Genomic DNA, 56447 nt, shown 5'->3' on the forward strand with positions numbered 1-56447 from the left:
TAGTTCTTCACGATGAGGAGCGCGCCGTTCGGGCCCCGTCGCGCGAATCGCGGCGAGCACGGCGTCGGTGGACGGCGACGTGAAGACTTCGCCGCACACCGCCGCGCTCAGCATCCCCGCGCCGACGTAGCCGCCGTGCGCCGGTTCGTGGCCGCTGCCGCCGCCGGAAATGACCGCGACCGGGCGCTGCGCCGGCTCCGGCAAGGGCCGCCGGATCAGCACGTGTTCGTCGCCGAGAATGGCGACGTGCGGCGACTGCCGCGCGATGCCCTCCAGCATTTCGCGCACGACATCGGACGGGTGGTTGACGAGCTTTTTCATGGCGGCGATTTCCTGACTGTGAGTGAGGGCGGCGGCTCGTCACGACAGCGGGCGCGTGCGATTCGGCGTGCGATGCGGCGTGCGATGCGGCGTGCGATTCGGTGCATGCGGAGCATCCGCTTCGTGCGCGAGCCTCCTCTTCGTTGCCGACCGGCCGGCCGGCACGCTGCCGTGCATTGTGCCATCGGGACCGGTTCACGGTGCGTTCGCGGCGGTCCCGCTTTCGCTCGCAAACGGCGCGCGCTCGTGCATCGCGTCGCAGCCTGCCCGCGGGCGGACATCGGCCGCAACGGCGCGGGCAAGAGCACGCTGTTCCAACTGATGCTCGGCCTTCTCGCCGCCGACGCGGGCGACGTGCGGATCGACGGCGTGTCGGCCCGCGACCCGCGGTTCCGCGCCGTGCGGCGCACGCTCGGCTATCTGCCGGAAAACGTCGTGCTGTACGACAACCTGACCGGGCTCGAGACGCTGCGCTTCCTCGCGCGCCTGAAAGGCGCCGACGCGGCCGCGTGCGCGCCGCTCGTGGCCGTTCGTGCTGTTCTGGACCGCCGTCGTCGGCGCGTCGATCTTCGCCGAGCGGCCGTTCTGCAAGTACCTGTGCCCGCTCGGCGCGAGCCTCGCGCTGCCCGGGCGCTTGCGGCTGCTCAAGCTGCGGCGCAAGCCCGAATGCACGAGCTGCCATGCGTGCGCGGTCGGCTGCGGCTCGCAGGCGATCGACACGGCCGGCCGGATCGACCCGATGGAGTGCCTGCTCTGCCTCGACTGCATGGTCATGTACTACGACGAGCACAGTTGCCCGCCGCTGTCGAAGGAACGCAAGCGCCGCGAAAAGGCCAGCCTGCCGCTCACGCCCGTCGGCAAGGATGGACGGTACATTCCGATCGAGCGGGTCTGACGCGCGGCGCGCCAGCGCGCAAAGGCCCGGCGCGGCCGGCAAAAATATTTCGTTTTCCTTTCAATTGTTTCGGATTGTCGTCGGCAATCCGCAAGCCGAAAAACCGTGGCAATCTACAGCGCAATCCGGTTGTCCGTTCGCACAACCGATCCGTAAGGTTTCCCGATGATTCGTCTTGCGACATTTGCGCGCCGCGTCGCGCTGATTGGCCTATTGCATCTTTTCTGTGCGGCGCTGCCCGCGGCGGCGGCGGCCGACCTCGCATCGGGCGCCGCCGTGCCGCCCGCGCCGACGATCTCGCGCGACGAGGCGCTCGCCGAGCTCAAGCGCGTGCAGGCCGCGCTCGACCGGATCAAGCAGCAGGCGTCGGCCGCGACGACCTACAAGCAACTGGACGCGCTCGACGAATCGACGCAGGCGCTGGCGGCCGACGTCGACAAGCTGACGGCCGCGCTCGTGCCCACGCGCGCGCAGCTTCAGGCGCAGCTCGACGTGCTCGGCCGCCGCCCGCGCCGGGCGCGGCGCCCGAGACGGCCGCCGTCGCGCGTCAGCGCGCGGATCTGAATGCGCGCAAGACGCAGTTCGACGCCGCGCTGAAACAGGCCGCCGACGAAAAGGAAAGCCTCGCGAACCTGATGCAGCAATACTCGAAGCTGCGCCGCAGCCTGCTGCGCGACCAGCTCGTGCTGCGCTCGGGCAGCATTCTCGGCGCGCAATTCTGGGCGCCGCTCGTTCATCCGTCGGACGACGACCGGCAGGAGCTCGACGCGTTCAGCGCGCAGATCGGGCAAGTGCTGAGCGCGGCATGGGAGCCGGCCGCCGGCTCGGCACCGCGCTGCTGCTCGCCGCCGCGCTCGCCGTGTGGACGCTCGGCGGGCGGCTCGCCGAGCGCGCGCTCGCGTGGTTCAGCCTGACGAAGCTGCCGGAGACCCGCGTGCGGCGCAGCGCGCTCGCGACGTCGATCGCGGTGTCGAGCATCGTGACGACGGGCATCGCGGTGCAGTTCGTCTACCTCGCGCTCACGCGCGACGTCGTGCTGACGAGCGCGCTGCAGGATTTCGCCGACGAACTCGCGAAGCTCGCGCTGACCTGCGCGCTGATCGCGGGCCTCGGCCGCGCGCTGCTGTGCACGCGCCACCCGAGCTGGCGGCTGCCCGCGCTCGCCGACGAAGTCGCGCTCGCGATGCGGCCGTTCCCGGCGATCCTCGCGGCGCTGCTGCTCGTCGCGGGTGCGCTCGAGGAGCTGAACCGAACCGCCGACACGAGCCTGCAGGTCACGCTGTTCGGGCGCGGGATCGTGTCGCTCGTCGTCGTCGTGACGATCGGCGCATCGCTGCTGCGCGCGAACCGCGCGCGCACCGCGCTCGCGGCCGCTGGCGAGCCGCCCGAGGCCCGCTCGACGCTCGCGGGGCTGATCCACGCGGGCGTCACGCTGACCGTCGTCGCGGCGCTCGTCGCGCTCCTCGTCGGCTACATCTCGGTCGCCCGCTTCCTCACCTACGAGCTCGTCTGGTTCGAGATCGTGCTCGGCAGCGCGTATCTGCTGACCCGCCTCACCCGCGACGCGTACGCGAGCGCGTTCTCCGCGAACCTGTCGAGCGGCAGGCTGATCAAGAATCTGTTCGGGCTGAACGACGGCCACCTCGATCAGGCGAGAACCGTGCTGACCGGAATCAGCACGAGCGTGCTGCTGCTCGTCGCCGTCGTCGCGCTGCTGACGGGCGGCTTCGGAACGACGCCGAACGACCTGCTCGTGAGCGTGATCTCGATGTTCGGCGGTGAGCGCCTGCAGCGTCTGAACATCGTGCCCGACCGCATCCTGAACGCGGCGCTCGCGCTCGCGATCGGCATCTACCTGCTGCGCTCGGTGCGACGCTGGCTCGACAACGAGCTGCTGCCCGCGGTCGGCATGGATCAAGGCATGCGCGCGTCGCTCATCACGCTGTTCAGCAATCTCGGCTACGTCGCGATCGTGCTGCTCGCGCTGTCGCTGCTCGGCGTCAAATGGGACAACCTCGCGTGGATCGTGAGCGCGCTGTCGGTGGGCATCGGCTTCGGTCTGCAGGAGATCGTGAAGAACTTCGTGTCCGGGCTGATCCTGCTCACCGAGCGGCCGGTGAAGGTCGGCGACATGATCAGCATCTCGGGCGTCGAGGGCGACATCCGCCGGATCAACGTGCGCGCGACCGAGATCCAGTTGTCCGACCGCTCGATGGTGATCGTGCCGAACTCGCAGTTGATCTCGCAGAACCTGCGCAACGTGACGATGGGCAACAGCACGCAGGGCGTCGCGACGCTGACGCTCACGTTTGCGCTCAACACCGATCCCGAGCAGGTGCGCGACCTGCTGCTCGACGCGTACCGCGAGCATGCGTCGATCCTCGAGAAGCCCGCGCCGTCCGTCACGTTCAGCCAGTTGACGCCGGACGGGATCACGCTCAGCGTGACGGGCTACGTCGGCAGTCCGCGAATCACGGCGGCGACGAAGAGTGACCTGCTGTTCGAGATCCTCAAGCGGCTGCGCGCGGCGGGCATTCCGCTGTCGAATCCGCAGACGCTGATGGTGCAGAACCTGCCGCCGCCGAGCGAATGACGCGAGCCGGCGCGGATCGGCGTGGACCGATGCGGATGCGGCCGTGCACGAATGTCCGTTCACTCCGCGGGCCCACGTCATATCGCGTTGCAATCCATTACACGCGGGAATTCGCCGGCTTTCTATGATGGGAACCACGAACCCGCTTCAATGGATGGCGCGACCATGAAAAAACTGATGATTCTGCCGCTCGTCGCGAGCGCGCTGCTCTCGGGCTGTGCGGTGTATCCGACGGAGCCCGCCGTCGGCGTGGACGTCGGCATCGGCTGGCATGGCGAGCGCTATTGGGACGGCCACCGCTACTGGGAGCGCGACGAATGGGAGCGCGCGCATCCGCCGCAATACTATCGTCGCGACGACGACCGGCGCGACGATCGCGGCGGCTACCGTGACGGCGACCGGCGCGACGGCGGCCGCTGGCGCGACGACCGGCGCGGCGACGACAATCGCCCATACTGACTGACGCCGTCGCCGCGCGTCGATCCCCGGCGACGGCCGCATGCGTCGAAAGGCGTCCGGCACGCATGCCGGGGCGCGCGCCACGCCGTCTCGTCGGCGCTCATTTGGACAGAGGAGCCCATACGTGAAGCTTTCGATCTTCATCGCGGCCGCGTGCGTCGCATTCGCGTTGACGACGGCTGCTCGCGCGCAAACGTCGCAAACCTATCGATTCGGCGAAGGCCAGTCGGGCTTGTCGGGCCAGTCGAGCGACATGCCTGCCGCGCCGGCGCGCCGCGCCGCGAAGACGACGCACCTTCGCAAGCACCGCGCGCATCATGCGCGGCATACGCGCGCCGTGCGTGCGCCACGGACGTACGCGCATCACTGACGACGTGTCGGGCCGCGCGCAGGCCCGGCTCACTGCGCCTGCGACGCACCGCTTGCCGCAACCGCGCCGCTGATCCGGTCGATCAGCGACTTCGCCGCGCCCGCGGCGAGCGCCGCATCGACGTGCGACGTCTGCCATGCGCCGTCGCTGTCCTCGGTGAATGTGAGCGTCGCGCGCAGCGACGCGTCGCCGTCGCTCGGCTGCCCGTCGTGCCACGCGATCGCGACGTTGCACGAATACGCGCGCTCGGCGACCTTCGTGCAATCGCCGACGGGCTTCACCGACGCGACGTCGGCCGCCACGGGCAGCGGCTGGCCGAGCATCGTATTGAGCGGCCCGCGATTCTCGGCGTCGAGCGCGCGGCGCACGGCCGCGTCGATGTCGCGCGCGCCGGGGCCGGCATGGAACCAGCCGCAGGCGGCAAGCATCGCTAACGACATTCCCAGCAGCAACAGTGTTCGGAGCTTCATCGGTTCGTGTGGTTTCGCATAGTTTCGCATCATCCGGCGCGGGGCGGCGCACGCGCGCCGCGCGTTTCGCCAACGCCATCGTGCATGCGTTTCGCGCGCCAGTCTGACGCGTGCGCGGGCCGCGATCCGTATCGATTTGTAACGGCGTGTTCGCCGCGACGCGCGGCAAAAGCCGCGCCGGCGGCGCGACCCGACGCCCGAGGGCCCGCCGCACGCGCCCAAGCGGCGGGCGCGAGCGGTCGCGCCGACGATGCAGGGCCGGCGAACGCGACCGCTTGTTACACGAAGCGGCGCCCGCGGGGCCCGGCCTATACTAGCCGTTGCCCGTCAACCGGCGCCGGTTCGCCGCGGCGGACCGGCACGCCCCATCGCATGAGGAGCATTTCATGTACTACCTGCTGACCTACGAACTCGTCGACGGTTATCTCGATCGGCGCGGCGCCTACCGCGCCGATCATCTCGCGCTCGCGAAGGCCGCGACCGCCCGCGGCGAGCTGCTGCTCGCGGGCGCGCTCGCCGACCCGGCCGACGAAGCGGTGCTCGTGTTCGACGCGCCGTCGCCCGCCGTCGCCGAAGCGTTCGCGCAAGCCGATCCTTACGTCGCGAACGGCCTCGTCAAGCGCTGGCGGGTGCGGCCGTGGACGGTCGTCATCGGCAAGCTCGCCGCGCCCGCGTGAATGCGGCTCACAGCCAGCCGGCCTTCCTGAAGCGCCGCCACAGGAACAGGTCGGCGGCCGCCATCACGCCGAGGCACACGTAAAAGCCGAAGCGCCAGTGCAGCTCCGGTATGTTGTTGAAGTTCATCCCGTAGATCCCGGCGATCATCGTCGGGATCGCGAACAGCGCGGCGAACGAGCCGAGCCGCTTCGTCACTTCGCTTTCCGCGAGCGAGATCATCCCGAGGTTCACCTGGATCGCGGTGACGAGCATCTCGCGCCGCCCTTCGATCGTCCGCACGATCCGCAGCAGATGGTCGTAGACGTCGCGGAAATAATGGTCCATTCCCGCGCAGACCTGCGGAATCCGCCCGCCGACGAGCTTCGCGAGCGGCTCGACGAGGGGCGCCGTGTGCTGGTGCAGCATCACGAGCCGGCGCTTGAGCGTGTACAGATCCTCGATCAGCGCGCGGGCGGCGGCCGTGCCCGTCTTCTCGAAGATCCGGTCCTCGAGCGCCTCCAGCTCGGCGCCGAGCGCCTCGAGCGTCGGGAAATAGCGGTCGACGACCTGGTCCATCAGCGCATAGAACACGAACGCCGAGCCCTCCTTCAGCAGATGCGGCTCGCGTTCGCAGCGCGCGCGCACCGCGCGGAAGTCCTGCTCGCTGTGATTGCGGATCGACAGCACGTAGTTCGGCCCGACGAACACGTTCAGCTCGCCGAGCTGGAGCTCGCCCCGCCGGTCGATCTCGACCGTATGCAGCACGGCGAACAGCGAATCGCCGTACTCCTCGATCTTCGGGCGCTGGTGGCCCTTGCGCGCGTCCTCGAGCGCGAGCTCGTGCAGGCCGAACTCCTCGCCCATCCGTTCGATCTCGTCCGGCTCGGGGTCCTTCAGCGCGACCCAGACGAAGCACTCGGGCCTGGCGACGTAGTCGCCGATGTCGTCGATGTCGATATCGGCCACTTTGCGGCCATCCTGATATGCAGCGCAGTTGATCAGCATGCAGTAACGTGTTTCGAAGCCATTCCGGCGCACAGTTTAGCCGCTCCCGCGCGCGCCGGCGGCCGCGGTTCGCTTGCGCGGCCCGCCGATATTGGTCATGATCGACGTCGTGCACTCGTCGCCGGTCGCGCTCGCGGGCGGCGCTCCCTCGAATCGCCCGGCGGCCCGCGCGGCCGTCCTGACCGTCAAGGAGACAGCGATGTGGTACTTCTCGTGGATTCTCGGCATCGGCGTCGCGCTCGGCTTCGGCATCATCAACGCGATGTGGCTCGAAGCGAACGGCAATTTCCCGACGGGCGCCGCCGGCGACGCGCATGACGCGCACGGGCCCGCCGCGCCGCCGGAGGACCCACGTTCGTGACGTATCTGGTGTTTTTCTGCGGCCATGCGGGCACCGGCAAGACGACGCTCGCGAAGCGGCTGATCCGGCCGCTGATGAAGACGACGGGCGAAGCGTTCTGCCTGCTCGACAAGGACACGTTGTACGGCCGCTACAGCTCGGCCGCGATGGGCGCGCTCACGCACGACCCGAACGATCGCGACAGCCCGCTCTATCTGAAGCATCTGCGCGATCCCGAATACCAGGGGCTGCTCGACACCGCGCGCGAGAACCTTGAGCTCGGCATCAGCGCGATCGTCGTCGGACCGCTGTCGCGCGAGGTGCGCGACCGGCGTCTGTTCGATCGCGCGTGGCTCGGCATCGGACCCAACGTCGAGCTGCGGATCGTCTGGGTCCACACGTCGGAGGACACCGCGCATGCGCGGATCGTCGCGCGCGGCAATCCGAACGACGCATACAAGCTCGCGCACTGGGAAGAATACCGACAACGCCGCTTCATCCCGACAGGCGAGCAATGCGAGGGCCTGCTGATGTTCGACAACACCGCGCCGTCGGATGCCGATGTCGAAGCGCTCCTCGATCACATCGCGCCGCCGCCCGCGCGCGTCGCGTCGACGGTGCCGCCGCTGCCCGCCTGACGCGGCGCCGCATGCATGAAAAAACGCCGGACGCCCATCGGGCCACCCGGCGTTTTTTTACGTCGCGTCACGCGAGCGCGTGCATCCGCTCGAGCGTGCCGCCCTCGTACAGCTTGCCGAAGCGGTTCGCGAGGAATGCGTGCAGCGGCACCTGCTCCTGGCGCACGAAGCCGCTCTGCGGCAGCTTCTTCTCGCGGAACAGATCGAGCACCGCGCACATCGCGCCCGCCGTCGTGATCTGGATCGCGCTCATCGGCATCCCGCAGATTTCCTTCGCGAAGATCTTGCGCGTGAACACGTCCTGCACGAGCTGGCCGTGCTTCACGCCCGTCACCGTGACGAACACGAGCACGACGTCCTGCTTCGTCGACGGCACCGCGCGGCGCATGATCGATTTCAGCGTGTCGCGGTCGGTCGCCAGGCGCAGATCCTCGAGCAGGAACTGGATCAGCTCGCGGTGGCCCGGATAGCGGACCGACTTGTAGTCGAGCGTCTCGACCTTGCCCTCGAGCGTCTCGCACAGCGTGCCGAGGCCGCCCGACGTGTTGAACGCCTCGTATTCGGTGCCGTCGAGCGAGAAGTGCTCGAGCCCTTCGAGCGGCTGCACCCATTGGCGGCGCCCGTCGCGCACCGCTTCGCACGGCTGGCAGTATTCGTTGATGAGGCCGTCGACGCTCCACGTCAGGTTGTATTTGAGCGCGTTGGTCGGATACTCGGGCAGCGCGCCGACGCGCATCTTCACGTCGCGCACCTCGGTGAAGCCGTTCACGAGCTCGTGCGCGGCGATGCCGATGAAGCCCGGCGCGAGGCCGCATTGCGGCATGAACGCGCGATCCGAGCCTTCGGCGAGCTCGCGGATCGCGCCCGTCGCGCGCACGTCCTCGGTCAGATCGAAATAATGCACGCCCGCGGCCTTCGCGGCGGCGGCGACATTGACGGCCAGGTAATACGGCAGCGCGTTGACGAGCGCGTCGAAGCCCTTCACCGCTTCGCGGATCGCGGCCGCGTCGGCGGAATCGACGCGCCGCGTCGCGATGTCTTCGCTGGCGAGTTTCGCGAGCGCGTCCGCATCGCGATCGAACGCGACGACTTCGTAGTCGCCGGTTTCGCGCAGCAGATGAGCGATGGTGTGGCCGATGAGACCCGCGCCGACGATGGCGATTTTCATGTCGTTCTCTCCTGACAAGGTGATTGTTTGTTGTAAACGGCGTGTTGCCCTGCAGGAAAGTGTACGGATGCGCAAAAACACTTTATAGACGAAAAGTGATGCGAAACGACGTCAATTTTCGACGATTTGACGATACGCTTCGTCGAGTTGACGTAAACGCCGTATCAATGCGCAGCGCCGGTCGCGGCGAGCGCCGCCTTCGCGCACACGCGCGAGCGTCCGTCGACGAGCACCGCTCGCGGCGCGCGCGTCGCGAGCAGCGACAGCAGCGTCGCGCCACCGCCACGCAAATCGTCGCCGGCCTGCCGCTCGAACAGGCAGAGGTCGGCCTTCATGCCCGGCGCGATCGCGCCTACGTCGTCGAGACCGAGCGCCGCCGCGGCCGAGCGGGTCAACGCAAGCGCGCAGCGGTCCAGGAGCGCAGCCGACGCACGCTCCGTCTCGCGCATCAAGCGATGCAACGCCGCGCCGCCGCGAAAACGCAGTGCGGCCCTGCCCTTTTCGAGCAGCGGCGCATAGGCGCTCCACCCTCGCGCGTGCGCGCCGTCGCGGCACGCGTCGATCACCGCATGGCTTCGCGTGCGCGCCAGCGCGGCGATGTCCCGCCCGTCGAGCGGCGCTGCGCCGAACACCGTCACCCGCTTGTCGTCGGCCATCAGATAAGCGATCAATGCCGCCTCCGAGCAGCAGAAGCGCGCGCGAAACTCGTGCGCGACATCGGAGTGCGCGGAGAACTGAATGCCGATCCGCGTGCCCGCGCACTTCGCGCGGTGCGCCCACGCGACGATCTCGGCCGCCGACGCGAGATCGCCGCTCGCGATCACCGGCAGCGCCGTGACGAGCGACGGAACGTCCGGCGCGGCAGCGCCGGCGGGCGCGGCCGACGTGGCCGGCGCGGCCGGCATCCAGCCCGGCCACGCGTCGGCCTGCTCCGGGCGCCGATCGTCGACGCGCAGCAGCGCGACACGTCGCATGGCCGCCGCGGCGGCTCCCGCATCGAGAGGTGCGTCGCCCGTGCAATGGCGGGCCATCGTGGTGACGCAAGCGGGCGGCTCGGCAACCGCGGCCCACGACGGATGGATTCGGCCGTCCGGCGGCGCGATATCGACGACGCCCGGCGTACAGATGAGCGACGCGCCGTCGATGCCGTCGGCGAGCGCCGAGCTGCCGGCCGGCACGATAGCTGCGATCCTGCCGCCGGCGATCTCGATATCGCATCGCTCGAACGCGCATCCGGCGCTGTCGAAGCGCATCGTGTCGCTGATCACCCACGGTCGTGCTGCGCAAGACATTTCGATAGGCATATCCGTATCGTCCTGGTGCGAGCCGCCGCCCCGGCGCGCGCGCGGAACCCGCGCCGGGCCCGCGACGTTGTTCGCCGCTGCGGGGAGCCGCTCGCGGATGAGGTGTCGTTTCGGCCCGGCCGCCGCGCTCGCCGGCCGGGCCCCGTCAGCGAACGTGCGTCAGGTCGCCGCTCGGCCGACCTCCGAAAAGAGCTGCTGATAGGCGAAATACGAGCAAACGATCGCGAGCAGCGAACAGACGAATGCGAAGACGAAAATCGACGCATAGCCGACGTGCGACGCGATGATCCCGCCCGCCGCGCCGGCGAGGAGAATCCCGATGTCGAAGCAGGATTCATAGGTGCTCAGCGCAAGCCCGATGTTCTTTTCGGGCAGGCTCTTGATCGCGGGAAGCGCGAGCAGCGGATAGACCATCGACAGGCCGAAGCCCGCCAGAAAGGAGCCGATCGACGCGTAGAGCGGCGTGCCCGCATACGCGAGGCAAAGCAGGCCCGCCGCCTCGATCGCGAGCGAGACGACGATCGTGTTGACGCCCGACGAATCGGCGCGCCAGCCGAGCAGCAGCCGCGCCGCGACGTAGCCGATGCCGAACAGCGCGAGCGCGAGCGCCGCATAGCCGTTCCAGCCGTTGTCGAGAAACAGCAGCGCGAGAAACGACGTGACCGACGCGTATCCGACGTTGGCGAGCGCGAAGCCCGCGCCGGCCTTCCACACGCGCTTCACCGCATAACTGAGCGGCAGATGGCCTGCGTCGTCATGGACGCTGACCTCCTTGATGAACCATACGACGACGGTTCCGAGCAGCGGCAGCCCCGTCATCGCCGCCGCGCCGGCGACGAGCCCCACGTGCTGATACGACCACACGCCCGCGTAGTTTCCGATCGCGAGCCCGAGGAACATCGCGATCCCGACCCACGACATGATCTTGCCGGCGTGCTCGCGCCCGACAAGCCCGATCGGCCACGTTCCGCTGCAGGTGAAGATGAGGCTCTCGCCGACGCCCATCAGCACGCGGCTGCCGAACACCACGGCAAACGAAAGGTATGCGCTCGCGCCGTGCGTCGCGAGCGCCGCGACGCACAGCGCGCCCGCGACGAACATCAGCAGCAGCCCGCGGATCATGCCGGTCTTCGGGCCCCGCGTGTCGGAGAACCGGCCGGCGTACGCGCGCGACAGCAGCGTCGAGACGGACTCGGCCGTGACGACCGCGCCGACGAAATACGGCGACAGTCCCAACACCTTGTTCACGTAGATCGGCAATATGGCAAGCGACGTGCCCAGGCTGACGATCGCGACAAAGAGAATGAGCGCAACGACGACCGCCGATGCGAAGTTTCCGGTTTTCACGTTTTCTTTCATTGAACGACCCTCACGATTCCGTCGCGAACGGCGATCCGGTCTTCCAGGATGTTCGTGACCGCGTCCGCGATGATGACTTCTTCCACCTTGATGATTGCTTCCTTCAGCGCCTGCTCCGTCATGCCCGGCGCAATGCGCACGACGCCCTGATCGATGATGGGCCCCGCATCCACTTCGTTGTTGATGAAATGCACCGTCGCGCCCGTCACCTTCACGCCCGCCTCGAGCGCGCGGCGCTGCGCGCCGTCGCCCGGAAACGCCGGCAGGATCGACGGATGCGTGTTGATCGTCCGGCTCCCGTATTTGTCGACGAAGGCCGGCGAGAAAATGCGCCGGAACCCGCCGAGGACGATCAGATCGATGTCGTTCGCGTCGAGTTGCCGGGAAATTTCGGCCTCGAACGATTCGCGATCGGCGAAATCCGCGTGCAGGACCCGGCTGACCGGAAACCGCCCCGCGAGCGAGCCGTTCTCGGCCGGAAACGCCTTGTTGTTCGTGATCACGAGCGCGACCTCCGCGGGCACCGACGATCGCCCGACGCCCTCGACGACGGAGCCGATCAGCGATCCGCGCCCGGAAAACAGAAATGCAATCTTCTTCATGCCGTCACCTCTTCTCTGAGCGCCTCGAACCGCGACCGCCATTCGTCGAAATCAACGAACGCGAACGTCCCGTCCGAGAAGATCGCCCGTCCGTCGACGAATACCTGGTCCGGGTTTTCGTTGCGCAGCAGCCGCAAATGGGAAATCGGGCTGTTGCCGTACGCCTCCGTCAAGCGGTCGCGCCGGAAGACGATGAAATCCGCGCGGCGGCCGGCGCGAATCGCGCCGATCCCGCGCAATCCGATGCTCTCGCCGCCCGACGCGGTCAACATGCCGAGCACCTCCGCCGCGCTCAGCTTGTCGTCGAGATCGTGCTCGCCGTGGTGATAGAGGCAGAACATCGCATCGTTCGTCAGGCGGTTTTCCGGATTGACCATCGCCGCGTCCGTGCCGAGCCCCATGTGCCGCGCGCCGGCGAATCGGCGCACCGGCATCCTGCCCGCACCGACGAAGCTGTTGCTGATCGGGCAATGGACCAGGTTCGCGCGCGACCGACGGATCTCGGCGACATCGTCATCATCCACGCTGCTCGCATGAACGAGCGTGAGGTGCTCGTCCAGCACGCCCAGCCCGCCAAGATGCCGGATCGCGCTGATGCCGTGCGCGTCGCGAAACGATTTCACCTGCGTTCGCCCCTCGTGAACATGCATCGAGAACGTCTTGCCGCGCGCCTTCGCCAATCCATGCAACTGCCGGATCAAATCGTCGCTCGCGGACAGCTCCGACGCGGTGGCCGGCTGCAGATCGATCAGCGGCGTCGCGTGCGTATCGACGGACCGCTCGTATCTGCGGATGATCTCGTCGATGCCGTACGCCGACGGCTTGCTCCCGCCGCCGAGCCACTGATCGCTCTGGCAGAACTGGACCGATGCGCGCACGCCGACGGCCTTGCACGCGTCGGCATCCGTTTCGAAGCGGCTCGTGAACACGCCGACGCTCGTCACGCCGCTGCGCACGTTGCGCATGATGCTGTAGAGCGCGGCCGCATACTGCGTTTGCGCGCTTTCGAGCCGGTTGTTCTTGTGCACGCTGTCGAGCACCGTCTGAATCGGCGAGAAGTCGTGCAGATCGCCGTACAGCTCCTTGCTCGGATGCAGGTGTGCATTGACGAGCCCCGGAAACATCACGCGCCCCGTCCCGTCCGCCGTCGCGACGCCATCGGGGCGCGGCGCGCCGGCCGGCCGGATGCTGTGAAACCGGCCGTCCTTCACGCGAATGTCGGCCGTCGCCAGCCGGCAGGTGTCGGGATCGAGATACTCGATGCCCGCATACAGGATGTCGTCGTTCATATCGCGGCGCTCGCGGTGCGTTTCGAATTCAGTGCGACGCCCAACGCGCAGCGAATCGCCGTTTCGAACTCCATGGTCCGGTCGTACAGGCCGTTCGTCAGGAATCCGTTCGTGCCGAGCACGTCGATCACGCTGTCGCCTGTCGCATCGAGTGTCTCCTTGATGAACGCCGACAGCCTTTCCCCCGGCGGCAACGCGTTCAGCAGGCCGTGCGGCAGCATCACCTTGCCGCTGCATCCATAGGCGGGCGTCTCTTCGCCCGCGCGCAGCACGGCGGCCCAGCCGTACACGAAATCGCCAAAACCGGTGCGCTCGATCAGCCCTTCGAGCGCCACCCAGTAATCGACGGCGTCGCGACAGCGCGCCTGCATGGCCACGAGGCGATTGCAGCATCCCGCCAGCGCCTGCGCGTCGCTGTCGGGCGTTTCGGACACGCCTGAGTCGACCGGCACCGGAACGATCCGGTGCGACTCGAAGACCGCGCCGGCCACGCTGCGCAGCGCATTGACTTTTGCTTCGTTTGCCGAAGCGATTGCAAGGATCGTCGGGTTATTCGGCATTCTCGTAAATCCACTTGATTACATCGGTTTTTGCCGAGCCGGCGTAGATGTCGCCCAGCGTATCCTTCGCCGACGAGATTTCCGGCATCATTTCGGTGTCGCCGCGGCCGTTCATCGCGTCCTTCGCCTTCTCCATCGCGTTGTCGTAAATCTGCGTGAACGTGGTCTTCATGATGGTCGAGCCCAGTTGCAGATCGTCGTAGCCCTGCGACACGAGATCGCTATGCACGAGTTCGTGAACGAACGAGAAGAAACCCATGTCGTACGGCAGCCCCGTGATCACGTCGGTGCTGCGCGAGATCGTCTCGCAAAACAGGTGGTTTTCCCGAATGAAGAACTGCATCCCGATCGTGCACGGAAAATCCTTCGTATCGGACTTGTGGTAGTTCTGGTTGATGTTGATGATCGCGCGGCGCGAATCCTGGTTCGACTTCAGCATGCTGACGATCCAGTTGTACTGGTTGCCGTATTTTTCGACCGGCTCGTAGAACACGTAATACCCGTAGTTCGAATTGACGTTCCCGTCCTTGTCCGTGAGCGTCATCCAGAACTTCGACGCGTTCGCGAGGCCGTTCTCGGCCTTCAGGCTGCCGCTGAAATACGCGAGCAGTTCGCGGCACAGGTATCGCTTTGCGCCGTTTCGAAGCGAATGCACGCGGCTGCGCGGGTCCTTCAGGATGTAGTTGACGCCATACGCCTGCATCGCGTCTCCGGCGCGCGACTTGATCTTTCTTCCCTCCTTCACGATGTTGTGAATGCCCTGCCTGACCAGGTCGTCGACCGAATCGCCGTAGATGTTCGTGAAACCGTGATGAATCGCTGCCCTCGGAGTAACGTCCAGAAGTAAATTTTCCATAGTCTTGTGAATGGTTAAATTCGGACTTCTCAGTGAATGTTCATCCTTCGTGCGGACGAACGGCGCAACTTCGACATCAGCCCTCGCCCCACCTGGGGCGCGGCGGATTCCAACGCTCCAGCTCGTCGAGCAGCGCCGCGTTGCTGTCGACGCGGATGAGCAGCTTGCCCTCGAGCGGATTCGCAAAGCCGGAATCGACCACGTGCGCGATCAGATCCAGCAGACGGTCCCAATAGCGATTGACGTTCAACAGGAATATCGGCTTCTTGTGATTGCCGAGAATCAGATTCGACAGCACCTCGATCGTCTCCTCGATCGTGCCGATGCCGCCCGGCAATGCGACGAAGCAGTTGCCCAGGTCCTCCATCAGCTTCTTCCTGGCCGACATCGAATCGACGATATGCAGCGCCGTCAGCGACGTGTGCGAAATCTCCCCGCTCGTCAGCGCCCGCGGAATGACGCCCGTCACCTTGCCGCCCGCCGCCAGCGCGGTATTGGCGACCACGCCCATCAGGCCGACCTTGCCGCCGCCATAAACGATCTCGGCGCCGGAGGCCACCACGTCCCCGATGAATTTCTCCGTCTCGCGCGCGAATGCGGGATCCATGCCGAACGACGATCCGGCGTAGACGGTGACGCGAAAACCGCTCGGGAATCTATCCCTTCTCATAAGCCTTCCTAAATATTGTCTCGGGTCCCCGTGCTCGCAGGGACCATGAATATCGAAGCCGATCGGCTGCGCAAAATGCGGTGAGGCGAAAAACCGGGAGAAACGGGAAAACGGGCGAGTCTGACGACAGGAAAGTGCGGCGATGCGGCTCGGGCGTCATGCATGGCCGAATGGCGGATGCATCGGTCCGGCATGCCGCCAGCCATTTATCGCATGAGACGCAATCAAATTATCGCGCCCAGCACCATTCTAGATACAAAACATCGCATGTCAAGCATTTATCAGATTTTTAAATGCAATGCTTAAGCCAGAATTGCTGTAAGGAATAATTTATTCGCCCAATTATGGTATGACATGCGATCTTTGATTGACTGTGCGATAGTGTCATGCCTGCAATACTTGCGCTACGATGCCGACCGTTCGCTTCGCGCGCCCATGCCGCCCCCGGAGCGCGCATGCCCTCACTGCCCGTCGCCCGGCGAACCGGCCGGCGACGAAGAAGACGCAAATCAGACAGCCACCGCTTATCGATAATGGACAGTCACGAACAGCATTCCAGCGCCATCCAGATCGCCAATCGCATCCGGGAAATCCTGACGAAGAACGGCATCAGCAAGCGCCAGCATGCGAACACCGTGAGCCGGATTCTCAATCTGAGCTTCTCGCAAGCGCATCGCAAGCTCAAAGGCCAAAGCCCCTGGGCGATCCATCAGGTCAACCGGATCACGGCGGAATTCGGAGAAGATGTCGGCCAGTTGTTCGGCGCGCCGCTCGCCGATGCCGCGCCGGTCGAAGGCGATCCCGTCGACGCGCTGCTCGCCATCGGCGACACGCGCATCGCATGCCATGCGCATATCGGCGAAGCGTTGTCCGCCGATCAGAAATCGGATCTCGTCGCCGTGCGGATCAACCATCGATGGTCGATCCATGCTCACGACCAGGCTCCGGAAGCGCCGCATTACGCCGTGCGCGAGGTCAGGATCGCGCCGACCGTCGAGGAGATCCGCAGGCTGAGCATCGCGATTCTGGACGACTCGCCGGAAGCGGCGGACGAGTTGTCGAAGTATCTGCGCGCGCAAGGTTTCAACACCTACACCTACTACGACATCGATTCGTTCAACGAAGCCGTGCGGGACAACATGTTCGACGGCTTCGTCGTCGACTGGATCATCGGCCGCGAAACGTCCGAAAGCTGCATGACGGAGATCCGGCAATCGGAAAATCCGGACGCGCCGATTCTGGTGCTGACGGGGCAATTGAACACGAGCGAGCGTGAATCGGAAATCGCGCGCGCGATGCGCACTTTCGACATTCTCGGCCCGTATGAAAAGCCGATCCGGCTATCGGTCATCAAGGCGGCGTTCGACCGCCACTTCAACCGCTGACGGAAACCAGCCGCTTCAGCGTCCGGAACAGGATCTCCCGCCGAACCGGCTTCATCAGGTAATCGTCGAACAGCGCCATCTGCTCTTCGGTGAGAAGCTCGGGTGCGTGAGCGCTGACGCCCACCACGGGAATCCTGTAGTTCGGGCCGCGCGTCAGCCGCAACTCCTTCGCCACCGAAATGCCGTCGCGCTCCGGCATGTGGAGATCCAGCAGCAGCACGTCGTACGGACGGCGCATCAGCTTCTGCATCGCTCGCTCCGCCGAATCGCATGGCTCGCAAGTGCAGCCGATCTGCTCCAGCAGCGACGAAAACGAGCTCAACGCGGATTTGTTGTCGTCGACGACGAGCACATGATGCGGCGTCGAGAAAACGCCGCCGTCCTCCGCTTGCGCCGGATCGTCGCCGCCCGCGCCCGGCCCCGCGGCGACGCGCGATATCCGGACCGGCAAATCGACGGTGAAAACGCTCCCTTTGCCGACCTCGCTGCGCACGCCGATCCCGCCGCCGAACAAGTCGACCAGCCCCTTCACGATCGACAGCCCCATGCCTGCGCCGTCGTGAATGTTCGTCTGCCCGTGATCGATCTGCGTGAACGGATGGAAGATATGGTCGAGCTTGTCGGCGGGAATGCCCGTGCCGGTGTCCTCGACCCGCAGCCGCAGGCGGCCGCCCTGCGCGCCCGGCGCCAGCTCGCAGGAGAGCTTGACGCTTCCCGCACGGGTGTTCTTGATCGCATTGCTCAACAGATTCGTCATGATCTGGCGAATCCTCGCGGCATCCGAATGAAGACACACGTCGTCGATCCCGTGGTTCTCGCAGATGAGCCGAACGGGTTTCCTGCCGATCAGCGAGACCGCCTCGGTCGCGGTGGCGGTGACGATCGGCGCGAGCCTGAAGTCGCTGTTCCTCAGTTCCAGCTTGCCGCTGTCGAGCCGCGCGTAATCGGTCAGATCGCGCATCTGCGACTCGATCTGCATCGCCGCGAGTTCCAGCCGCTTGATCGTGTCGGTGTGCTCGAGCGCGATCCGCGCGCCCGAGATCACGTCGATCGCGGACGTGATGCTCTGCAGCGGCGTCCGGAGCTCGTGGCCGATCGCGCCGAGAAACGCATTCTTCGCGCGCACCGCCTCGCTGGCGGCCGCGGTCGCGCGCCGTTCCGCGGCGAGCGCCTGCGCCTGCTGCCGGATCGTCTTTCTGCTCTGCTGGATGTTGAATATCGTGATGAACCCGATGATCGCGACCGACGAGATGATGATCGATACGCCGATCAGGATGATCGTGCGATTCTTGAGGAAGATCCGGTATGTCCGGTCGCGCTGCTTCGCCTCCGCGTGCGCCGCCAATGCCGACAGGTTCAGCGCCTCGATGCGGATCAACCGTATCTTCTCGGCCACCTCCGTCAGCGACTTCTGCGTCATCCCGGGCAGCTCCATGATGCGCCCGACGTCCGCGAACAGCGTGCGAATCCGCTCGATGCGCTCGTCATAACCCTGCTCCGCATAAAGCAGGCGAGTGGATTCCGATCGATTCGACAGCACGAAGAACTTCGATTCGAGAATGTCGAATTCCGATTTCAGATCCTTGCACTCGCTGAGGCACCCCCAATCCTTCCTGTAAAGAAGCAATTCGAAGTCCGCGAGCCGGGTTTCAAACTGTGCGGTAGACGATGCGTAGTCTTCCTGCGTTCCGACGAGAGCCAGAAAGCTGCGCTCGGAAAACAGGTTGCTGTAGCAATAGATGGCCGAAGACATCGCCGCAACCATCAGGAGCGTCAGGACCAGATAAAGCCGGATGCTGCCGATCGGCGACGATTTCATTAATTTCACTTGACGACGATTTTATACACCTGCCAAAGAAATCGAGTGCTGTACAGCGGACCGCTCAATTCGGCGCCTCCGGTATCACGCGGATATATGACGAACAAAGGCCCGAAATTCTTCAGGGACAGCATTTTTCCGTTCATTTTATAGGCCAGAATTGTACCATATTTCTCAAAATCCGAAACGGGAATATCTTCGTAATAGTCATCCAGCGTATAGACGGTGATCGCCTTTCCCCTGGCGCCCACTTTTTTCAGCAGGTCGAGAATCGGCACGCCCTCGAACCGGCTTTCCGCGGTCCACGCGGTCGAGGTCCGGATCTCCCGCACCGGCATCCGCATCAATTCGGTTTCGCTGAAAACATAGCTCTTGCTTTTTGGATCGGTGTATTTATCGATATCTCCGGATATCACCAGATCGAAGGAAAATGCATTTCCGCAAGCGGACATCAGCGCGAAAGCGAATAGCGAAATCAGTTTTTTCATCTTGGCCCTCGGATAGCTGTATTTTTATCGCTTCAATTGCCTCGTTGAACGCGAGGTCTGATTGATTTTCATAAAACCGCCGATCGCGACAAACCTGCGAGCGGCAAAGCACGCCGGCGAAATCGATTTTCGCGAGCGAAGCGCCCTCATTCGAAATATCCGACGCGGCGCCGACAAAAAAATTACATTGCCTTTTTCGACATGAAACCGGCGATCGAGCATAACACACGGCCGGCATGCGAATTGGCTTTCCGAAACGTCGGATTTTCCGTGATCGGACACCGGAAAGCCAAAGCACGCGATCGCGGACGGACCGGGCGGACGCCGGGCCGCCGACGGCGGCTGCGATCCGGCGCGGCGCGGATCGCCTGGGCTACCCGCCCGCCGCGTCCCGTTTCGCGCCGGACGCGAGCGCGCCGCCGTCCTCCGCATGCTTGACCGATGCGCCGCAGCCGCTGCAGAACGGGAAGAACGCAAAGTTGCGCGTGCCGCATCCGGCGCACTGCTCGAACAGCCTGAGCCCGCAGTGGATGCAGAACGTCGCGCCGTCGCCGCCCAGGTTCCACGGCTTGTCGCACGACGGGCAGAGCTTTTTCTGATAGGCGGCGATCGCCTTCTCGTAGCCGATCGCCTGTGCGCGCTCGCGCTGGCTGCGCCGCATCTCCTCGCGCTTGCGCTCGACGTAGCGCTGGAACGCGCGCAGCATGTAGATGCCCGCGAACACGGTGAGCACGATGCCGACGGTCACACGCACGTAGCCGCCGAAGCTAGGCAGATACGGCACGAGCTCGACGAAGAACGCCGTCAGCGCGAACATCCCGAAGCCATAGACGAACGGCCAGTAGCGCACCTTCCGGTAACGGACGAAAAGCCAGACGGCGAGCGCGAGAATCGGCAGCGTGAACGCGAGCCGCCACGCGAACACGACGAGCTCGTAGCGGCGGCTCGCCTGCTCGTAGCGCCGCTCGGCCTGCGCCTGCGATTGCGAAAGCTGCGCGCTCACGTCGTCCTGGCGCTTGCGCAGCGCGTCGAGCTGGTCGGCGATCTGGTCCTGCTGGCGCTGCCAGCCGGCCACCGCCGTCTGCAGCGCGTCAAGCTGGCGCGTGCGCGCGAGCACGTCCGGATTGCGGCTCGCGTCGCCCGTCGCGCTGCGCGTCGCGATCCAGTTGCGAAAGCTCTCCTTCGCCTGGTTGTATTCCTGCTGCGCGCGATTGCGGGCGGTCGCGAACGCATCGGCCTTGTCGGTCAGCGCGCCCTGCTCGCGCTGCAGCTCCCGCTGCGTCGCGCGCAGCGCGGCGTCGGCCCGCGTATCGGCGTAGCGCTCGAGCGTCGGCGGCCCGCCGCGCGGCGCGAACGCCATGTCGCGGATCACGAGGCTGCCGAGCATGTTGAGGAACAGCGCGAACGCCACGGCAATGCCCCACGATGCGATCTGCAGCAACCGCTCGGGGCGCGAATAGGTTTGGCTCGTCGTCATGATCCCGTTCTCTCTCGTCAGGGTGGTCGTGTCCGTCGTCGTGCGTCGTGCGCGTCAGCCGATCGTCCCGCGATCGATCTTGCGCGCGAGGATGATCGACGTCGTCGTCCGCTCGACGCCTTCGAGCGCGCCGATCTGATCGAGCAGGTCGTTCAGGCGTTCGGGCGAATCGGCGCGCAGCCACGCGACATAGTCGTACTCGCCGCTCACCGCGCACAGCAGTTGCACCTCGGGCATGCGGTCGAGACGCTTGAGCACATCCTTGCCGTACTTCGGCGCGAGGATGATGCCGACGTACGCGTAGATGCTCGCGTCGAGCACGTCCTGTCCGAGCCGCACGCTATAGCCCGCGATCACCTGCGTGCGCTCGAGCCGCGCGATCCGCGCGAGCACCGTCGTGCGCGCGACGCCCAGTTGCCGCGCGAGATCCGCGACGCTCGCGCGCGCGTTCGCCTGCAGCAGCGCGACGAGGTTGCGGTCGAGGTCGTCGAGTTGATCGAGTCGGGGTGGGCGCATGGCGGATCGGCGAATGGAGGTGCCGCGATGATAGCGCCGAACGGCCGTGCGCCCAAGCCGGCGGCCGCGCAAGGGCCGTTCCGATCGTCCGTTCTATCCGTCGTCCTGTCCATCGTTCGGCCGTCGCCATGGCCCCGCCGCGCACCGGGCGCCACGATGCGATGCGTCACACCGGCGCGATGCCGATCGAATGCACGAGATAGCGGCACAGCGCCGGCTCGTCGAATTCGGGCAGCCGCGCACCGCTGCCCGCGAGGAACGCCGACGTGCTCGCGTGCTCCCGCAGCCAGATGTGCCGGTCAGCTCGACCAGACACATGCCGAAGCGCTTCGACCGCCGCCCTTCCCGGCCGCGCCCGTTCGGGTCCTGCTCGCCGTTCGCACCGCTCACTGCGCCTTCGCGTGCTGCGCGAGGCCGATCGCCTTGTAGTCGTACGTCGGATAGAACTCGGTGCGATACGCGCCCCACGCGGTGTCCTCGAGCACGCGATTCACCTCGCGCAGCCGCGACACCGGCAGGCGCAGCACGACGACCTGGCCGATCCCCATCGCGACCGTCCAGCTCACGACCTCGACGCCCGCCGGCGGAAACGCCTTGTAAAAGCCTTGCCGTGCGAGCTGCGCGTTCAGCTCGGCGAGCGGACGCGATTCGTCGTGCCGCAGAAAGACGGTGAGCAGGATCGCGTTGTCCGGCGTCGCGACTGCCGAACCCGGTGCCGGCACGGCGCTCTGGGCTTGCGCGGCGCCGCCCGCGAGCGCGAATGCGGTGAACAGTGCGGTAAACATCGCGACCGCGCCGAGTCGCGCGGAAATGCCGGATGATGACTTCGTCGTGCGCATGCCAGGCTCCTCATCGAGAACGATTTCGCAGGCTCGCTCGCCGCCCGGCGGGCGAAACGCGGCGCCGCGCAGGCGCGGCCGCATGGGTTTCCTCAACGCGCTGACGCATCGATATCGGCGCATCGCCGGTCCGCATATCGCCGGGACGTGCGCTGCCGCAACATTCGCGGCTGCCGTGACGTCCGGCGCTTGCGCGCTTCCGGCCTTTGCTCGACTCCCGCAATGCCTCGCACAGCGTCCGCGCCGCAGACGACACCGGACACCGTTCGTCGCGCCCCTGCATTCGATGCTCGCCCGCCCCGCAACACGCATCGACGGGCACGCCGGCCGGCGCATTCCCCGCGCCGCCGCGATTTCGATTCGTTTCGGTTGTAAGCAGATGTCGCATTGCCGCCCAACGGCCCGCCGCCGTGCTACTAATAGCGCGGGACGCGCGCCGCGCAGGCGGTCGAGCGCCGCGCCCGCCTTCCGGATTTTCGTCCGACGACCACACAGGAGCTCCCATGAAAAAGATCTCGCTGACTTTCGCTGCCGCGCTCGCGCTGGCGGCCACGCTCGCGCACGCGCAAACGAGCGCGTCGGCGCCCGCCGCGGCGGCCTCCGCCCCGGCCGCCGCGGCCGCGCGCCATGAAGCGCGCGTCGAGGAGCGCATCACGTACCTGCACAACCAGTTGAAGATTACGCCGGAGCAGGAGTCGCAATGGAAGACGTTCGCCGACACGATGCGCGACAACGGCGCAACGATGGCGCGTCTTTATCGCGAGCGGATGGAGAACAAGACCGCGTCCGCGCTCGACGACATGAACCAGTACGCGGAACTCACGCGGGCGAACGCGGACGGCGCGAAAAAGCTCGCCGACGCGTTCACGCCGCTGTACGCGAGCTTCCCGGCCGAGCAGAAGGCGCTGGCCGACTCGACGTTCCGCAAATGGCTGCACCCGGAGCCGGGCAAGGCACGCGCGCGCAAGCATCCGGGCAAGGCGGACGGCCAGCCCCCCGCGAGCGCCGGCGCCGCGCAGTAACGCGAACGCGCGAGCGCGCCGGCCGCGCGCATGCGGCAACCGGCGCGCTCGCGCTCGTTCGCGACGTCCGCCCCCAACGCTCGGCGCGTGATGCAAGCGCATCGACGCTTGGCCCCGCTCCCGCCCGGCAGGCGCGCCGCCCCGCCCGTCACTCAGGGCGCGGACGTGACCCGCTCGATCATCGCCCGCACCGCGCGCATCTGCGCGCCCGACTTCCACGCGTAGTTCTGCCCGGTGTACGCGAACCAGTCCCAGCAGCCCTGCGGATCGTTCGGCGTGCTCGTCTTCGCAACCTGCGGATACAGCACGACGATGCCGTTCGCGTCGGCCCAGTTGTCGTATGTCGTCATGTCGCGCACGACGGCGGCCGACTGCAGGCAGCCATGAAACACGACGTGCACCTTGCAGCCGGCGTTCGCGTCGCACGCGCGCGGCACGTACGCATATCCGTCGGCCGCGAGCCCGCTCGACGCGGGCGCGAACTCGCGCTGGCCGAACGTGATCGCGCGCCCCGCCGGCTTCGCGGCGGGCGGCGAAAGCGGTCCGTAAATCGTCTCGAGCAGCGCGCCCGCCTGGTCGTAGCCCGATTGCCCGACCGTGCAATGGCTGATGTACGGCGAGGCGTTGGCATCGCACGCGTTGCCCGCGGACGGCGTGACGAACGCGTGACCGGCCGGGATGTCGGCGACGTAGACGATGCTCGATACGGGCACGCCGGAGAGCCAGAAGAACGACCACGCCGCGTCGACGGCCGATTGTCGGACGATCGTGTCTTTCGTTCCGCTGAACAGATAGACCTTCGCGCGCTGCAGGTTCGCGAGCGGGTCGATCTGCCCGCGCGCGGCGAAGCCCTGCGCGGCGGCGACCAGCAATCCCGGATCCGGCACCATGTTGGGCACGAGCCCTCGGCAGAGGTCGGTGTTCGCGAGGCTGCCCGCCGCGCAATAGTACGGGCCGCCCGCGATCACGCCGACGCCGATCACCGACGCCGAATACGCGACCTGATACTGGAGCGCCATGTACGCGCCCGACGACAAGCCGGACACCGATACGCGATTCGCGTCCGCGCGCAGCGCGGGCAACGGCGGCGCCGCGGGCGCGGGCGCGGCGGCGAGCGTGATCGTGAGCGCGACGGCGGGCATCGCGCGCGCGGCGGCATGGCGCATCTGCATGGCTTTCCCCTTGGTCTGCGCCGGGCGACGGCGAGCACGGCCGGCGTCGCCCGGCCTGGTCGACACAGTCGGACGGCAAATCGAGACGCGATCACTTCATCTTTGTCTCAACGCTCGTCGCCCGCAAGGTCGGCGTTCACGCGCGCCCGGATTCGCGCTAAAGTGATGCGCCTTTATTGACGAAAATCGACATGATCGAACTAAAAAACGTCGACCTCAGCAACGATCCGGACGCGCTGCGCGTCGTCAAGGACGAGACGGTTCAGGTCGAGTTCGCCGCGCAGCCGGGCGAGCTGATGAGCCTCGAAGGCCTGAACCGCTATGCGGCGGGCGACGCGCTCGTCACCGGTTCGACGGGCGACCGCTGGGTGGTGTCGCGCGAGCGCTTCGACGCGAAGTATGCGCCCGCGACGGCGGGCGCCGCGCACGGCGCGCCGGGCGCGTACCGCAACCGCCCGGCCGTCGTGCTCGCGAAGCGGATGGACGCGGCGTTCTCGATCGCGCGCTCGGCGGGTGGCGACACGCTGCGCGGCGACGCGGGCGACTGGGTGATGCAGTACGCGCCCGGCGATTACGGCGTCGTGCAGGCGAAGCGCTTCGCGCAGGTGTACCGCAAAGCGGATTGACGCGCGGCGCATTCGCGTCGTATTCGCCCGTTGCGCTCGCCGGCGCGGCGGCCGCGTGAGCCGGCCGGCTCTCCGGAGCCGCGACGCATCCCCGACGAATCCGCCGTACGCCGCGGCGCCCAAGCGCAGGAACGCGTTCAAGCGCCGCCTGCGAAAAAAACAGCGCGCCACGACAAATACAAAGCCCGCCGTCTACCGAACGGCGGGCTTTTTATCGCGATCGGAATTGGAAGCATTGGGGCATCGGACAGGCGGCGCGGCGCATGCCGGCACGCGCCGCGCGCTTGTCACGCGAACTCGTCGCCGAGCTCGAGCGTCGTCTCGCGCGGCACCGCCTCGCCCGCCGCATGCCGCTCCTCGAGCGAGCCGAGCGTCGCCTCGACGTACGCGCGCAGCACCGCATGGCTGCGCGCGCGCTGCATCGGCTTGAGCGCGAGATAGCGCTGCAGCGCGGCGCCCGCGAAGCGCACGTCGAGCGTCGTCTTGCGCGGCGTCGCGCCGAAGCGCATCGCGAGCCAGTGCACGGCGAGAAAGCGCCCCGCTTCGTCGGCGCGCTCGGCGAAGTGCGTCTGCTCGGGAAAGAGATCGCAGATCACGCGCGCGAGCTCGCCGAATTCGGCGCTCGCGCAATCGTATTGATAATCGTCCATCGTCGGGTTTCGGTTCAGCGTGCGGCGCGCGCGGGCCGGCACAGTTTCATCAGCGCGCCGGCGAAGCCCGCCGCGAGGAGCAGATACAGCGCGACCATCCATTCGAACGGCACGCCGCCGCCGTTGTAGACGATCGACGGCAGATCGATGACGGGATGCAGCACGATCATCGCGGGCAGGATCCAGCGCCGGTTCGCGCGAATGCCGCGCCACATCAGCACGGACAGCGCGACCTGCACGACGAACGCCGCGACGCGCTCGAGCGCCGACACCGCGACCGATACGGGCGACATCGTCGCGAGCATCACCTGGATGCGCAGCGCGAGATCGGCGGGCATCGTCGACAGTTGCGCGTTCAGCTCGCCGCGATTCGCGAGCCACGCGAGATAGACCCATTGCGCGAGCACGACGACGCCGACGAACCACGCCTGCGCGCCGCCATGGCCGATGCCGTTCGCGAGGCCGCGCGCGTCGCCGCTCGACGGGCCGTAGCGCTTCGCGAGAAAGCGCAGCCCGAGATAGCGGCCGACCTCCTCGAACAGCGCGGCGACGGCGGTGCCGAACACCGCGAACGTGACGGGCTTCGACAGCCACATGATGGCCGACGGCTGGCTCAGCAGCAACGCGTAGACGCCGCGTTCGAGCAGCGTCGCGAACAGCGTGTAGACGGCGACGCCGACGATCGCGTCGCGCCGGTCGAGCGCCATCGGCCGGCGCAGGAATCGATAGAGGCCGATCGGCAGCAACGCCACGATGAGCGTGGCGATGACGAGCGCCGCCAGCGTGACGGGGGCAACGGTCATGACAATCCTTGTTCGAAACGCGCACCGGTGCGGTGCGTGCCCCGAATGATACTCAACTCAGGTCGCCGTCGACGCGCGCACGCAGAGCTCGCCCGCCAGCAGCGCCTCGTGGAAGGCGCCCGTGCCGCCGTCGATCCGCTCGTGAACGAATTCGACCGCGCGATAGCCGATGTCGTAAGTCGGCTGACGGATCGTCGTCACGCCGATCAGCTCCGCCCAGTCGGGATCGTCGATCGCGATCAGCGCGACGCGCTTTTGCCACGCGTCGCCGAGCCGCGCGTGCAGATGCCGCGCGATCACGAGCGCAACGGGCGCGTTCGCCGCGAAGATCGCGGGCCGCACGGGCTCGCCCGCGGCCGCGTCGATGCGCGCATCGAGCTCGGCGAGCGCGCGCCGCGTGGATTCCGGCTCGTTCGGCTCGAGCACGATCGTCGGATGCACGGTGCGCCCGGATGCCGCGACCTGCGCGCGAAACGCGGCCTCGCGCAGCCGCCGCGAGCTCACGTGCTCGAACGGCTGCACGACGAAATGAATCGACTGGAAGCCCTGCGCGAACAGGTGCTGCAAGCCCGTCTCGATCGCGGCCGCGTTGTCGAGGCCGATCATGTCGGTTTCGAAGCCTGCGACGCTGCGATCGACGAGCACGGTCGGAATACCGCCGCCGCGCAGCGATTTCAGCGCATTCTCATCGGCGCCGAGCGCGTTGACGATCATGCCTTCGACGCGGTAAGTGGTGAGCAACTGCAGATAGCGGCGCTCCATCTCGAGTTCGTTCGCCGCGTGGCAGATGAGCGGCATGTAGCCGAGCGCGTGGCACGCGGCCTCGACGCCGCGCAGCACTTCGACCGTGTAGGGATTCGTCAGGTCCGCGGCGAGCAGGCCGAGGAGGCGGTTGCGGCCGCGCTTCAGGCCACGCGCCATCTGGTTCGGACGGTAGTTCAGGCGCGCGATCGCGTCCTCGATGCGCTGGCGCAGATCGGCGGACAGCACGTTCGTTTCGCCGTTCAGGTAACGCGAGACGCTGGTCTTGCCGGTGCCCGCTTCGCGGGCGACGTCGCTGATCGTCGCGGGACGCGACGGCTGAGTTCGTGGATCGCTCACAGTGGCGCCTCGTGACGAGCGGCCCGCTCCGCCTCGCGAGCGGGCGGGTCATTGTTGTTGGATGGAAAGGCCAACTGACGATGTCTCCTGTCGGCCGATTCCGGCCCGGCAAAGCCTAGGACGGCGCACGAGCGCCTATCTTGCCGCAGCGGCTGCGCGGCGATCAGCGGGCGATCATAACGCAGGCAATCGGGCCGTACCAAGATGGCCTCCTCTAGCGTGGAGGGACGCGCGGCGTCAGTCGAGTCGCGGCCCGCTGCGTCGCCCATTGTCATCGCGTTTTCTCCGCGTCGAATCCCGCACTCATGCACCAGGCCGCAAGCTGTCGGACTGCTGACGATTCGGCCGCCGAATCACGGCGCGAAGCGATGAGCCTTATCCGGCGCCTGCGTTCGCCACGTGCCGCGCGATGCGGCATGCCGCATGCGTTCGGCTCGGCGTTCACGGCGTCGATGTCGCGCGCCGCAGCGCGTCGCGATTGACGATATTGCGCGTGAGCGTGCCGTCGAGCGCCGCGATCACGTTCTCGGCCGCGCAGCGCGCCATCGCGTGGCGCGTCTCGCGCGTCGCCGAGCCGATGTGCGGCAGCGCGACGACGTTGCGCATCGACAGCAACGGCGAATCCGCGGCGAGCGGCTCGCGCTCGAACACGTCGAGCCCCGCCGCCCGAATCGTTCCCGCGCGCAGCGCGTCGATGAGCGCCGCCTCGTCGACGACGGGCCCGCGCGACGCGTTCACGAGGATCGCGCTGCGCTTCATCTTCGCGAGCTCGCGCGCGCCGATCAGATGCCGCGTCTGCGGCGAAAGCGGCACTTGCAGGCACACGAAATCGGCCTCGGCGAGCAGTTCGTCGAGCTCGACGCGGCGCGCGCCGAACTGCGCCTGCGGGTTCGCGCTGCGGTTCGTGTAGAGCACCGGCATCCGGAAACCGAGCGCCGCGCGGCGCGCGACCGCCGCGCCGATGCGCCCGAGCCCGACGATGCCGAGCGTCTTGCCGTTCACGTCGGTGCCGTAGAGCGACTCGCCGATGCTCTGCCGCCACTGTCCCGCCTTCACGAATTCGGCGAGCTCGACGACGCGCCGCGCGCTCGCGAGGATCAGCGCGAACACGGTGTCGGCGGTCGCCTCGGTCAGCACGTCCGGCGTGTGCGCGAGCACGATCCCGCGGCGCGTCAGATCGGCGACGTCGAAGTTGTCGAAGCCGACCGAGATCGTCGACCACGCGCGCAGCCGCGGCGCGCGATCGAGCAGCCCGGGCGTGATCCTCAGGCTCGCGCCGAGCGCGCCGTCGGCGTCGGGCAGCGCGCGCGCGAGCGCGTCGGCGCCCTCGGCGAGCACGACGTCCGCATGCTCGCGCAGGGTTGCGAGCACGTCGTCAGGAAGCGGCTTGTAGACGACGATGCGATGCTTCATGTGTTCACTTTCCTTGCGACGGATGGACGAGCGGCGGCGTCGCGCCCGCCGGCTTCACCGACAGCGTGAGCACGACGGCCGCGACGAGCGCGGCGCTCATGAATGCGTAGGACGCGGCGGGCGAGCCCGTCGCACCGTTCAGATAGCCGACCGCGTACGAGCCGACGAACGAGCCGAGCGCGCCCATGCTGTTGATGAGCGCCATCGCGCCGCCCGCGACGTTCTTCGGCAGCAATTCCGGCACGATCGCGAAGAACGGCCCGTACGGCGCGTACATCGCCGCGCCCGCGACGACGAGCAGCGCGTACGACAGCCAGAAATGCGTCGAGCCGAGCGCGTACGACGCGGCGAACGCGGCCGCGCCGATCAGCAGGAACGGCCACACGAAGCCCTTGCGCGAGCCGAGCCGGTCGGACGCCCAGGACGCGGCGAGCATCGCGATCGTCGCGGCGAGATACGGCAGCGCGGACAGCCACCCCGTTTCGACCATGCCGAGCGCCGAGCCGCTCTTCACGATCGACGGCAGCCACAGCACGAAGCCGTACACGCCGATGCTCCAGCAAAAGTATTGCGCGCAGAGCTTGACGACGGCGGGCGAGCGGAACGCGTCGCGATAGTTGCGCACCGGCTTGAGCGCCGCCTGCTCGGCCGCGAGCGCGGCGTCGAGAGCGCGCTTTTCCTCGTCGGTGAGCCACTTCGCCTGCGCGGGCCGGTCCTGCACGAGGAACCACCAGCAGACCGCCCACGCGACGGCGGGCAGCCCTTCGGCGACGAACATGTGGCGCCAGCCGAACGCGTGGACGAGATAGCCGGACACGACCGACATCCACAGCACCGTGACCGGATTGCCGAGAATGAGGAACGTGTTCGCGCGCGAGCGCTCGCGCTTCGTGAACCAGTTGCTGATGAAGATCAGCATCGCGGGCATCACGGCCGCCTCGACGACGCCGAGCAGGAAGCGGATCGCCATCAGCGACGGGATGTTGCTGACGACGCCCGTGAGCGACGCGCACGCGCCCCACAGCACGAGGCTCCAGAACACGAGCGTCTTCACGCTGCGCCGCTCCGCATAGATCGCGCCCGGAATCTGAAAGAAGAAGTAGCCGAGGAAGAACAGCGCGCCGATCAGCGACGACAGCCCCTTGCCGATGCCGAGATCCTGATTGATCCCGGCCGCCGCGGCGAAGCCGTAGTTCGCGCGGTCGAGATACGCGAGGCTGTACGTGATGAAGACGATCGGCATGATCGTCCACCAGCGGCGAATCGCGAGCGTTGCAGGCATGGTGTGTGTCTCCTGTGTCGAGCGGCGCCGTATGAAACGCGGGATTCGCCGCGATTGTGCCCGTCCTGCGACGGGACAGGCGGTTTATCGCGCGAGCGGCGCCTCTAGGCGATCCCGCGCATTGCTCAGATTTTCGATTCGATCGAGCGCCGCGCGCGTCGGCAGTCCTTCCGAATCGCCGATCACCTGGATCGCGAGCGCGCCGATCCGGTTGCCCCGCGCCACCGCGTCGCCAATCGCGCGGCCCTCGAGCAGCGCGCTCACGACGCCGACCGCGAAGCCGTCGCCCGCGCCGACCGTGTCGACGACGTGCTCGACACGCTCGGCCGCAACCGTGCCCTCGCAGCCGTCGGCCGTGCGGAAGTACGCGCCCTGCGCGCCGAGCTTGACGATCACGCCGCGCGCGCCCTGCGCGAGGTAGAAGCGCGCGATGTCGGCGGGCGTGCCGAGGCCCGTCAACTGGCGCCCTTCGGCGAGCCCGGGCAGCACCCAGTCCGCGTGCGCGGCGAGCGCGTTCAGCGTGCTCGCCATTGCTTCCGGCGACGGCCACAGTGTCGGCCGCAGGTTCGGATCGAACGACACCGTCCTGCCAGCCGCGCGCATCGTGCGCGCGAGATGGAACGCGAGCTCGCGCGACGAATCGGACAGCGCGGGCGCGACGCCCGTCAGATGCAGGTGGCGCGCGCCGAGCACGTAGCCGGGCGCGTAGTCGTCGAGCGACAGGCGGCTCGCGGCCGAGCCCTTGCGGAAATACTCGACGGTCGGGTCCGCGCCGTCGGTCGCGCGCGACTTCAACTGGAAGCCCGTCGGATAGCGCGCGTCGACCGTCACGCACGACGCGTCGACGTGCTCGCGCGCGAGCGTGTCGAGCACATAGCGGCCAAACGAATCGGCGCCGACGCGGCTCACCCAGCCGACCCGGAAACCGAGGCGCGCCAGGCCGATCGCGACGTTCAGATCGGCGCCCGCGATGCGCTTCGTGAATTGCGTCGCGCTGTCGAGCGGGCCGGGTTCGGCGGCGACGAACATCGCCATCGCTTCGCCATAGGTGACGACGTCGAGCGGGGCTTGCATGGTGTGGGCTGACTCCTTCGATCAACGATCAACGGCCTGGCGTCGGCGTAAGCGTCGAGCTTAGCCGAGCCGGGCGCCGGTGGGTGGGTTTCATGCGGCCGCGAGCCACGCGACGCGCGCCGACGCGTCGTCGGCCACGCGCGCCGCGTCGAGCGGAAATTCGATCCCGCGCGGCGCGGCGCGCGGCAGCAGCGCGAGCGCGTCGTCGCAGAAGCGGTCGCCGGGCGGAGGCGCGATCGCGAAGCGGCGCGCGCCCTCGCCGTCGACCGCCTTGCAATGGATGTATTCGACGTGCGCGGCGAGCGCGCGCGCGGCCGCAAGCGGCGCCTCGCCCGCCCATAGCCAGTTGCCGATGTCGAACGTCATGCCGACGAGCGCCGGGCGTCGCGCGTCGCGCAGCGCGGCGAACAGCGCCGTGAATTGCGCGAGCGCGCCGCCCCGCCGCAGTTGGCCGTTCTCGACCAGCACGCGGGCGCGCGCGCCGCGCGTCGCGTCGGCGAGCTCGGCCGCGTGCGGATCGGCGGCGAAGCCGCCCAACTGGAACTTGACGAAGCGCGCGCCGAGCGTGTCGGCTTGCGCGAGCGCTGCGGCGAGCGCGTCGCGGTTCAGGCCGCCGTCGTCCGCATAGAGCGTCGCGGGCGTCGAGTACACCGGCCACAGCCCGGCCGCGACGATCGCGCGGCCGAGTTCCGCCAGCGCGGGCGCGGACGCGTCGCCGCTCGACGCGAACAGCTCGCCGCGCACCTCGAAGCCGGCGGCGCCCGCGTCGGCCGCCGCGGCGACGAATGCGCGATGGCCCGCGCGGCGCACCGCATCCGCGCCGAACGCGCTCGCGACGATCACGATGTCGACCATGCTGGTTTGCCTCCTCCTCGGCCGGGGTTTCGTCGGAACACGGCAATGGAACCGGTTCCATTCGTTAATGGACGAATGGTGCGCCGAGCACCTGAAGCGAACCATAGAGGAAATCCCTAGGCACGAGCCAGTGAACCTTCGGCATCGACCGTGGGCAAACGGCGTGCCGCCTGCGCTCTCGCCGCACTCCGCGCCGTCCGTCAGGCCGGCTCGGCCTGCGCGACGCACAGCTCGAGAAAGCGCGTCGCGACGCGCGACGGCGCCGCGCCGTGCGCAACGAGAATCGAGAAATGGCGCGTGAGCGGCTCGGGCGCGATCGACACCATCGCGAGCGCCGCGTCGTCGTGCCGCAGCGACATCGCGGACACGAAGCCGACGCCCATCCCCGCGCGCACCGCCTCCTTCACCGCCTCGACGCCCGCGATCTCGAACGCGACCGTCAGCGGCGTCGCCGCGCGCGCGAACGCGCGCTCGACGAGCTGGCGCACGCCCGAGCCCGCCTCGCGCAGCACGAGCGGATACGCGGCGAGCGCGGCAAGCGTCGCGCGCGCGCGGCCCGGCTCGCCGCGCGCGGCGAGCGGATGCGAGGCCGGCACGATCGCGACGATCTCGTCCTCGCGCCATGCGTGCACCGTCGTGCCGGCCGGCAGCGCGTCGCCGGGCGGCCCTTCGATCAGCGCGATGTCGAGCGACGCGAGTGACGCAACGACGTCCGACGTGTTGCCGCTCATCGTCTGGATCGCGACGTCCGGCGCAAGCGGCTGGAACGCGGCGAGCAGATACGGCAGCAGATAGCTCGCGGGCGTCGTGCTCGCGCCGATCCGCAGCGTGCCGCGCTCGAGCCCGCGCACCGCGTCGCGGTACGCGCGCGCCTGCGCGAACGTGTCGCGCAGTTGCGTCGCATGGCGCGCGAGCGCCTCGCCGACCGGCGTGAGGCGCACGCCGCGCCCGTCGCGCTGGTACAGCGGCTCGCCGAATTCGTCCTGCAACTGGCGCAGTTGGCCGGACACCGCGGGCTGCGACAGATGCAGTGCGAGCGCCGCGCGGCTGATGTTCCGGTGCTCGGCGACTGCGGCGAACGTTATCAGTTGATCTGGGGTCATCGGCCTGAAATATCGGATTTCCGGATACTTTACACGATAAATGACGATTTTTCATATCGATATAACCAATTTAGGATTAGGCCTGTCACCACAAAAAACGAACGAAGCCATGTCCACGCTTACCTCACCCCAGCTCAGCGCCGCCGCGCCGTCGATGCGCGGTCGGCTCAACGGCATCCTGTTCGTCGGCCTGTTCGCGCTCGCCGTCACGAGCGTCGCGCAACTGCCCGCCGTCGCGCATTTCGGCCTGAGCCCGCTCATCGTCGGGATCGTCGCTGGCGCGCTCTACGGCAACCTGCTGCGCGACGGCATGCCCGCGAGCTGGGCGGCCGGCGTCGATTTCTCCGCGCGCAAGCTGCTGCGGATCGCCGTCGCGTTCTTCGGGCTGCGCGTGAGCCTGCAGGAAATCGCGCAGGTCGGCATGCCGGGGCTCGCGGTGTCGGCGCTCGTCGTCGCGAGCACGCTCGCCGTCGGCACCTGGGCCGGCATCAAGCTGATGAAGCTCGACCGCGACACCGCGCTGCTGACCGCCGCCGGCAGCGCGATCTGCGGCGCGGCCGCGGTGCTCGCGTTCGAATCGACGCTGCGCTCGAAGCCGCATCAGAGCGCGATGGCGGTCGGCAGCGTCGTGCTGTTCGGCACGCTGTCGATGTTCGCGTACCCGCTCGCGTACCGCGCCGGCTGGCTGCACCTCGACGCCACGGGCCTGGGCCTCTTCTTCGGCGGCACGATCCACGAGGTCGCGCAGGTGGTGGGCGCGGCGAGCGACGTCGGCCCGGAAGTCGCGCGCGTCGCGACGATCGTCAAGATGACCCGCGTGATGCTGCTCGTGCCGGTGCTGCTCGTGCTCGGCGCGTGGCTCGCCCGCTCGGCGCGCCGCCAATCGGCGGCAACGGGCCACGGCGCGCCCCGCAAGCTCGCGGTGCCGTGGTTCGCGCTCGGCTTCCTCGGCTTCGTCGTCGTGAATTCGCTGCAGATGCTGCCCGCCGCCGCGATCGGCACGCTCAACGCGCTCGACACGTTCGCGCTGACGATGGCGATGACGGCGCTCGGCATCGAGACGCGGATGTCGCAGATCCGCGCGGCCGGGCCCCGCGCGCTGATGACGGGCTTCATCCTGTACGCGTGGCTGATCTTCGGCGGCTATGCGATCGTCGTCGCGACGGAGCGCTGGCTTGGCTGAGCCGCCGCGCGCCTCCTCGCGCCGCCGCGCCGCGTGCGCCGGGTCTGCCCCGCGCACGCGGCGCGATGCTATTCTTCCGCTCGATTTCATCCGCCGAGCCTCGTCCGTCGTGCTCTCGTTCCTGCTCAAGCTGCGCACCCGCGCGCAAACCCTGTTCCGGCTGTCCGACGCGCATACGATGCTCGTGTGGTCGGTGATCGTCGGCATCGGCGGCGCGCTCGCGACGGTCGCGTTCCGCGAAGGCATCGAGCTGATCCAGCACGCGATCTCCGGCACGAGCGGCAGCTTCACCGAAATGGCGAAGCGCCTGCCGTGGCAGGTGCGGTTCTGGCTGCCCGCCGCGGGCGGCTTTCTCGCGGGCTGCGTGCTGCTCGTCGCGCAGCGCGGCGCGCGCAAGGAAAGCAAGACCGACTACATGGAAGCCGTCGCGCTCGGCGACGGCATCGTGCCGGTGCGGCAGAGCCTCTGGCGCAGCGCGTCGTCGCTGCTCACAATCGGCAGCGGCGGCTCGATCGGCCGCGAAGGCCCGATGGTGCAGCTCGCGGCGCTCGCCGCGTCGCTCGTCGGACGCTTCGCGCACTTCGATCCGCCGCGGCTGCGCCTGCTCGTCGCGTGCGGCGCGGCGGCCGGGATCACGTCCGCGTACAACGCGCCGATCGCGGGCGCGTTCTTCGTCTGCGAGATCGTGCTCGGCTCGATCGCGATGGAGAGCTTCGGGCCCGTCGTCGTCGCATCGGTGGTCGCGAACATCGTGATGCGCGAGTTCGCCGGCTACAAGCCGCCTTATCAAATGCCGGTGTTTCCGGCCGTCGCCGGCTGGGAAGTGCTGCTCTTCGTCGCGCTGGGCCTCTTGTGCGGCGCGGCCGCGCCGCAGTTCCTGCGCCTGCTCGACCTGTCGAAGACGCAGTTCAAGCGCCTGCCCGCGCCGCTGCCCGTGCGGCTCGCGGCGGGCGGCCTCGTCGTCGGCGTGATCTCGGTGTGGGTGCCCGACGTCTGGGGCAACGGCTACAGCGTCGTCAACGCGATCCTGCATGCGCCCTGGACCTGGCAGGCGCTCGTCGCGGTGCTCGTCTTCAAGCTGATCGCGACCGCCGCGACGGCGGGCTCCGGCGCGGTCGGCGGGATCTTCACGCCGACGCTCTTCGTCGGCGCGGTAGTCGGCTCGCTGTTCGGCATCGCGCTGCACGCGCTCATGCCCGGGCACGTGTCCGCGTGGTACGCGTATGCGATGGTCGGCATGGGCGCGTTCCTCGCGGGCGCGACGCAGGCGCCGCTGATGGCGATCCTGATGATCTTCGAGATGACGCTGAGCTACCAGGTCGTGCTGCCGCTGATGATGTCGTGCGTCGTCGCGTACTTCGCGGCGCGCGCGCTCGGCAAGACCTCGATGTACGAGATCACGCTGCGCCGCCACCGCGACGACGAGGCGCGCACGCGCCTGCGCGCCGCGCAGATGCGCGACCTGATCCAGCCTGCCGCGACCGTCGTGCCGCTCACGGCGAGCGTGGCCGACATGACGCGCGTGTTTCTCGAATATCCGGTCAAGTACCTGTACGTGACGGATGACGCCGGGCGGTTTCGCGGCGCGGTCGCGCTGAAGGACATCACGTCCGATCTGCTCGAGAAGCGCGACACCACGCACAAGCGCGCGGCGAACTACCTGCATACGCCGTTTCCGCTCCTCACCCCCGACATGCCGATCGGCACCGCGCTCGAGCACTTCATGCAGTTCCAGGGCGAGCGGCTGCCCGTTGTCGAGCGCGCGGACGATCCGACGCTCGCGGGCGTCGTCTACAAGACGTCGCTCCTCGATGCGTATCGCCGGATGAACATGGATCTCGAACGCTGATCGATCTCGCCCGCGACAGGCGCGCCGGAAAAGCAAGCCGAACGCGGCGCGGCCGCCGTCAGTCCGGCGCGCGCCCGAGCACGACGCGCGCGAAGAAGCCGGCGAGCACCTGCTGCGTGGTATCGCCCGTCACGTGTCTCGGATCGGCCGCGTGGTACGACTGCACGCCGTCGCACAGGCTCATCAGCCCGAGCGCGAGAACGTCGGCGGGCAGCAGGAGCGGCGTGCCCACGCGGTCGGCGAACGTCAGGATGTAGTGCGTGAAGCGGTCGCGCTTTTCCTTCACGAACTCGTTGAAGCGCGCGCGGAACTTCGCGTCGCGCGTCGCCTGCAGCTTCGCTTCGCCCCACAGCAGGAACGCCGGGCTGTTGCGGAAGAACTGGCTGTAATACTCGAGCGCGTGCGCCTCCATCTGCTCGCGCGTGCCGCCGCTCTCGAAGATCTTTTGCAGATCCGCTTCCGCCTCTTCGTGATCGCGCCTGAGCAGCTCGAGCAGCAGCTCGGCCTTGCCGCGAAAGTTCGAATAGAACGCGCCGCGCGTGTAGCCCGCCGCCGACGCGATGTCCTCGACGCTCGTCGCCACGTACCCCTTCTTCGTGAATGTGGCGTGCGCAGCGCTCAGCAGACGCTCGCGCGTCAAATCCTTGCTTTGTTCTCGAGTCAGGCGGATTGGCTTCATGGCCGGGAAGTCTAGCATCTTCTCGCGAATCAAAACATCTTTGCATTCAGATACAACCCCGTATTAGAATTCAGCCAAGTTTTTGTCAACAAGTCGGCAACGTGCGCGCCGATTGTTTTGCTTGTTTTGTTTTTGCCGCGCACGACGCCGGGCAAGCGCATCCGGCTTGCCGGTTTTTCCGTTTTCTCCTGTTCGAGGGGTCACCGTGAATCGTTCCGGTTCTCGCGCCGCGCTGCTGATCGGCGTCGCGCTCATCGTTGCCGCCTGTCACCGCAAGGAAGCCGCGCCGAGCGCGCCGCGCCCCGTCGTCGCGGTGCCGGCCCGGGCGGACGGCGCCGCCGCCGCCGTGTCGCTGCCCGGCGAGATCCAGCCGCGCTATGCGACGCCGCTGTCGTTCCGCATCGCCGGCAAGATCGTCGAGCGCAAGGTGCGCCTCGGCGACGCCGTGAAGCCAGGCCAGATCGTCGCGCTGCTCGACACGTCCGACGTCGCGAAGAACGCGGCGAGCGCGCAGGCGCAGCTCGACGCCGCGACGCACGCGCTCACGTTCGCGCAGCAGCAGCTCGAGCGCGACCGCGCGCAGTCGCGCGAGAGCCTGATCGCGCCCGCCCAGCTCGAGCAGACCGAGAACGCCTACGCGTCCGCGCGCGCGCAGCGCGACCAGGCCGCGCAGCAGCTCGCGCTCGCGAAGAACCAGTTGCAGTACGCGACGCTCGTCGCCGATCACGCAGGCTACATCACCGCCGAGCAGGCCGACACCGGGCAGAACGTGTCCGCCGGCCAGCCGGTCTATCAGCTCGCGTGGTCGGGCGACGTCGACGTCGTCACCGACGCGCCGGAAAGCGAGCTGCCCCTCCTCACGCCGGGCCACGCGGCGCGCGTCACGCTGCCGGCGCTGCCCGGCCGCGCGTTCGACGCGCGCGTGCGCGAGATCGCGCCCGCCGCCGATCCGCAAAGCCGCACGTACCGCGTGAAGCTCACGCTCGCGCAGCCCGACGCCGCGGTGCGGCTCGGGATGACCGCGAACGTCGCGTTCTCGTCCGACGCATCGGACAACGCGAGCGCGCAGACGCGCTTCACACTGCCGTCGACGGCGCTCTTCCACGCGGGCAACGCGCCCGCGCTGTGGGTCGTGCGCAAGCAGGACGACACGCTCGAGCTGCGCCGCGTCGACATCGTCCGCTACAACGAGCGCACGGTGACCGTGTCGGGCGGAATCCAGCCGGGCGAGCGCGTCGTGCTGCAAGGCGTGCACACGGTGAGCGCGGGCGAGAAGGTGCGCGCGGTGCCGCCGCTGCACCCGGAGGATGTCGCGTCATGACGGCGGGCCGAGAAGAAGGCGGACGCTTCAACCTGTCCGCGTGGGCGCTGCGTCATCAGGCGCTCGTCATCTACCTGATCGCGCTCGCGACGATCGCGGGCATCCTCGCCTACTCGCGTCTCGCGCAATCGGAAGACCCGCCGTTCACGTTCCGCGTGATGGTGATCCGCACGTTCTGGCCCGGCGCGACCGCGCGCCAGGTGCAGGAGCAGGTCACCGACCGGATCGGCCGCAAGCTGCAGGAAATGCCCGCGATCGACTATCTGCGCAGCTACTCGCGGCCCGGCGAATCGCTGCTTTTCTTCGCGATGAAGGATTCGGCGCCCGTGAAGGACGTGCCGGAAACCTGGTACCAGGCGCGCAAGAAGGTGGGCGACATCTCGATGACGCTGCCGCCCGGCGTCCAGGGCCCGTTCTTCAACGACGAATTCGGCGACGTCTACACGAACATCTACACGCTCGAAGGCGACGGCTTCTCGCCCGCGCAACTGCACGACTACGCGGACCAGTTGCGCGTCGTGCTGCTGCGCGTGCCGGGCGTCGCGAAGGTCGACTACTTCGGCGACCCCGACCAGCGGATCTTCGTCGAGATCGACAACACGCGGCTTGCGCGGCTCGGGATCTCGCCGCAGCAGATCGCGCAGGCGATCAACGCGCAGAACGACGTGTCGTCGCCGGGCGTGCTCACGGCCACGCACGATCGCGTGTTCATCCGGCCGAGCGGCCAGTACGAGAGCGTCGACGCGATCGCCGACACGCTGATCCGCGTGAACGGCCGCACGTTCCGGTTGGGCGACCTCGCGACGATCAAGCGCGGCTACGACGACCCGCCCGTCACGCAGATGCGATCGAACGGCCGCGCGGTGCTCGGCATCGGCGTCACGATGCAGCCGGGCGGCGACGTGATCCGGCTCGGCAAGGCGCTCGACGCGAGCTCGAAGGCGCTGCAGGCGCAACTGCCGGCGGGCCTCAAGCTCACCGAAGTGTCGAGCATGCCGCACGCGGTGTCGCGCTCGGTCGACGACTTCCTCGAGGCGGTCGCCGAGGCGGTCGCGATCGTGCTGATCGTGAGCCTCGTGTCGCTCGGCCTGCGCACCGGGATGGTCGTCGTGATCTCGATCCCCGTCGTGCTCGCCGTCACCGCGCTCTTCATGTATCTGTTCGACATCGGGCTGCACAAGGTGTCGCTCGGCACGCTCGTGCTCGCGCTCGGCCTGCTCGTCGACGACGCGATCATCGCGGTCGAGATGATGGCCGTGAAGCTCGAACAGGGCTTCAGCCGCGCGCGCGCCGCCGCGTTCGCGTACACGAGCACCGCGTTTCCGATGCTCACGGGCACGCTCGTCACGGTGTCCGGCTTTCTGCCGATCGCGCTCGCGAAGTCGAGCACGGGCGAATACACGCGCTCGATCTTCGAGGTGTCGGCGATCGCGCTGATCGCGTCGTGGTTCGCGGCGGTCGTGCTGATCCCCCTCCTCGGCTACCACATGCTGCCCGAGCGCAAGCATCCGTCGAAACACGCCGCAGGCGGCGCGCCGCACGCGCCCGACGCCGCGCACGGCCACGAGCACGGCCACGACATCTACGACACGCGCTTCTACACGCGGCTGCGCGTGTGGATCAAGTGGTGCATCGAGCGGCGCTTCGTCGTGCTCGCGATCACGATCGCGCTGTTCGTCGTCGCGCTCGCGGGCTTCTCGCTCGTGCCGCAGCAGTTCTTCCCGAGCTCGGACCGCCCCGAGCTGCTCGTCGACCTGCGGCTGCCCGAAGGCGCGTCGTTCGACGCGACGCTCAAGCAGGCCGAGCGCTTCGAGAAGCTGATCGAGAAACGGCCGGAGATCGATCACGCGGTGAACTTCGTCGGCTCCGGCGCGCCGCGCTTCTACCTGCCGCTCGATCAGCAACTGCAATTGCCGAACTTCGCCCAGTTCGTGATCACCGCGAAATCGGTCGAGCAACGCGAGAAGCTCTCGGCCTGGCTCGCGAGCGTGCTGCGCGACCAGTTCCCGGCGGTGCGCACGCGGATCTCGCGGCTCGAGAACGGCCCGCCCGTCGGCTATCCGGTGCAGTTCCGCGTGAGCGGCGACAGCATCGCGAGCGTGCGCGCGATCTCGGAGAAGGTCGCGGCGACGATGCGCGCCGACGCACGCGCGACCAACGTCCAGTTCGACTGGGACGAGCCCGCCGAGCGCTCGGTGCGCTTCGAGCTCGACCAGCACAAGGCGCGCGAGCTGAACGTGAGCTCGCAGGACGTCGCGAGCTTCCTCGCGATGACGCTGTCCGGCACGACGGTCACGCAATACCGCGAGCGCGACAAGCTGATCGCCGTCGATCTGCGCGCGCCGCGCGCGCAGCGCGTCGACCCGGCGAATCTCGCGAGCCTCGCGATGCCGACGCCGGGCGGCCCCGTGCCGCTCGGCTCGCTCGGGCGCTTCCACGACACGCTCGAGTACGGCGTCGTCTGGGAGCGCGACCGCCAGCCGACGATCACCGTGCAGTCCGACGTGACGGCGGGCGCGCAAGGGATCGACGTCACGCATGCGATCAACGCGAAGCTCGACGCGCTGCGCGCGCAGTTGCCCGTCGGCTACCGGATCGAGATCGGCGGCTCCGTCGAGGAAAGCGCGAAGGGCCAGACGTCGATCAACGCGCAGATGCCGCTGATGGTGATCGCCGTGCTCACGCTCCTGATGATCCAGTTGCAGAGCTTCTCGCGCGTGCTGATGGTCGTGTTGACCGCGCCGCTCGGGATGATCGGCGTCGTCGGCACGCTGCTCCTGTTCGGCAAGCCGTTCGGCTTCGTCGCGATGCTCGGCGTGATCGCGATGTTCGGGATCATCATGCGCAACTCGGTGATTCTCGTCGACCAGATCGAGCAGGACATCGCCGCCGGGCACGGCCGCTTCGACGCGATCGTCGGCGCGACCGTGCGGCGCTTCCGGCCGATCACGCTGACGGCCGCGGCCGCCGTGCTCGCGCTGATCCCGCTGTTGCGCTCGAACTTCTTCGGCCCGATGGCGACCGCGCTGATGGGCGGCATCACGAGCGCGACCGTGCTCACGCTCTTCTTCCTGCCGGCGCTCTATGCCGCGTGGTTCCGCGTGAAGCCGGACGAGCGCGATCCGGAGCCGCCCGCCACGCCTTCGGGAGCCTGACCATGCGCGTTTCGATTCCTTCGTTGCCGTCCCTGCTGCCGATCGCGGCCCGCGTCGCGCCGCGCGCGAGCGCCCTGACCGCCGCGCTCGCGCTGGCGGGCGCGACGGCCGGCTGCTCGCTGTTCGCACCGAGCGACGCGCCGCCCGCGATGCCGTCGCCCGCGCATTACGGCGCAACGCCGCTGCCCGAGCGCACGGCCGCCGCACAAGGGGTCGCGCAGCGCTTCGACATCGGCGCGCAGCCGGTGCCCGACTGGTGGAAGCGCTACCGGTCGCCCCCGCTCGACGCACTCGTCGACGAGGGTCTGCGCAACAGCCCGACGCTCGCCGCCGCCGAAAAGAGCCTGAGCGCCGCGCGCGAGCAGTTGCGCGCGCAGATCGGCGGCTCGCTGCTGCCGTCGATCGACGCGGGCGGCCAGGCGACGCGCCAGCGCGCGCTCGGCGTGCCGACGTTCGGCCCGCAGACGGTGCTCTACAACGTGTTCGCGGGCCAGTTGCAGGCGAGCTACACGCTCGACCTGTTCGGCGCCGCGCGCTTCGCGAACCGCGCGCTGGCGAAGCGCGTCGACATGAACGCGTACCAGCTCGAATCCACGCGGCGCGCGCTCGCCGCGAACATCGTCACGGCCGCCGTCACGTCGGCCGCGCTCGCCGAGCAGGTCGCGACGACCGAGCGGCTCGTCACGCTCGCGCGCGAGCAGGCGAACGACGCGGCCGCGCGCCATCGGCTCGGCGCGGCGTCGCGCACCGACATGCTGAACGCGCAGCAGAGCGCGGCGGCGCTCGAGGCGAGCCTGCCCGCGCTGCGCCAGCAGTGGCAGACGACGCGCCACGCGCTCGCCGTGCTGCTCGGCCGCACGCCGGACGCAGCGCCCGCCGATCTCGCGCTCGCCGACATGCGGCTGCCGCAGGACGTACCCGTCGTCGTGCCGTCGACGCTGCTGCAGACGCGGCCCGACATCCGCGCGGCCGAAGCCGGATTGCAGGCGGCCGCGGCCGAAGTCGGCGTCGCGACCGCGCAGATGTTCCCGCAACTGTCGCTGTCGGCGTCGATGGGGCACGCGGGCTTCAACTGGCCCGCGATGTTGTCGGGCGCGGGCGCGATCTGGAGCGTCGGCGCATCGCTCACGCAGCCGCTCTTCCACGGCGGCGCGCTGCTCGCGCAGCGCCGCGCGGCGCGCGCGACCTACGACGCGGCCGTCGACCAGTACAGGCAGACGGTGCTCGCCGCGTTCCAGGACATCGCCGACCGGCTAGCCGCGCTCGACAACGACGCGGGCGCGCTCGACGCCTCGAACCGCTCGGCCGTCGCCGCGCGCGGCGCGTTCGACGACACCGCGGCGCGCGTGCGGCTCGGCGCGCTGCCGCCATCGGCCGCGCGCGCGAGCGAACAGCAGTACCGCAACGCGCGGCTCGACGAGATCCGCGCGACGGGCGCGCGGCTCGTCGATACCGCGCGGCTTTTTCAGGCGATGGGCACGCCGACCGACGGCGGCAAGGACGCGAAGGACGCGGCGCGCGCGAGCGGGGCGAGCGCGCCCGGCAAGGTCGACGCGGTCGGCAAGATCCAGGCCTCGGAGACCGCAAGCGCAGCGCCGGCCACCGTCGACGCGCACGCGGCGGCGAGCGCCGAACGCGCGTTGCGCACGCAGGCCGCCGCGCAATAAGCGCGGCGGGCGCGCACCGCGTGGCCGGCCGGGCCAGGTTCGATGCACTCGCGGACTGGCGCGAAGCGCGCCCGGATGCGCGCTTCGCCATGTTTCGCGCTGCGCCGCACCGTCCCTCGTGAAATTCGCGCGCGCAAACGCCGCGCGCGGCGCAGCCCACGGCGCTCGCGTCGAACGAATCGAACGAATCGAACGAATCGAACGATCAAGCGCGCCGCGCATCGCACGCGGCGGCCGCACGATTCGCCCCGCCTCCTCCGTCCGCACGCTACTTCCGCGCCGCTCCCGCGCCCGTTGCGTCCGTTGCGCGGCCTCGGCCGCCTCGGCCGCCGATTCCGCTTGACCCTCACGTAGCGTAAGGTTTCATCCTCCACGGTGCGCATGAAACGGAGGCCAAGGATGCTGCTCAAGATCGGAGAACTGGCGAAACACAGCGGACTGACGGTCCGCACGCTGCACCACTACGACGCGATCGGCCTGCTCAAACCTTCGGCGCGCGCCGACAACGGCTATCGGCTGTACGACCGCAGCGACATCGCCCGGCTCCACCAGATCCAGGCGCTGCGCCGTTTCGGCCTCGCGCTCGCCGACGTCGGCGCCTACCTGGCCCAGCCCGGCACGCCGCTCACGTCGATCGTCGCGCGGCAGATCGCGATGCTCGACCGGCAGATCGAGCAGGCGGCGCGGCTGCGCGAGCGCCTCGTGCAATTGCGGCGCGATCTCGTCGACGGTGCGCAGCCCGAGCTGGCCGACTGGCTCAACACCCTGGAGTTAATGACCGTGTACGACCATTATTTTTCCGAAGAGGAACTCGCGCGCCTGCCGATGTACCGCAACGGCCATGCACCGGCCCCGGAATGGACGGCTCTCGTCGACGACGTGCGCGCGCTGATGGACGCGGGCGTCGCGCCCGAGGACGAGCGCGTGCGCGCGCTGTCGATCCGCTGGATGACGATGCTCGTGCGCGACACGAACGGCGACCCGCGCTTCCTCGCGAAGCTGAATCTGATGCACGAGCGCGAGCCGTCGATGCAGGCGCACATCGGCATCTCGCCCGCGCTGCGCGATTACGTGCTGCGCGCGTTTGCGGAAACGAAGATGCGGATCTACGAGCGCCACCTGTCGCCCGACGAAGCCCGCTTCATGCGCGCGAACTACGGCAAGCACGCGATGGAGTGGCCGCAACTGATGGCCGACGTGCGCGATGCGATCGATGCGGGCGCGTCGCCCGCTTCGCCGGAGGGGCGCGCGCTCGCGCGGCGCTGGCGCGAGTTGTTCCGCAGCTACGCGGGCGACGATCCCGACACGCAGGCGAAGTTCATCCGGGCGCAGACGACCGACCCCGAGCTGCTGGCGGGCACATGGGCCGACGAGACGCTGCTCGACTTCATCCGCGACGCGATGCGCAATCTCGCGCAGGCGCGCTGACGGGCGGCAACAATGCGGCTTGCGGTTCCCTTCCCGCTCCTGCCGCCCCATCACACAATCATGCAAGAACGACCAATGCAAGAACGACAGGCATTCCCAAAACGGCGCATCGAACAACTGCGCCTCGTCTGGCTGCTCATTGTCGGCACCGGCTTCGTCGTGATGGCCCGCGCGATGAGCCTGCCGTTTCTCGCCATCTATCTGCACGAACGGATGAGGCTCGACGCGGCGACGATCGGCCTGCTGCTCGGCTCGGGCGCGCTCGTCGGCACGCTCGGCGGCTTCTTCGGCGGCCATCTGTCCGACGTGCTCGGCCGGCGCAAGGTGCTGACGGGCTGCCTGCTCGCATCAAGCGTGTCGTTCGCCGCGCTTCATTTCGCGGCCAATGCGTGGCAGGTCTTCGCCGTCAACCTCTTCATCAATCTCGCGAGCGCGTTCTACGAGCCGGTCTCGAAGGCGGCCCTCAGCGACAGTCTCCCGCCCGAACAGCGGCTGCGCGCGTTCGCGCGACGCTACGTGGCGATCAACGTCGGCTTCGCGATCGGGCCGCTCGCCGGCGCGTCGCTCGGCCTGCTCGACAAGTCGCCCGTGTTTCTCGTCACGGGCGCGGTCTACCTGCTGTTCTCGATCGCCATCCATGCCGCCACGGCCCGGCTCGCGCGTCGCCGTGCGCCGCACGAAGCAGCGGCGTCCGGCCTGCCGCTCGCCGTGAAGCTGCGCATCGTCGGGGCCGACCGGCGCCTCGTTCTCTTCACCGCGGGTAGCATGCTCGCGATCGCCGTGCACGGCGAAATGTCGGTCACGTTCTCGCAATACCTGATCGGCGCGTTCGACGACGGACTCGAGATGTTCGCCTGGCTGATGAGCACGAACGCGGTCACGGTCGTCGCGAGCCAGCCGCTGCTGAACCGCATCGGCGAGCGGCGCGGGCCGTTCGCGTCGCTCACGCTCGGCGCGATCCTGCTCGCGACCGGCGCGGCCGGCTTCGCGAATTCGCCGAACATGACCGCGCTCGTCGCATCGATGGTCGTCTTCACATGGGGCGAAGTGCTGCTCATTCCGTCGGAATACGCGATCCTCGACAGCATCACGCCGGAGCCGATGCGCGGCATCTACTACGGCGCGCATTCGCTCAGCAACGTCGGCAACCTGCTCGGCCCCTGGCTAGGCGGCCTCGTGCTGCTGCATTACGGCGGCGGCGCGATGTTCTACGGCATGGGCTTCGTCGCGCTGCTCAGCCTGCTCATGTTCGTCGCCGGCGCGCGGATCGAGCCCGCGCCGCAGCGCCGGCTCGAAGTCCGGAGTCGCTGACGACGCTGACGATCCCGCCCGCCGGCTGCCCGTGTGCCGCGTCACCCCGCATCGGCGCCCGGCTCGTCTTCGAATGTCAGCAGATCGCCGGGCTGACAATCGAGATGCCGGCAGATCGCCTCGAGCGTCGCGAAACGGATGCCTTTGACCTTGCCCTGCTTGAGCAGCGACAGATTCTGCTCGGTGATGCCGACGGCCGCGGCAAGATCCTTCGAGCGGACCTTGCGGATCGCGAGCATCACGTCGAGCTTGACGATGATCGGCATGGCGCGCGCCTCAGACGAACTGCCGGTGCTCGGCGTCGAGCTCGCTCGCGTGCTGCAGGATGTGCGCGATGACCGCGATGCAGGCCGCGGTGAACAGCGCGACGACGTACGGCAGGCCGAAGCCCAGCGTGACGACGCGATGCCCGACGGGCTCGCGCATCGTCGCCCACACGCTCAGGAGCGGCTCGCACAGCACGCTCAGCACGACCCACGCGCCGACCGCGCGCCCCGTCTTGCCGAGATGGCGGGCGGCCTCGGCCGAGAAGTATTCGCGGCGCGCATACGTGCGAAACAGCTCGCGCAGATGACGCAGGCCGCTCGCGAGCGCGACGAGCGGCACGCTCGACAGCACGATGCCGCCCGCCTTCTGCCACCACGGAAACGCGGCGACGTCGGCGTTCAGGCCCGCGATCAGCGAATCGGTCAGGCCGAATTCGAGACCCGCGCCCGATTTCACCGCGTTCAGCGACGGAAACGCCCAGCACGCGGCGTTGAGCAGCATCATCGCGACGATGAAGCAGAGGGTGACGGCAGCCATCCGCTGGCTGAGACGGGCGACACGATCGGAGTGCATGGGAATTCCTCGACGATGGGGATCACGGCTCGGATTCTAGCGTTGTTTTTGTCGTAAAACAATCATTAATGATTGTAGAAATTTTATTATTTGTCGCGATTCGTGTATCGCATCGCAAGCGACGAGCGGCCCGGGCCGCTTTCACGCATTCCGCGTCGCGATCCCGAGCGCGCGCAGCCGCCGGTACAGCGTGCGCTCGCTCATCCCGACGCGCTCGGCGAGCGCGCGCCGCGTGCCGCCGAACGCGCGCGCGATCCGCGCGAGCTCGTCGTCGGACAGCTTCGCCGGCGCGCCAGGCTCCGCGCACGCATCGCCCGCGCGCGCGACCTCGTCGGGCAGATGCTCGATGCGAATCACGCCGTCGTCCGCGAGCAGGCATGCGCGATCGAGCACGTTGCGCAGCTCGCGGATATTGCCCGGCCATGCATACGCTTCGAGCCGCGCGAGCGCGTCGGGCGCAACGGTGAAGCACTGCCCGGCCACAGGCCCGAGCGCCGCGATCCGGCGCAGGATCGAATCGACGAGGAGCGGCATGTCGCCCGGCCGCTCGCGCACCGCGGGCAGCGGGATCGGATACGCGCTGATCCGGTAGTACAGATCCGGCCGGAACCGGCCGTCGCCGATCATCGCCTTGAGCGGCTTGTGGGTCGCCGCGACGAGCCGGAAATCCGCGCGCAGCACCTCGACGCCGCCCACCCGCCGGAACGTCCCCGATTCGATGAGGCGCAGCAGCTTCACCTGCATCGACAGCGGCACGTCGCCGATTTCGTCGAGGAACAGCGTGCCGCCCTGCGCGGTCTCGACGAGGCCGGGCTTGCGCGCGGCCGCGCCGGTGAACGCACCCTTCTCGTAGCCGAACAGCTCGCTTTCGAACAGCGTCTCGGCGATCCCCGAACAATCGACGACGACGAACGGCCCCATCGCGCGCGAGCCCGCCTCGTGCAGCGCACGCGCGAACAGCTCCTTGCCCGTGCCCGATTCGCCGAGCAGCAGCACGGGCAGCATCGCCGGCGCGACCCGCTGCAGCGCGGACAGCGCCGCGTTGAACGCGTCCGAGCCGCCGACGAGCCCCTCGCCGCTCGGCTTCGCCGACGCGCTGCGCACGGTCGTCAGCCGCTCGACGTACGCGATCACCGCGCCGCGCGCATCGAAGATCGGCCGCAGCTCGACGTCGACGTGCTCGGGCCCGCGCGGCGTGTGATGGATGTGCAGCACGCGGTTCAGGCTGCGCGATTCGGCCGCCTGCTTCATCGGGCAGTGCTCGCCCGCCTGGTCGCACGGCACGTCGTAGCGATGCGACACCTGATAGCAGCGCCGCCCGACGTGCGCCTCGCCGGCGATCCCGAACTGCCGCTGATACGCGGCGTTCGCGGCGAGGACCCGGTACGACGGATCGAGCACGATCATCGGCTGCGGGTCCTGCTCGAGGTACGACACGAGCCCGCTCACGTCGGGCGGCGAGACTGGAACGATCAGGATGACGTCGTGCTGATCCATGCGTTGAGCTCCGGCTGCGCGGCCCGCGGCCACGCTGACTGCCAATTCTGCCATCGAACTGCCAATCATGGCAGCGAACCGGGACGAATGCCGTCCGCGCGGCGGCGCGCAGTGCGCGGCATCGAAACAAAACACGATTTGAATCAAGTACCTGCGCCCGGCGATCGGCAATGCTGTCGGCTTGGCACGGTTCTTGTTCGAACGATCGCCATCTCGATGAATCGGCTCCAGGAGAAACCTCGTGACAACAGCGTCCACGATGACCGTCGAAGGCTTTTTCGACCCGGCGACGTGCACCATCAGCTATCTGCTGCTCGATTCCGGCAGCGGCGAATGTGCGCTGATAGACAGCGTGCTCGACTACGATCCGAAATCCGGCCGCACGCGCACCGCGAGCGCGGACCAACTGATCGCGCGCGTCGCGGCGCTCGGCGCGCGCGTGCGCTGGCTGCTCGAAACGCACGTGCACGCCGACCATCTGTCGGCCGCGCCATACCTGAAGGCGCAGATCGGCGGCGAGATCGCGATCGGGCGCCACGTGACGCGCGTGCAGGATGTGTTCGGCGCGCTGTTCAACGCGGGGCCCGCGTTCTCGCGCGACGGCCGCCAGTTCGATCGCCTGCTCGACGATGGCGACACGCTCGCGCTCGGCGCGCTCTCGATTCGCGCGATGCACACGCCGGGCCACACGCCCGCATGCATGACCTACGTCGTCGCCGAAGGGCGAGCGGCACGACATGACGCACCCCACGCGCACGAGGCGCACGAGGCGCACGAGGCGCACGAGATGGCCGCCTTCGTCGGCGACACGCTCTTCATGCCCGACTACGGCACCGCGCGCTGCGACTTCCCCGGTGGCGACGCGCGCACGCTGTACCGGTCGATCCGCAAGGTGCTGAGCCTGCCGCCCGAGACGCGCCTGTACATGTGCCACGACTATCAGCCGAACGGCCGCGCGGTCCAGTACGCGAGCACCGTCGCCGACGAGCGGCGCGAGAACGTGCACATCCACGACGGCGTCACCGAGGACGATTTCGTCGCGATGCGCACCGTGCGCGATTCGACGCTCGACATGCCGGTGCTGATGCTGCCTTCGGTGCAGGTCAACATGCGCGCGGGACGCCTGCCCGAGCCCGAGGACAACGGCGTGCGCTACCTGAAGATCCCCCTCGACGCGATCTGAGCCTGCCCGCCCCAACGACGACACGACACATACGACACGCCAACCATGGAAATCCGCAAGCTGACCGACACGCTGTCGGTCTCTCCCCAGCTCGTCGCCGCCGATCTGCCCGCGATCGCGCAGGCCGGCTTTCTCTCGATCGTCTGCAACCGGCCGGACGGCGAAGGCCCGGACCAGCCGACCGTCGCCGAGATCGACGCGGCCGCGAAGCCGTTCGGCATCGCGGTCCACTATCTGCCCGTCGACTCGGGCAAAGTCACCGATTCGCAAGGCGAGCAGTTCGGCGCGCTGCTCGGCACGCTCGCCTCGCCCGCGCTCGCGTACTGCCGCACCGGCATGCGCTCGGCGACGCTGTGGGGGCTGTCGCAGGCGGGCCTGCGTCCGCTGAACGACATCGTCGCCACGGGCCGCGCGGCCGGCTACGACCTCGCCGCGCTCGGCCGCCGGATCATGCAGCGCAGCCAGAGCGCGGCGACGCAAACCGTCGAGGCAAGCCACGACATCGTGATCGTCGGCGCGGGCGCGGCGGGGATCGCGGTCGCGTCGAGCCTGCTCGCGCGCGAGCGCTCGCTCGACATCGCCGTCATCGATCCGGCCGACACCCATTACTACCAGCCCGGCTGGACGATGGTCGGCGCGGGCGTGTTCCAGCCGAAGACGACCGCGCGGCAGATGGCCGCCGTGCTGCCGCGCGGCGTGCACTGGATCAAGGCCGCTGTCGCCGCGTTCGAGCCCGATACGCACACGGTCGTGCTCGACGGCTGCCGGCTCGTGCGCTACCGGCAGCTCGTCGTCTGCCCGGGGCTGAAGCTCGACTGGCACGGCATCGAAGGCCTGCCCGAGACGCTCGGCAAGAACGGCGTCACGTCGAACTATCGCTACGATCTCGCGCCGTACACGTGGCAGCTCGTGCGCGCGTTCGCCGGCCGCCGCGCGCTGTTCACGCAGCCGCCGATGCCGATCAAGTGCGCGGGCGCGCCGCAAAAGGCGATGTATCTGTCGGCCGACCACTGGCGGCGCACGAAACGCCTCGACATCATCGACATCGAGTTCTTCAATGCGGGCGCGGCGCTCTTCGGCGTCGCCGATTACGTGCCGGCGCTGATGGAATACGTGAAGCGCTACGACATCGCGCTGAATTTCGGCCACAACCTGATCGCGATCGACGGCGAGCGCAAGCGCGCGACGTTCGCGCGCACGCTGCCGGAAGGCGGCGCCGAGACCGTCACGCGCGAATTCGACATGATCCATGTCGTGCCGCCGCAGAAGGCGCCCGATTTCGTGCGCGCGAGCCCGCTCGCCGACACGGCCGGCTGGATCGACGTCGATCCGGCGACGCTGCGCCACCGGCGCCACGCGGACGTGTTCGCGCTCGGCGACGTGACGAACACGACGAACGCGAAGACCGCGGCCGCCGCGCGCAAGCAGGCGCCCGTCGTCGCGCACAACGTGCTCGCCGCGCTCGGCAAGGCCCACGGCGACGCGACCTACGACGGCTACGGCTCGTGCCCGCTGACCGTCGAGCGCGGCAAGATCGTGCTCGCCGAGTTCCTGTACGGCGGGAAGGTCGCGCCGACCTTCCCCGCATGGCTCATCGACGGCAAGCGCCCGTCACGGCTCGCGTGGCTGCTCAAGGAGCGGCTGCTGCCGCCGCTCTACTGGCAGGCGATGCTCAAGGGCCGCGAATGGCTCGCGAAGCCCGAGATCGCCGGCTGATCGCCGCCCTTCGATGACCCTCGTCCGGAACAACGAAGCATGCTGATTTCCCTGGTGCTGGGCAGCATCGTCGGCGCGGTGCTGGGATTGACGGGGGCGGGCGGCGGCATTCTCGCCGTGCCCGCGCTCGTTGTCGGAATGGGCTGGCCGATGCAGCAGGCGACGCCCGTCGCGCTCGTCGCGGTCGCGGGCAGCGCCGCGCTCGGCGCGCTCGAGGGCTTTCGGCGCGGGCTCGTGCGCTATCGCGCGGCGTTCCTGATGGCCGCGGCCGGCGTGCCGCTGACGGCGCTCGGCGTGCGCCTCGCGCACGTGCTCCCGCAGCGCGTGCTGCTCGCGCTCTTCGCGCTCGTGATGCTGATCGTCGGGGTGCGCCTGTTGCGCCACGCGCTCGCGCATGCCGCAGGCGAGCCGGCCCGCTCGCCGCTGTGCGTCGGCCGCATCAACCCGGATACGGGACGCCTCGTCTGGTCCTGGCCGGCCGGCATCGCGCTCGCGTCGACGGGCGCGCTCACGGGGCTGATGACGGGCCTGCTCGGCGTCGGCGGCGGCTTCGTGATCGTGCCGATGCTGCGCAAGTTCACGAACGTGACGATGCACGGCATCGTCGCGACGTCGCTGATGGTGATCGCGCTCGTCGGCACGGGCGGCGTGATCGCGACGATCGTGAGCGGCACGCCCGCGCCGCTCGACGTCACGTTGTGGTTCACCGTGACGACGGCGCTCGGCATGGCGGCCGGGCGCTGGGTGTCGCGCTTCGTGTCCGCGCGGCACGTGCAGATGGGCTTTGCGGCCGCGCTCGTGTGCGTCGCGGCCGGGCTGCTCGCGAAAGCGGCGCTCGGCTTCTGACGCCGCGCGCGGCGCACGCGGCGCGGCAAAAGCCGGAGCGTGCCGGCCGCGTCAGACGGCTTCGGCCATCCTCTTTCTTTCCTGACGCTGCATCACGTAGTTCGCCCCCACGACGCCGATCGTCACGGCGACGATGAAGAGCGTCGCGAGCGCGTTCATCTCCGGATTGAGGCCGAGGCGCACGCGCGAGAACACGACGAGCGGCAGCGTCGTCGAGCCGGGCCCGGACAGGAACGCGGACAGCACCAGATCGTCGATCGACAGCGTGAACGACAGCAGCCAGCCCGACACGAGCGCCTGCGAGATCAGCGGCAGCGTGATCGAGAAGAACACCCGGAACGGCGTCGCGCCGAGATCGAGCGCGGCCTCCTCGAGCGACGGGTTCAGCTCGCGCACGCGCGACTGCACGATGATCGCGACATACGAGATGCACAGCATCACATGGCCGAGCCAGATCGTGAACATCCCGCGGCCGGCGGGCCACCCGAACCACTTGCCGAGCTCGATGAACAGCAGCAGCAGCGAGATGCCCTGGATCACCTCGGGAATCACGAGCGGCGCGTTGATCATCCCGCTGTAGAGCGCAAAGCCGCGAAAGCGGCCCATCCGCGCGAGCACGAAGCCCGCCCACGTGCCGATGAACACCGACGCGAACGCGGTCATCACCGCGATCTTCAGCGACAGCCACGCGGCCGCGATCAACTCGTCGTCCTCGACGAGCGCCGCATACCAGCGCGTCGAGAAGCCTGACCAGACGGTGACGAGCTTCGACTCGTTGAACGAATAGACGACGAGGCTCGCGATCGGAATATAGAGGAAAGCGAAGCCGATCGCGAGCATCAGCACCTGCAGATAGCGATTCGGCCTCATCGGCGGCGGCCCTCCTGCTCCTTCGCCTGGAAGTGCTGGAACATCGCCATCGGCACGAGGAGCAGCAGCACCATCGCGCAGGTCACGGCCGACGCCATCGGCCAGTCCGCGTTGTTGAAGAACTCGTTCCACATCACGCGGCCGATCATCAGCGTGTTCGCGCCGCCGAGCAGTTCCGGAATCACGTACTCGCCGACGGCCGGAATGAACACGAGCAGGCAGCCCGCGATGATCCCGTTCCTCGACAGCGGCAGCGTGATCTGCACGAACGCCTTCCACGGTTTCGCCCCGAGATCGTACGCGGCTTCGAGCAGGCGCAGGTCCATCTTCACGAGGTGCGCGTAGAGCGGCATCACGAGGAACGGCAGGTACGAATAGACCATGCCGATGTAGACGCCGACGTTCGTCCGGTACAGCTCGATCGGCGCGCTGATGAGCCCCGTCCACATCAGGAAGTTGTTCAGCAGCCCGTTGTTCTTCAGGATCCCGATCCACGCGTACACGCGGATCAGGAACGACGTCCAGAACGGCAGCATCACCGCCATCATCAGCAGGTTGCGCGTGCCCGGGTTCGAGCGCGCGATGTAGTACGCCATCGGATAGCCGATCAGCAGGCACAGCAGCGTCGTGACCGCCGCGACGACGACCGAGTTCACGTAGGTCGCGAAGTACAGGCTGTCGCTGAACAGGAACGCGTAGTGCTGCAGGTTCAGCTTGATGCCGAGCACGCCGTCGGCGAACGACGTGAGCTCCGTGTACGGCGGAATGCCGAGCTGCAGCTCGGCGAAGCTGATCTTGACGACGAGGATGAACGGCACGAGAAAGAACAGCACGAGCCAGAAGAACGGGCCCGCGATCACGGCCGTGCGGCCCGTCAGGCCGAACTTCCTGACCGGCCACGCAAAGAACGACGAAAGCGCGTTCATGACGTGAGCACCACGCCGGCGGCGGCGCTCCAGCGCACGTAGATTTCGTCGCCCCAGCCGGGCGAATCGAGATCGGCGATCGCGAGGCTCGACACGTTCGCGATCACCGTCTTCCCGGAATCGAGCTTGACGTGATACAGCGAATAGCCGCCCATGTACGCGACGTTCGTGACGACGCCGCGCCCCCAGTTGTACGCGCCGTCGGCGGGCTTGCGCGTGAGCGCGATGCGCTCCGGGCGCACCGACACCGCGACCGGCATCCCGAGCGGGCCCGTGATCCCGTGGTTCACGTACAGCCGGCACGACAGATCCGGCGATTCGATGAACACGTGATCCGGCTCGTCCTCGACGGTCACGCCCTCGAACAGGTTCGTCGAGCCGATGAACTCCGCGGAGAAGCGGCAGTTCGGATATTCGTAGACTTCGTGCGGCGTGCCGATCTGCACGATCTGGCCTTCGCTCATCACGGCGAGCCGGCCCGCCATCGTCATCGCCTCCTCCTGGTCGTGCGTGACCATGATGCAGGTGACGCCGACCTTCTCGAGGATGTTGACGAGCTCGATCTGCGTGCGCTGGCGGATCTGCTTGTCGAGCGCCGACATCGGCTCGTCGAGCAACAGCAGCTTCGGCCGCTTGACGAGCGAGCGCGCGAGCGCGACCCGCTGCTGCTGGCCGCCCGACAACTGATGCGGCTTGCGGCCCGCATAGCGGGCCATCTGCACGAGCTCGAGCGCGTCGCGCACGCGCTCCTTCAGCTCGGCCTTCGGCACGCCTTCCTGCCTGAGGCCGAATGCGACGTTCGCCTCGACCGTCATGTGCGGGAACAGCGCATACGACTGGAACATCATGTTCACGGGCCGCTTGTACGGCGGCATCTGCGCGAGGTCCTCGCCGTCGATCAGGATCTTGCCGGAGGTGATCGTCTCGAGGCCGGCGAGCATGCGCAGCAGCGTGGACTTCCCGCAGCCGGAGCTGCCGAGGAGCGCGAACAGCTCTCCCTTGCGCACGGTCAGGTCGACGTTGCGCACCGCGACGGTCTCGCCGAACTTCTTGACGACGTCGATGATCTGGACAAAGTTTTCGGCGCGCTCGTCGGCGCCCGCCTGAGGCCGATAGGACGGCGCGCCCGCCACTGCCACGCCCGACTGACTATTCATGATGTGCTGCCGTGCTCCTACGTTTGACGAACAAAGCCCCCGGGGGCACCAGGGGCTTCTCAGGTTTGCCGCGATGCTGCGCGCTTCGCGTCAGCGTCCCGATTTCAGCTCGGTCCAGAGACGCGTCTGCAGGCGCTGGATCTCGGGCGGCAGCGGCTTGAGCAGGAACAGCGTCTTCACGACGTCCGGATGCGGGTACACGGCCGGGTCGTTCGCGACGTCCGGGCGCACGTACTTGCGCGCTTGCGCGTTCGCACTCGGGTAGTAGACGGCGTTCGTGATCGCCGCGTGAACCTTCGGATCCTCGATGTAGTTGATCCACTGCAGCGCGGCGTCCTTGTTCTTCGCGTCCTTCGGGATCGCCATCACGTCGAACCACACGGGCGCGCCGCCCTTCGGCACATAGTACTCGACCCTGTACGGCTTCTTCGCCTCGAGCGCGCGGTGCTTCGCGATCACGACGTCGCCCGACCAGCCGAACGCGAAGCAGATGTCGCCGCCGACCATGTCGTTGATGTAGCCCGACGAATTGAACTGCGTGATGTACGGGCGGATCTTCTTGAGCACCTGCATCGCGGCCTGGTAGTCGGCCGGGTTCGTACTCATCGGGTCCTTGCCGATGTAGTGGAGCGTCGCCGCGAACATCTGGTCGGGCGCGTCGAGCACCGACACGCCGCACGCCTTCAGCTTCGAGATGTTCTCCGGCTTGAACAGGATGTCCCAGTTGTCGAGCGGCACCTTGCCGAGGATCTTCTGCGCCTTGTCGACGTTGTAGCCGAGGCCCGTCGTGCCGTATGCCCAGGGCACCACGTACTTGTTGCCCGGATCGGCGCCCGCGACGAGCGCCATCAGTTGCGCGTCGAGATATTTGAGGTTCGGAAGCTTCGATTTGTCGAGCGGCGCGAAGATGCCGGCCTGGATCTGCTTGCCCGCGTAGTTGCTCGTCGGCACGACGATGTCGTAGCCCGAGTTGCCGGTCAGCAGCTTCGCCTGCAGCGTGTCGTCGCTGTCGTAGTTGTCGTAGCGGACCTTGACGCCCGTCTGCTTCTCGAAGTTCGGGATCGTGTCCTTCGCAATGTAGTCCGACCAGTTATAGACGTTGAGCTGCGTATCCTTTGCCGCCGCCACCGTTGCGCCCGCGCAGAGCGCAAGTGCCGTCAACCGGCCCGCCACCTTTGCCTTCATCCCGTTCTCCCTGATCGAACCGATTCGATCGTCGTCAGCCTCGCCACTGCGGCGGCGCTTGTTTCCCGTTTCGCGCCGCCCCCTTGAAAACCCCGAAAGCTACCACTAATCCGGCCCCACCACAAAAATTTCCCGCCGTTGTCGTACAAACGGAACACATTTGCGCTTTTCAATTGCACAGCGCGGGGCCACCGCTACGCAGCGGGTGGGCGCAATTTTATCGGGTTATCGGCGCGTGTCCATCCGGGAAAAAGGCCTGCCCGGGCCGAACGGATCACCTACCCTAAATTCAGGCGGCGCCCGTTCGTCATTCCGGATAGGAGGACGCGCACCGGCCCGTCCGAACGCCGCGCCCGCCGCCCGGCCGTGCGCGGCGAACCGTTCGCCGAACCGCCATCATGAACAGTCGCCCGCTTGCCGCCCGCTGCACGCCGCCGCGCCGCCCGTCCGCCT

Annotated in this window: 52 protein-coding genes and 4 pseudogenes (1 of these 56 running past the window's edge); 22 read left to right on the forward strand and 34 right to left on the reverse strand. The window is 68.1% G+C overall.

The annotated features are described in order from the left end of the window. A pseudogene (locus tag WT16_RS00005) lies at positions 1–321 on the reverse strand (dihydroxyacetone kinase subunit DhaK); the annotation flags it as partial. 279 nt (positions 322–600) lie between these two features. On the opposite strand from WT16_RS00005, the pseudogene WT16_RS29710 reads away from it, so the two are divergent. The 5 genes and pseudogenes from WT16_RS29710 to WT16_RS00030 all read left to right on the forward strand — a co-directional run. Continuing rightward, positions 601–843, forward strand: a pseudogene (locus tag WT16_RS29710) (ATP-binding cassette domain-containing protein); the annotation flags it as partial. Continuing rightward, positions 839–1216, forward strand: a pseudogene (locus WT16_RS00015) (4Fe-4S binding protein); the annotation flags it as partial. The pseudogenes WT16_RS29710 and WT16_RS00015, both read left to right, overlap by 5 nt. A 165-nt stretch (positions 1217–1381) precedes the next feature. Continuing rightward, positions 1382–3809 (forward strand): annotated as a pseudogene (locus tag WT16_RS00020) (DUF3772 domain-containing protein). A gap of 165 nt (positions 3810–3974) precedes the next feature. Further along, positions 3975–4268, forward strand: a complete 294-nt coding sequence (locus WT16_RS34245; RefSeq protein ID WP_015601242.1) for a hypothetical protein — start codon at positions 3975–3977, stop codon at positions 4266–4268. A gap of 124 nt (positions 4269–4392) precedes the next feature. Beyond that, on the forward strand, positions 4393–4638 hold the full coding sequence (locus WT16_RS00030; RefSeq protein WP_063532463.1) for a hypothetical protein: 246 nt from the start codon (positions 4393–4395) through the stop codon (positions 4636–4638). 29 nt (positions 4639–4667) lie between these two features. Here the strand turns inward: WT16_RS00030 and WT16_RS00035 are convergent, their stop codons facing one another. Next, a complete protein-coding gene (locus tag WT16_RS00035) occupies positions 4668–5108 on the reverse strand; it encodes a hypothetical protein (protein WP_009912225.1) in 441 nt (146 codons plus the stop codon). Between the two features lie 386 nt (positions 5109–5494). On the opposite strand from WT16_RS00035, the gene WT16_RS00040 reads away from it, so the two are divergent. After that, the gene (locus WT16_RS00040) at positions 5495–5785 is read left to right on the forward strand and encodes a YciI-like protein (protein WP_006026870.1); all 291 of its coding nucleotides are present in this window, start codon (positions 5495–5497) and stop codon (positions 5783–5785) included. 7 nt (positions 5786–5792) lie between these two features. On the opposite strand, the gene corA is transcribed toward WT16_RS00040, so the two are convergent. Continuing rightward, positions 5793–6770, reverse strand: coding sequence for a magnesium/cobalt transporter CorA (gene corA, locus WT16_RS00045; protein WP_059930778.1), 978 nt, complete (start codon positions 6768–6770; stop codon positions 5793–5795). A 199-nt stretch (positions 6771–6969) separates the two neighbouring features. Here corA and cydX point away from each other — a divergent pair, with 199 nt between their 5' ends. Together cydX and WT16_RS00055 are read left to right on the forward strand one after the other, a co-directional pair. Next, a complete protein-coding gene (gene cydX / locus WT16_RS00050) occupies positions 6970–7131 on the forward strand; it encodes a cytochrome bd-I oxidase subunit CydX (RefSeq protein WP_041861851.1) in 162 nt (53 codons plus the stop codon). Further along, entirely contained in the window at positions 7128–7748 is a 621-nt protein-coding gene (locus WT16_RS00055; protein WP_009912221.1) for an ATP-binding protein, read from the forward strand. Before cydX ends, WT16_RS00055 begins: the two co-directional genes overlap by 4 nt. A 67-nt stretch (positions 7749–7815) precedes the next feature. Here WT16_RS00055 and WT16_RS00060 read toward each other — a convergent pair whose 3' ends face one another. From WT16_RS00060 to WT16_RS00095, 8 genes are all read right to left on the reverse strand, one after another. Continuing rightward, positions 7816–8916: a saccharopine dehydrogenase NADP-binding domain-containing protein gene (locus WT16_RS00060; protein WP_006026875.1), complete on the reverse strand. Its 1101-nt coding sequence runs from the start codon at positions 8914–8916 to the stop codon at positions 7816–7818. Positions 8917–9080: 164 nt separating this feature from the next. Then, complete coding sequence (locus WT16_RS00065) at positions 9081–10220, reverse strand: amidohydrolase family protein (RefSeq protein ID WP_063532464.1); 1140 nt, start codon at positions 10218–10220, stop codon at positions 9081–9083. A gap of 159 nt (positions 10221–10379) precedes the next feature. Further along, complete coding sequence (locus WT16_RS00070; RefSeq protein WP_230479272.1) at positions 10380–11567, reverse strand: MFS transporter; 1188 nt, start codon at positions 11565–11567, stop codon at positions 10380–10382. 8 nt (positions 11568–11575) lie between these two features. Then, positions 11576–12181: a phosphoribosylglycinamide formyltransferase gene (purN, locus tag WT16_RS00075; RefSeq protein WP_063532465.1), complete on the reverse strand. Its 606-nt coding sequence runs from the start codon at positions 12179–12181 to the stop codon at positions 11576–11578. Continuing rightward, positions 12178–13470 (reverse strand): amidohydrolase family protein, encoded by a 1293-nt coding sequence (locus WT16_RS00080; protein ID WP_059930786.1) that lies wholly within the window; start codon positions 13468–13470, stop codon positions 12178–12180. Before WT16_RS00080 ends, purN begins: the two co-directional genes overlap by 4 nt. Then, the gene (locus WT16_RS00085; RefSeq protein WP_063532466.1) at positions 13467–14030 is read right to left on the reverse strand and encodes an inosine/xanthosine triphosphatase; all 564 of its coding nucleotides are present in this window, start codon (positions 14028–14030) and stop codon (positions 13467–13469) included. Before WT16_RS00085 ends, WT16_RS00080 begins: the two co-directional genes overlap by 4 nt. Further along, positions 14020–14886, reverse strand: a complete 867-nt coding sequence (locus tag WT16_RS00090; protein ID WP_006026881.1) for a thymidylate synthase — start codon at positions 14884–14886, stop codon at positions 14020–14022. Before WT16_RS00090 ends, WT16_RS00085 begins: the two co-directional genes overlap by 11 nt. A gap of 76 nt (positions 14887–14962) precedes the next feature. Beyond that, positions 14963–15556: a TIGR00730 family Rossman fold protein gene (locus WT16_RS00095; protein WP_015601217.1), complete on the reverse strand. Its 594-nt coding sequence runs from the start codon at positions 15554–15556 to the stop codon at positions 14963–14965. A gap of 533 nt (positions 15557–16089) precedes the next feature. On the opposite strand from WT16_RS00095, the gene WT16_RS00100 reads away from it, so the two are divergent. After that, entirely contained in the window at positions 16090–16941 is an 852-nt protein-coding gene (locus WT16_RS00100) for a helix-turn-helix domain-containing protein (RefSeq protein ID WP_015602118.1), read from the forward strand. Here the strand turns inward: WT16_RS00100 and WT16_RS00105 are convergent. From WT16_RS00105 to WT16_RS00130, 6 genes are all read right to left on the reverse strand, one after another. Beyond that, entirely contained in the window at positions 16931–18760 is a 1830-nt protein-coding gene (locus WT16_RS00105) for a hybrid sensor histidine kinase/response regulator (protein WP_006026884.1), read from the reverse strand. The genes WT16_RS00100 and WT16_RS00105 overlap by 11 nt on opposite strands. Before the next feature lie 5 nt (positions 18761–18765). Further along, complete coding sequence (locus WT16_RS00110; protein ID WP_063532467.1) at positions 18766–19248, reverse strand: molybdopterin-dependent oxidoreductase; 483 nt, start codon at positions 19246–19248, stop codon at positions 18766–18768. 373 nt (positions 19249–19621) lie between these two features. Then, entirely contained in the window at positions 19622–20725 is a 1104-nt protein-coding gene (locus WT16_RS00115; protein WP_063532468.1) for a zinc ribbon domain-containing protein, read from the reverse strand. Between the two features lie 54 nt (positions 20726–20779). Further along, positions 20780–21241, reverse strand: a complete 462-nt coding sequence (locus tag WT16_RS00120; protein WP_006026887.1) for an Lrp/AsnC family transcriptional regulator — start codon at positions 21239–21241, stop codon at positions 20780–20782. A 166-nt stretch (positions 21242–21407) separates the two neighbouring features. Beyond that, positions 21408–21557 carry a hypothetical protein gene (locus tag WT16_RS00125; RefSeq protein ID WP_063532469.1) on the reverse strand — a complete coding sequence of 50 codons (150 nt, stop codon included), beginning with the start codon at positions 21555–21557 and terminating at the stop codon, positions 21408–21410. A 70-nt stretch (positions 21558–21627) separates the two neighbouring features. After that, the gene (locus tag WT16_RS00130; RefSeq protein ID WP_156521387.1) at positions 21628–22164 is read right to left on the reverse strand and encodes a hypothetical protein; all 537 of its coding nucleotides are present in this window, start codon (positions 22162–22164) and stop codon (positions 21628–21630) included. 419 nt (positions 22165–22583) lie between these two features. Between WT16_RS00130 and WT16_RS00135 the strand changes: the two genes are divergently transcribed. Further along, a complete protein-coding gene (locus WT16_RS00135; RefSeq protein ID WP_006026890.1) occupies positions 22584–23102 on the forward strand; it encodes a Spy/CpxP family protein refolding chaperone in 519 nt (172 codons plus the stop codon). 152 nt (positions 23103–23254) lie between these two features. Here the strand turns inward: WT16_RS00135 and WT16_RS00140 are convergent, their stop codons facing one another. Next, on the reverse strand, positions 23255–24274 hold the full coding sequence (locus WT16_RS00140; RefSeq protein ID WP_059930796.1) for a PHB depolymerase family esterase: 1020 nt from the start codon (positions 24272–24274) through the stop codon (positions 23255–23257). A gap of 191 nt (positions 24275–24465) precedes the next feature. On the opposite strand from WT16_RS00140, the gene WT16_RS00145 reads away from it, so the two are divergent. Beyond that, positions 24466–24900 carry a PGDYG domain-containing protein gene (locus WT16_RS00145; protein ID WP_059930839.1) on the forward strand — a complete coding sequence of 145 codons (435 nt, stop codon included), beginning with the start codon at positions 24466–24468 and terminating at the stop codon, positions 24898–24900. A 287-nt stretch (positions 24901–25187) separates the two neighbouring features. Here WT16_RS00145 and WT16_RS00150 read toward each other — a convergent pair whose 3' ends face one another. The 8 genes from WT16_RS00150 to WT16_RS00190 form a co-directional block, all read right to left on the reverse strand. Further along, entirely contained in the window at positions 25188–25550 is a 363-nt protein-coding gene (locus WT16_RS00150) for a DUF3022 domain-containing protein (RefSeq protein ID WP_059930841.1), read from the reverse strand. 14 nt (positions 25551–25564) lie between these two features. Beyond that, positions 25565–26353: a YhfC family intramembrane metalloprotease gene (locus WT16_RS00155; protein ID WP_063532470.1), complete on the reverse strand. Its 789-nt coding sequence runs from the start codon at positions 26351–26353 to the stop codon at positions 25565–25567. Between the two features lie 57 nt (positions 26354–26410). Beyond that, complete coding sequence (locus WT16_RS00160; RefSeq protein ID WP_006026895.1) at positions 26411–27454, reverse strand: LacI family DNA-binding transcriptional regulator; 1044 nt, start codon at positions 27452–27454, stop codon at positions 26411–26413. A gap of 441 nt (positions 27455–27895) precedes the next feature. Beyond that, positions 27896–28867, reverse strand: a complete 972-nt coding sequence (locus tag WT16_RS00170; protein WP_063532472.1) for a D-glycerate dehydrogenase — start codon at positions 28865–28867, stop codon at positions 27896–27898. A 4-nt stretch (positions 28868–28871) separates the two neighbouring features. Then, on the reverse strand, positions 28872–30149 hold the full coding sequence (locus tag WT16_RS00175) for an MFS transporter (protein ID WP_063532473.1): 1278 nt from the start codon (positions 30147–30149) through the stop codon (positions 28872–28874). Between the two features lie 84 nt (positions 30150–30233). Further along, positions 30234–31223 carry a sugar kinase gene (locus WT16_RS00180; protein WP_006026898.1) on the reverse strand — a complete coding sequence of 330 codons (990 nt, stop codon included), beginning with the start codon at positions 31221–31223 and terminating at the stop codon, positions 30234–30236. A gap of 90 nt (positions 31224–31313) precedes the next feature. Continuing rightward, positions 31314–32078: a TIM barrel protein gene (locus tag WT16_RS00185; protein ID WP_063532474.1), complete on the reverse strand. Its 765-nt coding sequence runs from the start codon at positions 32076–32078 to the stop codon at positions 31314–31316. A gap of 200 nt (positions 32079–32278) precedes the next feature. Then, entirely contained in the window at positions 32279–33181 is a 903-nt protein-coding gene (locus WT16_RS00190; RefSeq protein ID WP_006026900.1) for a LysR family transcriptional regulator, read from the reverse strand. 109 nt (positions 33182–33290) lie between these two features. Between WT16_RS00190 and WT16_RS00195 the strand changes: the two genes are divergently transcribed. Beyond that, a complete protein-coding gene (locus WT16_RS00195; protein ID WP_059930798.1) occupies positions 33291–34364 on the forward strand; it encodes a YeiH family protein in 1074 nt (357 codons plus the stop codon). A gap of 109 nt (positions 34365–34473) precedes the next feature. Then, the gene (locus WT16_RS00200) at positions 34474–36213 is read left to right on the forward strand and encodes a ClcB-like voltage-gated chloride channel protein (RefSeq protein ID WP_059930800.1); all 1740 of its coding nucleotides are present in this window, start codon (positions 34474–34476) and stop codon (positions 36211–36213) included. 58 nt (positions 36214–36271) lie between these two features. Here the strand turns inward: WT16_RS00200 and WT16_RS00205 are convergent, their stop codons facing one another. Next, positions 36272–36892 (reverse strand): TetR/AcrR family transcriptional regulator, encoded by a 621-nt coding sequence (locus WT16_RS00205; protein WP_015600284.1) that lies wholly within the window; start codon positions 36890–36892, stop codon positions 36272–36274. A gap of 205 nt (positions 36893–37097) precedes the next feature. Here WT16_RS00205 and WT16_RS00210 point away from each other — a divergent pair, with 205 nt between their 5' ends. From WT16_RS00210 to WT16_RS00230, 5 genes are all read left to right on the forward strand, one after another. After that, positions 37098–38213: an efflux RND transporter periplasmic adaptor subunit gene (locus tag WT16_RS00210; RefSeq protein WP_059930802.1), complete on the forward strand. Its 1116-nt coding sequence runs from the start codon at positions 37098–37100 to the stop codon at positions 38211–38213. Then, positions 38210–41368: an efflux RND transporter permease subunit gene (locus WT16_RS00215; protein ID WP_015600338.1), complete on the forward strand. Its 3159-nt coding sequence runs from the start codon at positions 38210–38212 to the stop codon at positions 41366–41368. Before WT16_RS00210 ends, WT16_RS00215 begins: the two co-directional genes overlap by 4 nt. A 2-nt stretch (positions 41369–41370) precedes the next feature. Continuing rightward, on the forward strand, positions 41371–43035 hold the full coding sequence (locus WT16_RS00220) for an efflux transporter outer membrane subunit (RefSeq protein ID WP_063532475.1): 1665 nt from the start codon (positions 41371–41373) through the stop codon (positions 43033–43035). A 399-nt stretch (positions 43036–43434) separates the two neighbouring features. After that, the gene (locus WT16_RS00225) at positions 43435–44463 is read left to right on the forward strand and encodes a MerR family transcriptional regulator (RefSeq protein WP_063532476.1); all 1029 of its coding nucleotides are present in this window, start codon (positions 43435–43437) and stop codon (positions 44461–44463) included. 75 nt (positions 44464–44538) lie between these two features. Then, entirely contained in the window at positions 44539–45774 is a 1236-nt protein-coding gene (locus tag WT16_RS00230; protein WP_063532477.1) for an MFS transporter, read from the forward strand. A 41-nt stretch (positions 45775–45815) separates the two neighbouring features. Here the strand turns inward: WT16_RS00230 and WT16_RS00235 are convergent, their stop codons facing one another. The 3 genes from WT16_RS00235 to WT16_RS00245 all read right to left on the reverse strand — a co-directional run bounded on the left by WT16_RS00235 (position 45816) and on the right by WT16_RS00245 (position 48111). After that, a complete protein-coding gene (locus WT16_RS00235) occupies positions 45816–46040 on the reverse strand; it encodes a helix-turn-helix transcriptional regulator (protein ID WP_015602279.1) in 225 nt (74 codons plus the stop codon). Between the two features lie 10 nt (positions 46041–46050). Then, positions 46051–46614, reverse strand: a complete 564-nt coding sequence (locus WT16_RS00240; protein ID WP_059930814.1) for a DUF2975 domain-containing protein — start codon at positions 46612–46614, stop codon at positions 46051–46053. Positions 46615–46755: 141 nt separating this feature from the next. After that, on the reverse strand, positions 46756–48111 hold the full coding sequence (locus WT16_RS00245; RefSeq protein WP_063532478.1) for a sigma 54-interacting transcriptional regulator: 1356 nt from the start codon (positions 48109–48111) through the stop codon (positions 46756–46758). A 259-nt stretch (positions 48112–48370) separates the two neighbouring features. On the opposite strand from WT16_RS00245, the gene WT16_RS00250 reads away from it, so the two are divergent. The 3 genes from WT16_RS00250 to WT16_RS00260 are packed head-to-tail and all read left to right on the forward strand — an operon-like array spanning position 48371 to position 51856. Next, positions 48371–49294, forward strand: a complete 924-nt coding sequence (locus WT16_RS00250; protein ID WP_059930818.1) for an MBL fold metallo-hydrolase — start codon at positions 48371–48373, stop codon at positions 49292–49294. 45 nt (positions 49295–49339) lie between these two features. Continuing rightward, on the forward strand, positions 49340–51010 hold the full coding sequence (locus WT16_RS00255) for a bifunctional protein tyrosine phosphatase family protein/NAD(P)/FAD-dependent oxidoreductase (RefSeq protein WP_063532479.1): 1671 nt from the start codon (positions 49340–49342) through the stop codon (positions 51008–51010). A gap of 39 nt (positions 51011–51049) precedes the next feature. Further along, positions 51050–51856, forward strand: a complete 807-nt coding sequence (locus WT16_RS00260) for a sulfite exporter TauE/SafE family protein (protein WP_063532480.1) — start codon at positions 51050–51052, stop codon at positions 51854–51856. A 51-nt stretch (positions 51857–51907) separates the two neighbouring features. Here the strand turns inward: WT16_RS00260 and WT16_RS00265 are convergent, their stop codons facing one another. The 4 genes from WT16_RS00265 to WT16_RS00280 form a co-directional block, all read right to left on the reverse strand. Beyond that, entirely contained in the window at positions 51908–52726 is an 819-nt protein-coding gene (locus WT16_RS00265; protein WP_006026915.1) for an ABC transporter permease subunit, read from the reverse strand. Next, on the reverse strand, positions 52723–53652 hold the full coding sequence (locus WT16_RS00270; protein ID WP_006026916.1) for an ABC transporter permease subunit: 930 nt from the start codon (positions 53650–53652) through the stop codon (positions 52723–52725). The genes WT16_RS00265 and WT16_RS00270 overlap by 4 nt, the downstream gene beginning before the upstream one ends. Further along, positions 53649–54809 carry a polyamine ABC transporter ATP-binding protein gene (potA, locus tag WT16_RS00275; protein WP_063532481.1) on the reverse strand — a complete coding sequence of 387 codons (1161 nt, stop codon included), beginning with the start codon at positions 54807–54809 and terminating at the stop codon, positions 53649–53651. The genes WT16_RS00270 and potA overlap by 4 nt, the downstream gene beginning before the upstream one ends. Positions 54810–54899: 90 nt before the next feature. Next, positions 54900–55994 carry a polyamine ABC transporter substrate-binding protein gene (locus tag WT16_RS00280; RefSeq protein WP_009912179.1) on the reverse strand — a complete coding sequence of 365 codons (1095 nt, stop codon included), beginning with the start codon at positions 55992–55994 and terminating at the stop codon, positions 54900–54902. A gap of 398 nt (positions 55995–56392) precedes the next feature. On the opposite strand from WT16_RS00280, the gene WT16_RS00285 reads away from it, so the two are divergent. Then, positions 56393–56447, forward strand: partial view of an Nramp family divalent metal transporter gene (locus WT16_RS00285; protein ID WP_063532482.1) — the start only. The gene runs 1253 nt beyond the window's last position; only the first 55 of its 1308 coding nucleotides appear in the window; the start codon lies at positions 56393–56395; its stop codon lies beyond the right edge, outside the window.

The sequence above is a fragment of the Burkholderia sp. MSMB1589WGS genome (assembly GCF_001636105.1).
GTDB classification, from domain to species: domain Bacteria; phylum Pseudomonadota; class Gammaproteobacteria; order Burkholderiales; family Burkholderiaceae; genus Burkholderia; species Burkholderia humptydooensis.

What these genes read in the sequence shown, in the direction of transcription:
- WT16_RS34245 (WP_015601242.1), top strand. Translation starts at nt 3,975, where the DNA reads ATGAAAAAACTGATGATTCTGCCGCTCGTCGCGAGCGCGCTGCTCTCG.
- WT16_RS00035 (WP_009912225.1), bottom strand. Translation starts at nt 5,108, where the DNA reads ATGAAGCTCCGAACACTGTTGCTGCTGGGAATGTCGTTAGCGATGCTT.
- WT16_RS00040 (WP_006026870.1), top strand. Translation starts at nt 5,495, where the DNA reads ATGTACTACCTGCTGACCTACGAACTCGTCGACGGTTATCTCGATCGG.
- corA (WP_059930778.1), bottom strand. Translation starts at nt 6,770, where the DNA reads ATGCTGATCAACTGCGCTGCATATCAGGATGGCCGCAAAGTGGCCGAT.
- cydX (WP_041861851.1), top strand. Translation starts at nt 6,970, where the DNA reads ATGTGGTACTTCTCGTGGATTCTCGGCATCGGCGTCGCGCTCGGCTTC.
- WT16_RS00060 (WP_006026875.1), bottom strand. Translation starts at nt 8,916, where the DNA reads ATGAAAATCGCCATCGTCGGCGCGGGTCTCATCGGCCACACCATCGCT.
- WT16_RS00065 (WP_063532464.1), bottom strand. Translation starts at nt 10,220, where the DNA reads ATGCCTATCGAAATGTCTTGCGCAGCACGACCGTGGGTGATCAGCGAC.
- purN (WP_063532465.1), bottom strand. Translation starts at nt 12,181, where the DNA reads ATGAAGAAGATTGCATTTCTGTTTTCCGGGCGCGGATCGCTGATCGGC.
- WT16_RS00080 (WP_059930786.1), bottom strand. Translation starts at nt 13,470, where the DNA reads ATGAACGACGACATCCTGTATGCGGGCATCGAGTATCTCGATCCCGAC.
- WT16_RS00085 (WP_063532466.1), bottom strand. Translation starts at nt 14,030, where the DNA reads ATGCCGAATAACCCGACGATCCTTGCAATCGCTTCGGCAAACGAAGCA.
- WT16_RS00090 (WP_006026881.1), bottom strand. Translation starts at nt 14,886, where the DNA reads ATGGAAAATTTACTTCTGGACGTTACTCCGAGGGCAGCGATTCATCAC.
- WT16_RS00095 (WP_015601217.1), bottom strand. Translation starts at nt 15,556, where the DNA reads ATGAGAAGGGATAGATTCCCGAGCGGTTTTCGCGTCACCGTCTACGCC.
- WT16_RS00100 (WP_015602118.1), top strand. Translation starts at nt 16,090, where the DNA reads ATGGACAGTCACGAACAGCATTCCAGCGCCATCCAGATCGCCAATCGC.
- WT16_RS00105 (WP_006026884.1), bottom strand. Translation starts at nt 18,760, where the DNA reads ATGAAATCGTCGCCGATCGGCAGCATCCGGCTTTATCTGGTCCTGACG.
- WT16_RS00110 (WP_063532467.1), bottom strand. Translation starts at nt 19,248, where the DNA reads ATGAAAAAACTGATTTCGCTATTCGCTTTCGCGCTGATGTCCGCTTGC.
- WT16_RS00115 (WP_063532468.1), bottom strand. Translation starts at nt 20,725, where the DNA reads ATGACGACGAGCCAAACCTATTCGCGCCCCGAGCGGTTGCTGCAGATC.
- WT16_RS00120 (WP_006026887.1), bottom strand. Translation starts at nt 21,241, where the DNA reads ATGCGCCCACCCCGACTCGATCAACTCGACGACCTCGACCGCAACCTC.
- WT16_RS00130 (WP_156521387.1), bottom strand. Translation starts at nt 22,164, where the DNA reads ATGCGGCCGCGCCTGCGCGGCGCCGCGTTTCGCCCGCCGGGCGGCGAG.
- WT16_RS00135 (WP_006026890.1), top strand. Translation starts at nt 22,584, where the DNA reads ATGAAAAAGATCTCGCTGACTTTCGCTGCCGCGCTCGCGCTGGCGGCC.
- WT16_RS00140 (WP_059930796.1), bottom strand. Translation starts at nt 24,274, where the DNA reads ATGCAGATGCGCCATGCCGCCGCGCGCGCGATGCCCGCCGTCGCGCTC.
- WT16_RS00145 (WP_059930839.1), top strand. Translation starts at nt 24,466, where the DNA reads ATGATCGAACTAAAAAACGTCGACCTCAGCAACGATCCGGACGCGCTG.
- WT16_RS00150 (WP_059930841.1), bottom strand. Translation starts at nt 25,550, where the DNA reads ATGGACGATTATCAATACGATTGCGCGAGCGCCGAATTCGGCGAGCTC.
- WT16_RS00155 (WP_063532470.1), bottom strand. Translation starts at nt 26,353, where the DNA reads ATGACCGTTGCCCCCGTCACGCTGGCGGCGCTCGTCATCGCCACGCTC.
- WT16_RS00170 (WP_063532472.1), bottom strand. Translation starts at nt 28,867, where the DNA reads ATGAAGCATCGCATCGTCGTCTACAAGCCGCTTCCTGACGACGTGCTC.
- WT16_RS00175 (WP_063532473.1), bottom strand. Translation starts at nt 30,149, where the DNA reads ATGCCTGCAACGCTCGCGATTCGCCGCTGGTGGACGATCATGCCGATC.
- WT16_RS00180 (WP_006026898.1), bottom strand. Translation starts at nt 31,223, where the DNA reads ATGCAAGCCCCGCTCGACGTCGTCACCTATGGCGAAGCGATGGCGATG.
- WT16_RS00185 (WP_063532474.1), bottom strand. Translation starts at nt 32,078, where the DNA reads ATGGTCGACATCGTGATCGTCGCGAGCGCGTTCGGCGCGGATGCGGTG.
- WT16_RS00190 (WP_006026900.1), bottom strand. Translation starts at nt 33,181, where the DNA reads ATGACCCCAGATCAACTGATAACGTTCGCCGCAGTCGCCGAGCACCGG.
- WT16_RS00195 (WP_059930798.1), top strand. Translation starts at nt 33,291, where the DNA reads ATGTCCACGCTTACCTCACCCCAGCTCAGCGCCGCCGCGCCGTCGATG.
- WT16_RS00205 (WP_015600284.1), bottom strand. Translation starts at nt 36,892, where the DNA reads ATGAAGCCAATCCGCCTGACTCGAGAACAAAGCAAGGATTTGACGCGC.
- WT16_RS00215 (WP_015600338.1), top strand. Translation starts at nt 38,210, where the DNA reads ATGACGGCGGGCCGAGAAGAAGGCGGACGCTTCAACCTGTCCGCGTGG.
- WT16_RS00220 (WP_063532475.1), top strand. Translation starts at nt 41,371, where the DNA reads ATGCGCGTTTCGATTCCTTCGTTGCCGTCCCTGCTGCCGATCGCGGCC.
- WT16_RS00225 (WP_063532476.1), top strand. Translation starts at nt 43,435, where the DNA reads ATGCTGCTCAAGATCGGAGAACTGGCGAAACACAGCGGACTGACGGTC.
- WT16_RS00230 (WP_063532477.1), top strand. Translation starts at nt 44,539, where the DNA reads ATGCAAGAACGACAGGCATTCCCAAAACGGCGCATCGAACAACTGCGC.
- WT16_RS00235 (WP_015602279.1), bottom strand. Translation starts at nt 46,040, where the DNA reads ATGCCGATCATCGTCAAGCTCGACGTGATGCTCGCGATCCGCAAGGTC.
- WT16_RS00240 (WP_059930814.1), bottom strand. Translation starts at nt 46,614, where the DNA reads ATGCACTCCGATCGTGTCGCCCGTCTCAGCCAGCGGATGGCTGCCGTC.
- WT16_RS00245 (WP_063532478.1), bottom strand. Translation starts at nt 48,111, where the DNA reads ATGGATCAGCACGACGTCATCCTGATCGTTCCAGTCTCGCCGCCCGAC.
- WT16_RS00250 (WP_059930818.1), top strand. Translation starts at nt 48,371, where the DNA reads ATGACCGTCGAAGGCTTTTTCGACCCGGCGACGTGCACCATCAGCTAT.
- WT16_RS00255 (WP_063532479.1), top strand. Translation starts at nt 49,340, where the DNA reads ATGGAAATCCGCAAGCTGACCGACACGCTGTCGGTCTCTCCCCAGCTC.
- WT16_RS00260 (WP_063532480.1), top strand. Translation starts at nt 51,050, where the DNA reads ATGCTGATTTCCCTGGTGCTGGGCAGCATCGTCGGCGCGGTGCTGGGA.
- WT16_RS00265 (WP_006026915.1), bottom strand. Translation starts at nt 52,726, where the DNA reads ATGAGGCCGAATCGCTATCTGCAGGTGCTGATGCTCGCGATCGGCTTC.
- WT16_RS00270 (WP_006026916.1), bottom strand. Translation starts at nt 53,652, where the DNA reads ATGAACGCGCTTTCGTCGTTCTTTGCGTGGCCGGTCAGGAAGTTCGGC.
- potA (WP_063532481.1), bottom strand. Translation starts at nt 54,809, where the DNA reads ATGAATAGTCAGTCGGGCGTGGCAGTGGCGGGCGCGCCGTCCTATCGG.
- WT16_RS00280 (WP_009912179.1), bottom strand. Translation starts at nt 55,994, where the DNA reads ATGAAGGCAAAGGTGGCGGGCCGGTTGACGGCACTTGCGCTCTGCGCG.